At 38.9% G+C, this 57,671-nt stretch carries 58 protein-coding genes, 1 other RNA gene, 1 pseudogene and 2 other annotated features (2 of these 62 cut by a window edge); of the genes and pseudogenes, 55 read left to right on the top strand and 5 right to left on the bottom strand.

Going from position 1 to position 57,671, the window contains the following annotated elements; translation table 11 throughout:
- The 24 genes from G8O30_RS08825 to pheA form a co-directional block, all read left to right on the top strand.
- A protein-coding gene (locus tag G8O30_RS08825; RefSeq protein WP_239671726.1) for a type II secretion system F family protein crosses the window boundary here: on the top strand, positions 1–253 show its end. It extends 959 nt beyond the left edge of the window; 253 of the gene's 1,212 nt are visible here — the last part of the coding sequence; its start codon lies off the left edge, out of view; it ends in the stop codon at positions 251–253.
- A gap of 106 nt (positions 254–359) precedes the next feature.
- Complete coding sequence (locus G8O30_RS16105; RefSeq protein ID WP_275576476.1) at positions 360–815, top strand: prepilin-type N-terminal cleavage/methylation domain-containing protein; 456 nt, start codon at positions 360–362, stop codon at positions 813–815.
- Between the two features lie 5 nt (positions 816–820).
- Entirely contained in the window at positions 821–1,564 is a 744-nt protein-coding gene (locus G8O30_RS08815; RefSeq protein ID WP_239671725.1) for a prepilin peptidase, read from the top strand.
- A 15-nt stretch (positions 1,565–1,579) separates the two neighbouring features.
- Entirely contained in the window at positions 1,580–3,121 is a 1,542-nt protein-coding gene (gene pilM, locus G8O30_RS08810; RefSeq protein ID WP_239671724.1) for a pilus assembly protein PilM, read from the top strand.
- Positions 3,118–3,882: a hypothetical protein gene (locus tag G8O30_RS08805; RefSeq protein WP_239671723.1), complete on the top strand. Its 765-nt coding sequence runs from the start codon at positions 3,118–3,120 to the stop codon at positions 3,880–3,882. The genes pilM and G8O30_RS08805 overlap by 4 nt, the downstream gene beginning before the upstream one ends.
- Positions 3,866–4,312: a type II secretion system protein gene (locus G8O30_RS08800; protein WP_239671722.1), complete on the top strand. Its 447-nt coding sequence runs from the start codon at positions 3,866–3,868 to the stop codon at positions 4,310–4,312. The genes G8O30_RS08805 and G8O30_RS08800 overlap by 17 nt, the downstream gene beginning before the upstream one ends.
- Before the next feature lie 100 nt (positions 4,313–4,412).
- A complete protein-coding gene (locus G8O30_RS08795; RefSeq protein WP_239671721.1) occupies positions 4,413–5,366 on the top strand; it encodes a hypothetical protein in 954 nt (317 codons plus the stop codon).
- A 468-nt stretch (positions 5,367–5,834) separates the two neighbouring features.
- On the top strand, positions 5,835–6,395 hold the full coding sequence (locus G8O30_RS08790; protein WP_239671720.1) for a Maf family protein: 561 nt from the start codon (positions 5,835–5,837) through the stop codon (positions 6,393–6,395).
- Between the two features lie 38 nt (positions 6,396–6,433).
- A complete protein-coding gene (gene radC / locus G8O30_RS08785; protein ID WP_275576475.1) occupies positions 6,434–7,105 on the top strand; it encodes a RadC family protein in 672 nt (223 codons plus the stop codon).
- Between the two features lie 137 nt (positions 7,106–7,242).
- Positions 7,243–8,253 (top strand): rod shape-determining protein, encoded by a 1,011-nt coding sequence (locus tag G8O30_RS08780; protein WP_239671719.1) that lies wholly within the window; start codon positions 7,243–7,245, stop codon positions 8,251–8,253.
- Positions 8,254–8,466: 213 nt separating this feature from the next.
- On the top strand, positions 8,467–9,345 hold the full coding sequence (gene mreC, locus G8O30_RS08775; RefSeq protein WP_239671718.1) for a rod shape-determining protein MreC: 879 nt from the start codon (positions 8,467–8,469) through the stop codon (positions 9,343–9,345).
- A gap of 1 nt (position 9,346) precedes the next feature.
- Positions 9,347–9,880, top strand: a complete 534-nt coding sequence (mreD, locus tag G8O30_RS08770; RefSeq protein ID WP_239671717.1) for a rod shape-determining protein MreD — start codon at positions 9,347–9,349, stop codon at positions 9,878–9,880.
- 55 nt (positions 9,881–9,935) lie between these two features.
- A complete protein-coding gene (gene minC, locus G8O30_RS08765; protein ID WP_239671716.1) occupies positions 9,936–10,619 on the top strand; it encodes a septum site-determining protein MinC in 684 nt (227 codons plus the stop codon).
- Positions 10,620–10,621: 2 nt separating this feature from the next.
- Entirely contained in the window at positions 10,622–11,425 is an 804-nt protein-coding gene (gene minD / locus G8O30_RS08760) for a septum site-determining protein MinD (protein WP_239671715.1), read from the top strand.
- 124 nt (positions 11,426–11,549) lie between these two features.
- Complete coding sequence (locus G8O30_RS08755) at positions 11,550–12,317, top strand: M23 family metallopeptidase (protein ID WP_239671714.1); 768 nt, start codon at positions 11,550–11,552, stop codon at positions 12,315–12,317.
- Positions 12,310–13,179, top strand: a complete 870-nt coding sequence (locus G8O30_RS08750) for a M50 family metallopeptidase (protein WP_239671713.1) — start codon at positions 12,310–12,312, stop codon at positions 13,177–13,179. Before G8O30_RS08755 ends, G8O30_RS08750 begins: the two co-directional genes overlap by 8 nt.
- 199 nt (positions 13,180–13,378) lie before the next feature.
- Positions 13,379–14,809, top strand: a complete 1,431-nt coding sequence (locus tag G8O30_RS08745) for a ribonuclease E/G (RefSeq protein WP_239671712.1) — start codon at positions 13,379–13,381, stop codon at positions 14,807–14,809.
- Positions 14,810–14,877: 68 nt separating this feature from the next.
- Positions 14,878–14,954 (top strand) — a sequence feature (ribosomal protein L21 leader region).
- Positions 14,955–14,966: 12 nt separating this feature from the next.
- Positions 14,967–15,275 (top strand): 50S ribosomal protein L21, encoded by a 309-nt coding sequence (gene rplU / locus G8O30_RS08740; RefSeq protein ID WP_239671711.1) that lies wholly within the window; start codon positions 14,967–14,969, stop codon positions 15,273–15,275.
- 5 nt (positions 15,276–15,280) lie between these two features.
- Positions 15,281–15,616 (top strand): ribosomal-processing cysteine protease Prp, encoded by a 336-nt coding sequence (locus tag G8O30_RS08735; protein WP_239671710.1) that lies wholly within the window; start codon positions 15,281–15,283, stop codon positions 15,614–15,616.
- Between the two features lie 12 nt (positions 15,617–15,628).
- Entirely contained in the window at positions 15,629–15,919 is a 291-nt protein-coding gene (rpmA, locus tag G8O30_RS08730; protein ID WP_239671709.1) for a 50S ribosomal protein L27, read from the top strand.
- A 350-nt stretch (positions 15,920–16,269) separates the two neighbouring features.
- On the top strand, positions 16,270–16,803 hold the full coding sequence (locus G8O30_RS08725) for a Spo0B C-terminal domain-containing protein (RefSeq protein ID WP_239671708.1): 534 nt from the start codon (positions 16,270–16,272) through the stop codon (positions 16,801–16,803).
- A gap of 41 nt (positions 16,804–16,844) precedes the next feature.
- Positions 16,845–18,131 (top strand): GTPase ObgE, encoded by a 1,287-nt coding sequence (gene obgE, locus G8O30_RS08720; protein ID WP_239671707.1) that lies wholly within the window; start codon positions 16,845–16,847, stop codon positions 18,129–18,131.
- A gap of 23 nt (positions 18,132–18,154) precedes the next feature.
- Positions 18,155–18,613 carry an ACT domain-containing protein gene (locus tag G8O30_RS08715; RefSeq protein ID WP_275576474.1) on the top strand — a complete coding sequence of 153 codons (459 nt, stop codon included), beginning with the start codon at positions 18,155–18,157 and terminating at the stop codon, positions 18,611–18,613.
- Between the two features lie 221 nt (positions 18,614–18,834).
- Entirely contained in the window at positions 18,835–19,677 is an 843-nt protein-coding gene (gene pheA / locus G8O30_RS08710; protein WP_239671706.1) for a prephenate dehydratase, read from the top strand.
- A gap of 211 nt (positions 19,678–19,888) precedes the next feature.
- Here pheA and G8O30_RS08705 read toward each other — a convergent pair whose 3' ends face one another.
- Both G8O30_RS08705 and G8O30_RS08700 read right to left on the bottom strand, forming a co-directional pair.
- Positions 19,889–20,422, bottom strand: a complete 534-nt coding sequence (locus tag G8O30_RS08705; protein ID WP_239671705.1) for a transcription repressor NadR — start codon at positions 20,420–20,422, stop codon at positions 19,889–19,891.
- Positions 20,403–21,560 (bottom strand): IscS subfamily cysteine desulfurase, encoded by a 1,158-nt coding sequence (locus tag G8O30_RS08700; protein WP_239671704.1) that lies wholly within the window; start codon positions 21,558–21,560, stop codon positions 20,403–20,405. The genes G8O30_RS08705 and G8O30_RS08700 overlap by 20 nt, the downstream gene beginning before the upstream one ends.
- Before the next feature lie 146 nt (positions 21,561–21,706).
- On the opposite strand from G8O30_RS08700, the gene G8O30_RS08695 reads away from it, so the two are divergent.
- From G8O30_RS08695 to yajC, 12 genes and pseudogenes are all read left to right on the top strand, one after another.
- Entirely contained in the window at positions 21,707–23,272 is a 1,566-nt protein-coding gene (locus G8O30_RS08695) for an L-aspartate oxidase (RefSeq protein WP_239671703.1), read from the top strand.
- Positions 23,253–24,098, top strand: a complete 846-nt coding sequence (gene nadC, locus G8O30_RS08690) for a carboxylating nicotinate-nucleotide diphosphorylase (protein WP_239671702.1) — start codon at positions 23,253–23,255, stop codon at positions 24,096–24,098. The genes G8O30_RS08695 and nadC overlap by 20 nt, the downstream gene beginning before the upstream one ends.
- Before the next feature lies 1 nt (position 24,099).
- Positions 24,100–25,200 carry a quinolinate synthase NadA gene (gene nadA / locus G8O30_RS08685; protein WP_239671701.1) on the top strand — a complete coding sequence of 367 codons (1,101 nt, stop codon included), beginning with the start codon at positions 24,100–24,102 and terminating at the stop codon, positions 25,198–25,200.
- Positions 25,201–25,868: 668 nt separating this feature from the next.
- Positions 25,869–26,016: pseudogene (safA, locus tag G8O30_RS16265) on the top strand (SafA/ExsA family spore coat assembly protein); the annotation flags it as partial.
- Positions 26,017–27,166: 1,150 nt separating this feature from the next.
- Positions 27,167–28,159, top strand: coding sequence for a phosphotransferase (locus tag G8O30_RS08675; RefSeq protein ID WP_239671699.1), 993 nt, complete (start codon positions 27,167–27,169; stop codon positions 28,157–28,159).
- Positions 28,160–28,243: 84 nt separating this feature from the next.
- Positions 28,244–28,963, top strand: a complete 720-nt coding sequence (locus tag G8O30_RS08670; protein WP_239671698.1) for a YhcN/YlaJ family sporulation lipoprotein — start codon at positions 28,244–28,246, stop codon at positions 28,961–28,963.
- 101 nt (positions 28,964–29,064) lie between these two features.
- On the top strand, positions 29,065–29,595 hold the full coding sequence (locus G8O30_RS08665) for a BofC C-terminal domain-containing protein (RefSeq protein WP_239671697.1): 531 nt from the start codon (positions 29,065–29,067) through the stop codon (positions 29,593–29,595).
- Positions 29,596–30,093: 498 nt separating this feature from the next.
- Positions 30,094–30,696: a Holliday junction branch migration protein RuvA gene (ruvA, locus tag G8O30_RS08660; protein WP_239671696.1), complete on the top strand. Its 603-nt coding sequence runs from the start codon at positions 30,094–30,096 to the stop codon at positions 30,694–30,696.
- Between the two features lie 15 nt (positions 30,697–30,711).
- On the top strand, positions 30,712–31,731 hold the full coding sequence (gene ruvB, locus G8O30_RS08655) for a Holliday junction branch migration DNA helicase RuvB (RefSeq protein ID WP_239671695.1): 1,020 nt from the start codon (positions 30,712–30,714) through the stop codon (positions 31,729–31,731).
- 10 nt (positions 31,732–31,741) lie between these two features.
- Positions 31,742–32,770, top strand: a complete 1,029-nt coding sequence (gene queA / locus G8O30_RS08650; RefSeq protein ID WP_239671694.1) for a tRNA preQ1(34) S-adenosylmethionine ribosyltransferase-isomerase QueA — start codon at positions 31,742–31,744, stop codon at positions 32,768–32,770.
- A gap of 18 nt (positions 32,771–32,788) precedes the next feature.
- Positions 32,789–33,928, top strand: coding sequence for a tRNA guanosine(34) transglycosylase Tgt (tgt, locus tag G8O30_RS08645; protein ID WP_239671693.1), 1,140 nt, complete (start codon positions 32,789–32,791; stop codon positions 33,926–33,928).
- A 39-nt stretch (positions 33,929–33,967) separates the two neighbouring features.
- The gene (gene yajC / locus G8O30_RS08640) at positions 33,968–34,228 is read left to right on the top strand and encodes a preprotein translocase subunit YajC (RefSeq protein WP_239671692.1); all 261 of its coding nucleotides are present in this window, start codon (positions 33,968–33,970) and stop codon (positions 34,226–34,228) included.
- An 82-nt stretch (positions 34,229–34,310) separates the two neighbouring features.
- Here the strand turns inward: yajC and G8O30_RS08635 are convergent, their stop codons facing one another.
- Positions 34,311–34,697, bottom strand: coding sequence for a TIGR04086 family membrane protein (locus tag G8O30_RS08635; RefSeq protein WP_239671691.1), 387 nt, complete (start codon positions 34,695–34,697; stop codon positions 34,311–34,313).
- A gap of 146 nt (positions 34,698–34,843) precedes the next feature.
- Here G8O30_RS08635 and G8O30_RS08630 point away from each other — a divergent pair, with 146 nt between their 5' ends.
- Positions 34,844–35,488, top strand: a complete 645-nt coding sequence (locus G8O30_RS08630; RefSeq protein WP_420844618.1) for a DUF421 domain-containing protein — start codon at positions 34,844–34,846, stop codon at positions 35,486–35,488.
- Positions 35,489–35,773: 285 nt separating this feature from the next.
- Here the strand turns inward: G8O30_RS08630 and spoVB are convergent, their stop codons facing one another.
- On the bottom strand, positions 35,774–37,318 hold the full coding sequence (gene spoVB, locus G8O30_RS08625) for a stage V sporulation protein B (RefSeq protein WP_239671689.1): 1,545 nt from the start codon (positions 37,316–37,318) through the stop codon (positions 35,774–35,776).
- 104 nt (positions 37,319–37,422) lie between these two features.
- On the opposite strand from spoVB, the gene G8O30_RS08620 reads away from it, so the two are divergent.
- From G8O30_RS08620 to dtd, 8 genes are all read left to right on the top strand, one after another.
- Complete coding sequence (locus G8O30_RS08620) at positions 37,423–37,728, top strand: post-transcriptional regulator (RefSeq protein WP_239671688.1); 306 nt, start codon at positions 37,423–37,425, stop codon at positions 37,726–37,728.
- 111 nt (positions 37,729–37,839) lie between these two features.
- Positions 37,840–40,107, top strand: a complete 2,268-nt coding sequence (secDF, locus tag G8O30_RS08615) for a protein translocase subunit SecDF (RefSeq protein ID WP_239671687.1) — start codon at positions 37,840–37,842, stop codon at positions 40,105–40,107.
- A gap of 195 nt (positions 40,108–40,302) precedes the next feature.
- Positions 40,303–41,229, top strand: coding sequence for a cation diffusion facilitator family transporter (locus tag G8O30_RS08610; RefSeq protein ID WP_239671686.1), 927 nt, complete (start codon positions 40,303–40,305; stop codon positions 41,227–41,229).
- Positions 41,226–41,549: a LapA family protein gene (locus tag G8O30_RS08605; protein ID WP_239671685.1), complete on the top strand. Its 324-nt coding sequence runs from the start codon at positions 41,226–41,228 to the stop codon at positions 41,547–41,549. Before G8O30_RS08610 ends, G8O30_RS08605 begins: the two co-directional genes overlap by 4 nt.
- 415 nt (positions 41,550–41,964) lie before the next feature.
- Positions 41,965–44,289, top strand: a complete 2,325-nt coding sequence (gene recJ, locus G8O30_RS08600) for a single-stranded-DNA-specific exonuclease RecJ (protein ID WP_239671684.1) — start codon at positions 41,965–41,967, stop codon at positions 44,287–44,289.
- Positions 44,290–44,310: 21 nt separating this feature from the next.
- Positions 44,311–44,823 (top strand): adenine phosphoribosyltransferase, encoded by a 513-nt coding sequence (locus G8O30_RS08595; RefSeq protein WP_239671683.1) that lies wholly within the window; start codon positions 44,311–44,313, stop codon positions 44,821–44,823.
- A 210-nt stretch (positions 44,824–45,033) separates the two neighbouring features.
- Positions 45,034–47,229, top strand: coding sequence for a RelA/SpoT family protein (locus G8O30_RS08590; protein ID WP_239671682.1), 2,196 nt, complete (start codon positions 45,034–45,036; stop codon positions 47,227–47,229).
- Between the two features lie 15 nt (positions 47,230–47,244).
- Positions 47,245–47,682, top strand: a complete 438-nt coding sequence (gene dtd, locus G8O30_RS08585; protein ID WP_239671681.1) for a D-aminoacyl-tRNA deacylase — start codon at positions 47,245–47,247, stop codon at positions 47,680–47,682.
- A 385-nt stretch (positions 47,683–48,067) separates the two neighbouring features.
- On the opposite strand, the gene G8O30_RS08580 is transcribed toward dtd, so the two are convergent.
- A complete protein-coding gene (locus tag G8O30_RS08580; RefSeq protein ID WP_239671680.1) occupies positions 48,068–49,405 on the bottom strand; it encodes an N-acetylmuramoyl-L-alanine amidase family protein in 1,338 nt (445 codons plus the stop codon).
- A gap of 129 nt (positions 49,406–49,534) precedes the next feature.
- Here G8O30_RS08580 and G8O30_RS08575 point away from each other — a divergent pair, with 129 nt between their 5' ends.
- The 10 genes from G8O30_RS08575 to G8O30_RS08530 all read left to right on the top strand — a co-directional run.
- Complete coding sequence (locus G8O30_RS08575) at positions 49,535–49,696, top strand: hypothetical protein (RefSeq protein ID WP_239671679.1); 162 nt, start codon at positions 49,535–49,537, stop codon at positions 49,694–49,696.
- 63 nt (positions 49,697–49,759) lie between these two features.
- Positions 49,760–49,987, top strand: a binding site (T-box leader).
- Between the two features lie 112 nt (positions 49,988–50,099).
- Positions 50,100–51,359: a histidine--tRNA ligase gene (gene hisS / locus G8O30_RS08570; RefSeq protein WP_239671678.1), complete on the top strand. Its 1,260-nt coding sequence runs from the start codon at positions 50,100–50,102 to the stop codon at positions 51,357–51,359.
- Between the two features lie 15 nt (positions 51,360–51,374).
- Positions 51,375–53,159, top strand: a complete 1,785-nt coding sequence (gene aspS / locus G8O30_RS08565; RefSeq protein WP_239671677.1) for an aspartate--tRNA ligase — start codon at positions 51,375–51,377, stop codon at positions 53,157–53,159.
- Between the two features lie 71 nt (positions 53,160–53,230).
- Positions 53,231–53,421, top strand: a non-coding RNA gene (gene ssrS / locus G8O30_RS08560) — 6S RNA.
- Positions 53,422–53,572: 151 nt separating this feature from the next.
- A complete protein-coding gene (locus tag G8O30_RS08555; protein WP_239671676.1) occupies positions 53,573–54,349 on the top strand; it encodes a tRNA threonylcarbamoyladenosine dehydratase in 777 nt (258 codons plus the stop codon).
- 306 nt (positions 54,350–54,655) lie between these two features.
- The gene (locus tag G8O30_RS08550; protein ID WP_239671675.1) at positions 54,656–55,432 is read left to right on the top strand and encodes a hypothetical protein; all 777 of its coding nucleotides are present in this window, start codon (positions 54,656–54,658) and stop codon (positions 55,430–55,432) included.
- Positions 55,433–55,434: 2 nt separating this feature from the next.
- Positions 55,435–55,803: a GntR family transcriptional regulator gene (locus G8O30_RS08545; protein WP_239671674.1), complete on the top strand. Its 369-nt coding sequence runs from the start codon at positions 55,435–55,437 to the stop codon at positions 55,801–55,803.
- Positions 55,803–56,510, top strand: a complete 708-nt coding sequence (locus G8O30_RS08540; protein ID WP_239671673.1) for an ABC transporter ATP-binding protein — start codon at positions 55,803–55,805, stop codon at positions 56,508–56,510. The genes G8O30_RS08545 and G8O30_RS08540 overlap by 1 nt, the downstream gene beginning before the upstream one ends.
- Complete coding sequence (locus G8O30_RS08535; RefSeq protein ID WP_239671672.1) at positions 56,507–57,418, top strand: ABC transporter ATP-binding protein; 912 nt, start codon at positions 56,507–56,509, stop codon at positions 57,416–57,418. Before G8O30_RS08540 ends, G8O30_RS08535 begins: the two co-directional genes overlap by 4 nt.
- Position 57,419: 1 nt before the next feature.
- A protein-coding gene (locus G8O30_RS08530; RefSeq protein ID WP_239671671.1) for an ABC transporter permease crosses the window boundary here: on the top strand, positions 57,420–57,671 show its beginning. Its footprint extends 702 nt past the window's final position; only the first 252 of its 954 coding nucleotides appear in the window; its start codon is at positions 57,420–57,422; the stop codon falls past the right edge of the window.

The following is a 57,671-nucleotide window of genomic DNA, read 5'->3' as shown; positions in this document are numbered from 1 at the left end:
TATGAAAGAACACTGGGCATTTCCACCTTTGGTAACGCAAATGATTGCCATTGGGGAAGAAACAGGATCGTTGGATCAAATGCTTGGGAAAGTAGCTGATTTCTACGAGATAGAAGTAGACAATGCAACAGACCGTTTAAAGTCGTTGATTGAACCACTGATGATCGTCGTGTTAGCAGGATTAGTAGGAACGATTGTAACCTCAATTATGGTTCCAATGTTTGAAGTATTTAACAATGTGCAAAATTACTAATTTTTTGAAAGATTTTAGCAGTTTTTGCGAAATTGATAATGATTAAACAAACTCTGTCATATATAATGATAGTTAGATAGAATTACCTATAGTAGGAGGAGAAAAGATGTTGAAATTCATTTCACAAAAGTTAAAAGAGCAAAAAGGTTTAACGCTAATTGAGCTTTTAGCAGTAGTAGTTATTCTTGGTATTATTGCAGCGATTGCTATACCTAGTATTGGTGGTTTAATTGATAATTCTCGTAAGGACGCACACGTGGCGAATGCGACTACCATGATTAACTCCATGAAGGTTTATGTAACAGGTGATCCAGACTTTACTGGAACAAAAACTTTAAAACAAATGAAAGATGAAAATTTAATTGATAATTTTGATAGTCCTGATAGTGAACAATATAACGAAACAGTATCTGGAGTAACAGTTACTAAAACAGGTAATACATATAAGTATACTGTTAGACTTCAAACTTCAGTTAGAGGATTATGGGAAAATGAAGGAGAAATTAACCGAGCAAGCGTTATTACAACAGGATCCCTTGCAGATCCTAATGTTACCCCTTAATTATTATGATGTATTTAGTCTTAATCTACGGCCTACTCCTAGGCTCGTTCTACAATGTAGTGGGCATCCGTGTACCACAGAAAAAGTCGATCGTGGCTCCACGGTCGGCTTGTCCACATTGTGGGCATGAGTTGAAGGCGTGGGAATTGATTCCTGTTGTCTCGTATTTTTTGGTTCGTGGAAAGTGTTCTTCTTGCCGCACACCGATATCCCCCATTTATCCTATCATGGAAGCACTAACGGGGTTCCTGTTTGCGTTCGCCTATTGGAAAGTGGGCTTATCAGCAGAGCTGTTAGTAGCACTTCTCCTCATTTCTTTATTAGTCATCATTTCTATTTCAGATTTGCATTTTATGTTAATTCCAGATCGTATTTTACTATGGTTTGCATCATTTTTTCTAGTAACGCATATTTGGTTCTCGTGGATACCCTGGTTGGATTCCTTCATTGGGGCAGCTGTTGGTTTCATACTTCTATTACTTATCGCGATTATCAGTAAAGGTGGTATGGGTGGAGGAGACATTAAACTCTATGCTGTTATTGGTTTTGTTCTTGGATGGAAATTAACATTATTGTCGTTTATGTTAGCTAGTGCATTTGGAGCAGTTGTAGGGGTGATCTTGATGACTTTCCGAAAAGCATCTAGGAAACAAGCTGTACCGTTTGGACCGTTCATATCCCTTGGTGTGTTAGTGGCCTATTTTAACGGAGAAGATTTAATTTTTTGGTATGTAACTTATTTTATGTAGAGGGAGTCAACTTATATGGTATTTTCTTCTTTCGCTCGCACTCCTGATATGGTGAGTGTGGTGTTTTCTGATACGTGTATACGAGCAGGTTTGCGTAAAAGTGACCAAGATCTACATTTTCATAGTTTAATTGAGAGAAAGCTTCCGGAAGGTGTTATTGAAGGTGGCGAAGTGAAAGAAAGAGAAACGTTGTTGGCGATTCTTTCTAGTTTGGTAGAGGAGGAAAAGTGGAGAAGGAAAAGTGTGCAATTTTTAGTTCCGAATCCTTTTGTGGTCATTCGTAAAATTACCTTACCAGAAGACGTGTTACTAGATGAGATCAGAGGTTATCTTTTTATGGAGATTGGTAGTTCTATTCATTTACCTTTTGAAGAGCCTGTTTTTGACTTTGTTCCATTACAACAGTCGGAAATAAATGAAATCCTCTTTTTCGCAGCGCCACTTGAAATAGTGAAAAACTATCAAGACATTCTTCAAGAAGCTGGCTTGAAACCAAAGCAAGCAGAAGTGTCTGCCTTATCTTTATATCGTTATTTTTCTCATGAGCAATTCGTATCTTCAGAGGAACATGCCATGATTGTTTCTATCGATGAGAGTGAAGCGACCGTGTCTATCTTTCATGAAGATATTCCTGTGTTCATGAGACCGATTGAATTGACGTTTGAAGATGAATTTATTGAATCAGACATGGGGAATGTGGATTTATCTGTTAAGATGACAACTATTTTCAAAGAGTTCGAAAAGGTGATGAACTTTTATCGTTATACCGTTCATAAGGGAGACAATCAAATTACGAAACTCCTGTTTACAGGAGATCATCCAAGGCTTCATGAAATCGCCATGTATTTTAGTCAGCAGGTAGAATTGCCTTACGTGTTAATGAAAAGAGACTCCATAACCTCAGCAAATGACGTTATTGCAACAGATGCGTTTGTTTCCGTCATTGGACTAGCTTTAAAAGGGGGAGATAGAATGCAAATCGATATTAACCTCCTCCCTAAAAAAGAGAAAACGCATGATTATCCGAAGCTATGGAGCTTAGGTTTTGTCGTGACAGGAATTGTTGTTTCAGCAATTATTGGTGGCTTATCCTTCATGGAAGGGAAGAACTTAGATAGAGTGGAGAAAGAGTTGGCTCAAGTAACAGAGGTACGCTCTACGATGGAAGCAAATGCTTCAGCTTTTACTGCTTCTAGTTCTTATCAACAGCTATCCTCTACTATTCAATGGGCCAATGAGTACCCTGTTGTTTCTTCGGATGTATTAGAACATTTAGTATCTTTGCTTCCGGAAAGAGGATTCTTTCAACAGTATGGTTATTCGGAAACTGGAACGATTTCCTTAACTGTTCAATTTGATACATCTAGAGAGGTAGCGTTCTACTTAGATAGATTGTTAGGATCTGAGAATATCGAAAATGCAACGTTACTTTCTATTTCTACACAAGAAATAGAAGACAGTATACAAGATGTAATGCCTCGTTACATAGGTACATTTGATATAGTTCTAAAACCAGATGCTTTTAGAAAGAAGGGAAAGGAGGAACCTACATCGTGAATATTTCACTAACAAATAAAGAATTGTTCACGATTGTGTCCTCTTTTTTATTTATGTCTCTACTTTCCGGTGGCATTTATTTTGCACTCTATTATCCAAAAATGTCTGATGCGAAACTAATGGAACAACAAGTGGAAAACGAGGAGAGGCTAATTTCAGCATTGGAGTCTTCTTCGTCTGCTAAAACTGTTTCAGTCCAAGATGGAAGCACTGCTTTGCAGCGCAACATCCCAGTTAAGCCATTAACAGAACAAATCATTTTACAATTAGAACGAGCAGAAATTGTGTCAGGTGTGGTTATAAAAAATACTTCTTTTGCTGATGAAGCATATACACCTGTTTTAACGGGTAGTGAAACTACTACAGAAGAAGACATTGAAAATTTGAGTGGTGGAAGTACAGAAGAAAGCGCCACTACAGAAACAGCAATTGCGCTTCCAGCTTCCTTAAAAAGAATTACTACTACGTTAGAAATTGAGTCACCTAGTTATTATGAATTAGAGAACTTTATTAAAGAGATTGAGAAACTGGAGAGAATTCATGTCGTTTCTTCTTTGACATTTGCTGGTCAAGAAGAGATTCAAACGATTGATCAGTCCACTGCTCCTATGTCTGTCAGTGTTGTAGTGTCCGCTTTTTATTTACCTGAGTTAACAGATCTAGTAGATCAATTACCGAAATTAGATACGCCTTTACCAGCGGAAAAAGAGAATCCTTTACAAACCTTTAGTACTGGAGATCAAGATGAAGAAACGCCTTAATGAAAAAGGATACACTTTAGTCGAGTTATTAGCAGTAGTGGTAATTCTAGGAATCATCGCTCTGATTGCGACCATTGCTATTGGTGGTCTCTTAGAAAGAGCAAAAAAAGATGCTCTAGTTGCTAATGCCATAGCGTTAAAAGACGCAGGGACATTTTATGTCAAGAATCATGTGGGGATAGAGGCTCCTACTAAATTGACGTATAAACAATTAGTGGATCACGGTATGCTGGAGCCAATAAAAGATCCATTTACAAGAGAAACTATTGAATCAAATGAAAATAGTTATATTGTCATAGAGGAAGAACGAGTTACGAAAGTATGCTTTATCGGAAAAACAAAAAATCTGTGCACAGTGGATGGAGAAACTTCGCCTATTGCGGTTAGTAACTTGTCTATCTCTGCCATAACAGATAACACAGATGAATAATTTGACGAAAATCCTTTGGAATAAGACGACAAAAGTCTTGTTCTTTTTTTTTACCTACATGATAGGATGGGACAAACAAGTGGGTACAAGGTGGGATCGTATGGAAAAGAAAAAGCCAGACATAACCATTAAGTTAAACAAACAAGAAGAGATGAAAGTGCAAGATTGGAGAAGCGCTAATGGAGAAATTGCAGCTAGTGAAGAAGCTGTTCCGCTTAAGGATGATGGAGTGCGAGAGGAAGATGAGTTTACATGGGTTTTACCTGATGAGGAAGAAATCCCAGAGTACCGAAAAATTCATTATGTGAATGATGCTCCTATTACACCAGGGAAGAAGAAGGTATCTTCTAGTTGGTCTTGGATTCCATTTCTTTTCGCTTTTTCTTTGGCTATTGGGTTAGGTTTATTGTTCGGTTACGGACTTATTTGGTTAGCGTCTAGTGATGAACAGACAGCAGCACCAGCCATTCAACAGCAACCGAATACAACAGTAACAGAAGAACCATCAGCAGCGTCTGGTGGAGGGGCTGTTACGTTAGAACCATTGACAATGGCAATTATACAGGCAGGTGTGTTCACGGAAGAAGGAGCGGCTACTGTTTTCCAAGAGCAACTTACTGCTAAAGGGATTTCTAGTAAAGCTCTAACTCTGCAAAATAACACTGCTATTATTGTCGGAATGTCAGAGTCAGTGGAATCTGCAAAAGTGATGAGTGGATTCTTTGAAGGTATTGAAGTGTTTGCTAAGCCTATAGAACTACCTGCTAGTAATTGGGAAGGGCTAAGTGAGACGGAAACAAGTTTTGTGAAGGGATTGATGCCAGTAGTAAAGGAAGTCAGCGAATGGGCAGCGATTACGGTACCAGCAGAAAAAGCAGCTGAGATTTCTAAAGTTGTGTCGGAGCTTTCTTCCATGGAAGGAATAAAGAATGAGTCTTTGGTTTCTGTCCAAGGTGAGTTGAAGAAGTTATCAACCATTATTCAAAAAGATCCTCATTCCAGTAAATCACAAGCACCGATCATGGATATTGTAGCAATTCTTCATAAATTGTAGAAACATACTATTTCTTAGGAAATATTGCCGAAAGTCGGAGGGGATGAAAATCTTCTTCGGCTTTTTTCGCGTACAGTATCAATTTATGAAGGACCACGTGATGTGGTACTTTCTTAACTGAATATACTTAATGTTTGTAAATTACTATTTCATAACGTACTGAGTTTGTTAGAGTGTTTTAGGTTTTAATAGTTCCATTTCGGCTTAGATTCAACTACTCTAGTTCACATTTTTAGTTGCCCGGAGCGGAAGATGCGAAGACTCCTAAGGGTTATAGCGGGAAGGCTGAGACCCTGGACTGAGCGAAGCGAGGGAAGCGGCTCAGCTCCCGCCCCTAGGAAAGCGTAGCATCTGTAGCGCAGGGCAACGGGTTTTCACTCCTTCATGTAATTTCTTGTCGTTTTACTGTCCTAGTGGTACGATAGAAACGTATCTCCCAAAACTAGTAAGGAATGGTGATGTCACTACATGAAACGCCTCATTTTAGCTTCACAATCTCCACGTAGAAAACAACTTCTAGAAACTCTATCAATTCCATTTGAAACGATACCAAGCGAAGTATCAGAAGACCTTTCGGATGAAGTTTACCCAGAAGATGCAGTAAGAGAACTTGCCTATCGCAAAGCCATTCATGTTTTTGCTACAGCTCCAGATGCCATCGTAATTGGATCGGACACGGTTGTTGCAATTAATGGAAAGCGATTAGAGAAACCTTCTTCGAAAGAAGATGCTTTTGCTATGCTCTCTGAATTATCAGGCAAAGAACATACCGTTTATACAGGTGTGGCTATCATTTCGGAAGAAGAAGAAAAAGTATTTGTTGTCAAAACTACCGTCCAATTCTGGCCTCTTACAGAAAAGGCTATTAGAGAATATATTGAGACGGGAGAACCAATGGATAAAGCTGGATCTTATGGTATACAGGGTAAAGGTGCTCTTTTTGTCAAAGAAATAAAAGGAGACTACTACGCCGTTGTTGGACTACCTATATCTCAACTACATCAAGTGTTAACATCTACCTTTATGTAAGTGACCTTTGACGTATCAAAGGAGAGATTACACTGTTAATGATTAGAGATGTACCTAGTGAAGAAAGACCCAGGGAGAGGCTTCTTCAAGCTGGTGCAAAAGCGTTGTCCAACCATGAATTACTCGCTATTCTTCTTCGCACGGGTTCCAAGAAAGAGTCGGTTCTACAATTAGCAAATAGACTTTTACAGGAATCAGATGGCTTAACTCTACTAGGGCAAATGTCTGCGGATGAAATGATTGCTATAAAAGGTATAGGTGAAGCAAAGGCTGTTCAACTTGTTGCAGCGATAGAGTTAGGAAGAAGGATCCAAAATCTTTCTTTTGATGATCGGTATGTGATACGGTCACCGGAAGACGGTGCTAACTATGTCATGAACGATATGCGTTCTTTGCAACAAGAACACTTCGTATGTCTATACCTCAACACGAAGAACCAAGTGTTGCATAGACAAACAATCTTTATTGGCAGTTTAAATGCTTCTATTGTTCACCCAAGAGAAGTTTTTAAGGAAGCATTTAGGCGTTCCGCAGCTTCTATTGTCTGTTTTCATAATCATCCTTCAGGGGACCCAAGTCCTAGTAGGGAAGACATCGAAGTGACAAAACGATTGGTAGAATGCGGGAAAATTATTGGGATAGAAATCGTTGATCACATCATCATTGGGGACAATCGATTTATCAGCTTGAGAGAAAAAGGGTATGTCTGACACTAGGATTTTTGCTAGGGCTAGGGTATAATATGGTTTATGATTTTTTGTCAAAATCATGCTTTTAATTGGTTTTATAGTATAAGTAAATAGTTTTACTATGTAGATGATATTGTACTAGAGAGGGAGATACTTGAATGTTTGGAATGTCACGTGACCTAGGGATTGACTTAGGAACTGCAAATACATTAGTGTACGTTAAAGGAAAAGGAATCATTGTTCGTGAACCGTCTGTTGTCGCGATACAAACAGATTCAAAAAGCATTGTTGCAGTAGGTAATGAAGCGCGTAATATGATTGGTCGAACGCCAGGAAACGTTACAGCGCTACGTCCATTAAAAGATGGAGTAATTGCTGATTATGAAACAACTGCTACGATGATGAAATACTATATCAAACAAGCAATTAATACACGTGGCGGCTTATTTTCTCGTAAGCCTGATGTAATTGTTTGTGTCCCCTCTGGAATTACTCGTGTAGAAGAAAGAGCTGTAAAAGATGCTACAACACAAGCGGGAGCTCGAAATGCTTATACGATAGAAGAGCCGTTTGCAGCAGCAATCGGAGCAAATTTGCCTGTTTGGGAACCTACAGGTAGCATGGTAGTAGATATCGGTGGTGGAACAACAGAAGTAGCTATCATTTCTCTTGGTGGGATTGTTACAAGCCAATCCATACGTGTAGCTGGTGATGAAATGGATGATGCTATTATTAATTTTATTCGTAAGAAGTACAACCTAATGATTGGTGCTAGAACGGGTGAACAAGTGAAAGTAGAAATTGGTTCAGCAGGAAAAGCTGACGGCATTGCAAATATGGATATTCGTGGCCGTGATCTTTTAACTGGATTACCAAAAACAATTGAAATCTCTGCAGAAGAAGTTGCTGATGCTCTTCGTGACACAGTAGATGCCATTGTAGATGCAGTAAAATCAACATTAGAAAAAACACCTCCAGAACTAGCAGCAGACATTATGGACCGTGGTATAGTCTTAACTGGTGGAGGAGCGTTATTACGTAACTTAGATCAAGTCATCGCAGAAGAAACAAAAATGCCAGTGCTAATAGCAGAAAACCCCCTTGACTGTGTAGCCATCGGTACAGGAAAAGCGTTAGAGCATAAGCATTTACTAAGCGATAAAAAGTAACATAGTTTAACGTATTTTCGACTCATTTAGATAGATTTGAATCATGTCGAAGGAAATCCTGCTTTCCGAAAGACTTGATACAAATCTATCTACCTTTCAGTGAAGCTGAAAGGCGTGTAAAGCGTAGCTTGACACGAATGAGTCGAAAATCATAGCGCTACAGCTAAACTAAGCAACAAAATACTGAATAGACAACGCAATGAGGTGAAGAAAATGCCATCTTTCTTTTTAAATAAACGTTTGTTAATGTTGTTGATCGGCATTATTATTCTGGTCGCATTGCTTGGATTTTCCCTTAGAGATCGTGAAAACACCACAGTCCCAGAACAATTTCTGAAGGACATCGTTGGCTTCGGTCAATCCATCTTTTCCCGCCCCGCTAATGGAGTAGCGGGTTTCTTTGAGGACGTTCAAGACTTGCGAAATACATACGAAGAAAATGGGCGTTTAAAAGCACAACTAGAAGAATTAGCTCAATTAAAAGCTGATGTATATGATTTAAAGCAAGATAATGATAAGTTGCGTGAAATGCTTGATATTCAAGACAATTTACGTGATTATACACACATTCAAGCGACAGTCATTGCTCGTAATCCAGCAAGGTTACAAGACTTGGTAGTTATCAATAAAGGACAAGTACATGGTGTAGAAACAGACATGGCCGTTAGAAGTTCAAAAGGATTAATAGGGAAAGTGGTTAGCACCTCTCAGCTGACATCCACAGTGGAATTAGTGTCAACCCGAAATCCTGAAAATCGTATTTCCGCATTAATCCAATCAGAAGACCGAATCTTTGGGTTAATTGAAGGATATGATGACAAGTCTGATCGATTACTGTTAAAAAGAATTCCTTATGATGTAGAGGTAAAAGAAGGCGAATTAGTCGAGACTTCTGGATTAGGAGGGATTTTCCCTGCTGGTCTCCCAATTGGAGAAGTAGAAAAAGTTGAAGCGGACCCACTAGGATTGACACAAACGGCTTATATTATTCCTGCAGCAGATTTGTACGATTTGGAACACGTGATGGTAGTAGAGCGCTCTATGGTTAGCCCAGATATACCTGAAGCAACACCTGAGGAAGTGGAACAATAAGATGAAAGCTTATTTGAAGCCGTTTATTCTACTCAGTGCTTGTTTTTTTGCAGAAAACGTTTGGATTACATTATTTCCACATTTGGTTTTCTCAGATAGTTATTTGTATATTCCTCACTTTCTTGTCGTTTGTATCGTTTTGAGTGCATCTTATTACGATAAGTCTGTTACATACGCATTTGCTGCGTTATTTGGCTTATTATTTGATTTATTTTATACGCAAGTAATTGGCGTATATCTCTTTACATTTTTTATTGCAGCCTATTTTACAGTAAAACTAATGAAAGTATTACAACATCACTTAGTCGTAATTGGTTTTGTTACTTGTTTAATGGTTGGAATAGTAGATATCTTAGCTTATTTCTTAGATGGACTCTTATTTGGGTACTCCATGCAACTAGAAGAATATGCTCAACTTAGACTTTGGAGTACAATAGTCATCAATCTTTGTTTCTATATTGTTGTTTGTTACCCATTTAGAAGGTGGTTTGTCATAACAAAACGACAATTTATTGAAGAAACTGGTCGAAGATAGAAGGAATTCTATCCCTTTATGTCGAATACCCCATCCTTGAGGTGAAAATTGCACAATGAAAAAGACACAGTTAGTCATGATAAAAGGAACAAAGGAAGGTTTAAACCTTCATTTACACGATAAATGCTCTATCCATGAGCTAAAAGACGAATTAATATCAAAACTTACGCAACATGGTACAGCAGTTAAAGAGCAAGACCAACATGCAACACTGGTTCGAGTCCACGTGGGCAATCGTTACTTAGCAAAAGAAGAAGAAAAAGAACTAAATGAACTGATTGAGTCTACAGGACATGTAAAAGTGGACTCTATTCATTCAAATGTTATCTCTCTAGACGAAGCGAAAAAGCGTTCAGAAGAGTCTACTATTCATTCTATCTCCAGCTTCGTTCGATCTGGTCAAGTAGTAACTATTCGTGGTGACGTTCTACTAATTGGTGACGTAAACCCAGGTGGTACTCTTCGTGCAACAGGAAATATTTACATTATGGGTAGTTTAAAAGGTATAGCACACGCTGGTTGTGAAGGTGATTCAGAGGCAGTTATTGTAGCATCCTCTATGAGACCAATGCAGTTGCGAATTGCAGAGCAAATCCACCGTGCCCCAGATCATAAGGAAACGGAGATTGGTGGAATGGAATGTGCCTACCTAGATGAAGAAGAACACATGGTTGTAGATCGATTACAAGTTTTAAAGACTATAAGACCGAATCTTACGAGATTTAAAGGAGGATTTTAGTCGTGGGTGTAGCTATAGTTATTACATCAGGAAAAGGTGGAGTTGGAAAAACAACAACTACCGCAAATATTGGAACTTCATTAGCTTTACAAGGGAAAAAAGTGTGTTTAGTAGATACAGATATTGGTTTACGAAATTTAGACGTTGTGATGGGGTTAGAAAACCGCATTATCTATGATCTAGTAGACGTTATAGAGGGTCGTTGTAAGCTTCACCAAGCTCTTGTAAAGGATAAGCGTTTCGACGATCAATTGTACTTACTTCCTGCAGCTCAAACTAGTGACAAAACAGCAGTACAACCACATCAAATGAAAGAACTAGTCCAAGAGCTTAAATCAATCTATGATTATGTCATTATTGATTGCCCAGCTGGAATTGAGCAAGGGTATAAAAATGCGGTAGCAGGTGCTGATCAAGCAATTGTTGTAACAAATCCAGAGATTTCTTCTGTCCGTGACGCAGATCGTATTATTGGTTTATTAGAACAAGAGAAAGATATTGCACCACCTCGATTAGTCATAAATCGTATTCGTAATCACATGATGAAAAATGGCGATATGCTGGATGTCGATGAAATTACAGCACATTTATCCATCGATTTAATCGGTATTGTTTTAGATGATGATGATGTGATTACGTCTTCTAATAAAGGTGAGCCAATCGCTTTGTCACCCAATAATAAAGCATCCATTGCATACAGAAACATTGCTAGACGTATTTTAGGAGAATCTGTGCCTTTACAATCTTTAGATGAAAGTGGAAAAGGTGTATTTTCGAAAATCAAAAAATTATTAGGTGTTAAATAATTAGTGAAAACAGTTTTCTGAGTTGAAATCTTATAACTTTGGAAACTGTTTTTCTTTATGTTCTTTTTTCCCTTATCCCTCATATAATTTCATAACAGTACTTGTCCATAAGGGGGAAATTGAAGTGTCTAATCGAGCGGATCAAATTAGAAAACAGTTACAAAAAAGAAGACAAAATCACTCTACCAATTCAACTTCAAAATCAAAAGATAGTCTACCTTTATATCAATTATCTAATGAACGAGAGTACGCGGTATATGAAGCGGATCCATCGGAGCGATCTGAGCACCCATTATTTAATAAGGGTACTTTTTTATTAAAGGTTCTTGCCTCCTGCGTTCTGATCTTAGTTGTAGCAATCGTGTATAAATCAAGTACACCTCAAGCGTTACCAATTCAACAATTTGTTAAGCAAACCATGACAAGTGAATTCCAGTTCGCTGCCGTATCTGCTTGGTATGAAGAGCGATTTGGAGAACCACTAGCCATTTTACCTAAGCTACCATCAAATAGTCCTGGTGTTGCTGTTACAACAGATTACTCTATTCCTGCAAGTGGAAGAGTCGTAAAGGAATTCTCTGAGCAAACAAAAGGTGTGTTAATTGAGACGACTGTAGGTGCAAATGTAGAGGCGATGAAAGGTGGACAAGTCATCTTTGTTGGACAAAAAGAAGGGACAGGTAACACAGTCATTATCCAGCATGACGATAAAACATCTTCTTGGTATGGGGGTCTATCAGATGTGACAGTCTCTCCGTATGAAAGAATCGAGAGTGGCCGTTCTGTAGGTTTCGTGTCAGACAAAGAACAAGGGGACGGAGGAACGTTTTACTTTGCCATAGAGCAAAGTGGTTCTTTTATTGACCCAATTCAGGTGATACCATTTGAATAAGATATTATCGCTATTAATGAAGTGGCGTATACATCCTTTATTTTGGCTAGTAGCAGCTATTGCTATCGCAACTGGTCGCTTTTATGAGTTAGCGATCGTTTTTCTAATTATCATTGTCCATGAGATGGGGCATTTTCTTGTGGCTACTCACTTTAAGTGGAGAATAAAAAAGGTTCAGTTGCTGCCTTTTGGTGGTGTTTTAGTAGTAGAAGAAAGTGGAAATAGACCATGGCAGGAAGAATGGTGGGTTACTGTGGCAGGCCCACTCCAACAGATTTGGCTAGCCTTCGTGATGTGGGGACTTGCAATTGTAGGAATTTTACCTGATTCACTTTTTGCGTTTTTTGTTCAAGCTAATATCATGATTGCTTTTTTTAATCTACTCCCAATTTATCCTTTGGATGGCGGTAAATTAATTCTCCTTCTATGCAATGTGGCGCAACCTTTCTTAGAAGGATACAAACGGACACTACTTCTATCTTTTGTGACACTATCCTTGTTTGCGCTGTTTACGCTATTTGTGGCACCGACACATCTTAATGGATGGGTTGTCATTCTTTACCTATATTTTATTTTATCTTACCAATATAAGCATAGACACTATACTTTCCAACGTTTTTTAATGGACAGGTATTATGGCCAGCATGATATAGGGAGAAAGATTGTTCCGTTAAAAGTAGATATCGAAGAAACGGTTTTGCAAGTTTCTCAACGTTTTTCACGTGGTGTCAAACATGCTGTAATCGTTATAGAAGACGGAGTAGAAGTGGTGACATTAGACGAAAATGAAATTCTACATAGCATGTTCACGGAAAAACGACCAAAGGTAACGCTGCGTGAACTTGTCTATTTTTATGAATAAGCTTACGATATAATAGGGCTACTAACTTAATGGTTAGTGGCTTTTTGGCTTTTAAACTCATTAATGCGGAGAAAAATAGCTGCTTGGCGAGAATAAGAGGGGCTTAAACTCACGAAGAGTGATAGAATACATCGGTTATAAAAGAATAAAACAAATTTCATGCGCTCCAAAGGAAATAACGAAGAAAGGAAGCGGTAACGTGATTAGTTTATATATAGAGCTAAAAGGGTTAGAAAAGCGATTGGCGGTCTTGCAAGACGGAAAATTGGTCTACTACCGAACAGCTTCTAGTGATGATGCTGGTCAGCAAGGATCTTATTACATAGGTAGAATTGATTCTGTCCATAGCGGTATTAACGCTGCATTCGTGGAAATTGGAGAAGAAAAGAAAGGGTATTTGACGAAGCAAAAGACGGTGAAATTCGCAGAGTCAGATCATCCTAATAAGAAAGATATAGCACCGTCTAAATTTCTTCCTCAAGGACAGCGTATTTTAGTCCAAGTGGAAAAAGAGGCACATGGGCAAAAGGGAGCAGTCTTAACAAACTTGGTAGAAATAGCAGGAGTATCTCTTGTTTATATGCCTTTTGGACAGTATTGTGCAGTTTCAAAGAAGATACCAGACCTAATTAGAGAGGATTTACGTACAGCGGTGTCAAGCTGGTTAACTGGCCAAGAAGGCGTTGTGGTGCGAACAGACGCTGCAAACAGGTCGCTGCATGATTTACAACTGGAATTAGAAAATCTGCGTGAGCAATACCAAGAGTTACAAAAAAAAGCTCAACAAGAAAAACGAGAAGGTTTACTTCAACCTGTGCCGCTCTTTTGGAAAGACTTACAATATTGGATCTCGCAAAGTAGTAACGGTGAATGCTATTCTGACGACGCATCCTTCTTGAAACAACTTCCTCTTGGAGAGGGTTGGACCAAGACATGGCATCACGGGAAAGAAAGTTTATTTACAAAGTATGACTTACATTCTTCGGAAGAAAAAGTATTTCAAAAGCAAGTATGGCTTTCTAATGGGGGATCTATCTCTATTGAACATACGGAGGCAATGACGGTAGTTGATGTCAATACAGCGAGACAAGTGAAAAATCGAAATGCAGAACAAGCTTTTGAAGAAACCAATTTACTAGCAGCGAAAGAGGTTTCTAAGCAATTGTTATTACGAGATGTAAGTGGGATGGTCGTCATTGACTTTATTAATATGAAATCACAAAGTTCAAGGCAACGTGTACTGCAGACATTAAAGGATCAAGTAGAAAAAGATGAGAAACATGTAATGGTGTATCCATTTAACGAACTAGGTTGTGTCATGCTCACAAGAAAACGAACAAAGCCGATGTGGTATGAAACTCATTTAGAGAGGTATTCACATGAGACAGGGTTCGGATGGAGAAAATCTGCTCATGCATCAGCTTATTCCTTGGACAGAGCTATTCGCGACCACATTGCAAGCATAGAGACCGAAGACGTTCAAATAAAAGTGGATTCGGCTACATGGGAGAACTTTGTTGGCAAAGACAAAGGTTATCTTATGTCTATAGAGAAAGATTACCAAGTTACGTTACATCCAATTATAGAGGATCGAGAAGCTCCTTATTATGAAATCTTCGTTACAATGTAATTTGTCATAATTTAATTGACATAGGTGCGGCACTATGTTAAATTTTTAATGTTATTGTTTGTAGCGCACCCGTGCTACAACCGCTCAATACAGGTCACAAGTGTTAGTTACTAACCGCCTGCTATTGGCGAGTCTTAGACTATGAGGAGGTGCAAGTATGTACGCAATTATCGAAACAGGCGGTAAGCAAATTAAAGTGGAGCAAGGTCAAGCGATCTACATTGAAAAATTAGACGTGGAAGCTGGCGAAACTGTAACATTTGACAAAGTTTTATTCGTAGGTGGAGACAACGTTAAAGTTGGTAGCCCACTAGTTGAAGGCGCTTCTGTAACGGCTAAAGTTGAAAAACAAGGTCGCGCGAAGAAGATCGTAGTTTTCAAATACAAAGCGAAGAAAAACAACCGTAAAAAGCAAGGTCACCGTCAACCGTACACGAAAGTAACAATCGAAAGCATCAACGCGTAATCGATATGATTACTGTACGAATGACGAGATCACATAATGGTGACATCACATCTTTTACGATGGATGGACATGCTAATTATGCTGGTCACGGTCAAGATATCGTATGTGCTGGAGCATCTGCTGTAGCGTTTGGCGCAGTTAATGCGATTCTTACGCTTACGGAGACACAGCCAGGCATTGAACTTGGAGAAGATGGTGGATACTTAGAGGTTATCATCCCTGATGATTTATCGAAGGAAACACATGAAAAAACTCAATTGCTGTTAGAGGCAATGCTTGTTCAATTGCAAACCATTGAAGCAGATTATGGTGAATTTATAAAGATTACCTTCAACCGGTAGGAGGTGGAATACATGCTAAGATTAGATCTTCAGTTCTTCGCATCCAAAAAAGGAGTAGGTTCTACGAAGAACGGACGTGACTCTCAAGCGAAGCGCCTTGGTGCTAAGCGTGCAGATGGTCAATTCGTATCAGGCGGTTCAATTCTTTACCGTCAACGTGGAACAAAAATCTACCCAGGTACTAACGTAGGCCGTGGTGGAGACGATACTCTATTCGCGAAAACGGACGGTATCGTTCGCTTCGAGCGTATGGGTCGCGACAAGAAAAAAGTGAGCGTATACCCAGTAGCTCAAGAAGCTTAATAGGTGAAATGGGGCTGTCAACTTGGTTGACGGCCTCTTTTATCGAAAAGCTAGATAAGACAGAAGAGAGCTCTAGCCTTCTCGGGCTAGAGCTCTTGCTTCATTACAAACCCATTTTTTCTAATCGCCCGGAGAAATAAGGTAGGAATAGAATAATCATCATTTTTTCTTACCTTATTTCTCTGTCGCGTATACAAAATGTTGATCTTCCGTAAGAAGATTACAGAACTATTATTCCTATCGTGAAAATTTTTGTTATACTTACAACAACGAGATGTTCGGAATATGTTTTGTAGCTATAATACATTTCATCCTGGTAAAGCTGAAATGAAAATGGTGGGAGTGTAGGTATGAAAGGAAACTGGACGGTTGTAGAAGCAATGAGATATGCAAGGCATGACTGGATGAATCAACTTCAGCTATTAAAAGGAAATATAACGTTACAAAAATGGGAACGTGTACAAGCTATAATGGACGACTTAATTGTACAAGCTCAGCAAGATTCCCGTTTAACCAATCTAGGTAAGCCTCAATTTGCTGAAACTCTGCTAACGTTTAATTGGGAGAATCATTCCTTCCAAATTGAATGGGAGATTCTTGAAGAAGGGTATACTCTAGATATAGAAGATGAATATTTAGTAAAATCATTTAATGAATGGTTTTCCTTTATAAATGAGAATGCTAAGCCTTATGAAGATAATCGACTTTTTATTCGTTTACAAAAAGACGAAACAACCTATGTTTTTTCTTTAGAATATATGGGAGAATGGAAAGTTGATTTAACGAAATGGTTGAATGATTGGTGTTTACATTCACCAATTACCCATTCTGCGAAACTAATTCAACAAGACCAAGAGCAGTTCCTTGTTCATTGGTATGTATAAATTTCTAACAACATAGACACAGAAAAGAGGAGGTGCCTTTCATGTTTGTCGATAGCGTCAAAGTGTATGTGAAAGGTGGAGACGGTGGAAATGGTATGGTTGCCTTCCGTCGCGAAAAGTATGTTCCAAATGGTGGTCCAGCTGGTGGAGATGGAGGAAAAGGTGGAAATGTAGTGTTTAAAGTAGATGAAGGTCTACGAACGCTAATGGATTTCCGATTCAAACGCCATTTCAAAGCGGACCGTGGAGAACATGGAATGAGTAAGAATCAACATGGCCGTAATTCTTCTGATATGGTAGTAAAGGTTCCACCTGGAACTGTAGTTACTGTGGAAGAAACAGGAGAAGTTATTGCAGATTTAGTAGAACATGGACAAGAAGCGGTGATTGCACGTGGAGGTCGCGGAGGAAGAGGTAACTCTCGATTTGCTACACCTGCTAACCCAGCACCTGAATTATCCGAAAACGGTGAACCAGGACAAGAACGTAATATTGTAATGGAGCTAAAATTATTAGCTGATGTAGGTTTAGTAGGATTCCCAAGTGTAGGAAAATCTACTCTACTTTCCGTTGTTTCAAGTGCTCGTCCAAAGATTGGTGACTATCACTTTACGACAATCGTTCCTAATCTAGGAATGGTACAAACAGAAGATCAACGTAGTTTCGTTATGGCAGACCTTCCAGGACTTATTGAAGGAGCACATGAAGGAGTAGGATTAGGTCATCAGTTCCTTCGTCACATCGAACGTACCCGTGTTATTGTCCATGTTATTGACATGGCAGGTGTGGAAGGTAGAGATCCATACGAGGATTACGTTACGATCAACGCAGAATTAAAAGAATATAACTTACGTTTAATGGAAAGACCTCAAATTATTGTTGCGAATAAGATGGACTTGCCAGAAGCGGAAGAAAACTTAGCGATTTTCCGTGACAAAATAGAAGAAGACTTCCCAATCTTCCCAATTTCCGCGGTTACTAGACAAGGTCTACGTGAAGTATTATTTGCAATCGCTGACCTAGTGGAAACTACTCCAGAATTCCCACTTACACAAGAAGAGGAAACTGGTATCCACCGCGTTATGTATAAGCATGAGTCAGATGATGATCGTTTCACTATCACGAGAGATCCAGACGGGGTATTCGTTTTATCAGGTGATCAGATCGAGCGATTATTCAAGATGACTGACTTCTCTCGAGATGAGTCTGCGAGACGTTTTGCTCGCCAATTACGTTCTATGGGTGTGGATGAATCACTTCGTAAGCGTGGAGCAGAAAACGGCGATATCATTCGTTTATTCGATTTCGAGTTTGAGTTTATCGATTAAGATCTACTTTAGGAGGATGCGGTGTGCGAGATCAGACAACCAGCGACTTAAAATTTTATCTTGTGCGTGAAGATGTTTTACCTGAGGCAATGAAAAAAACATTGGATGCAAAAGAATTGTTGGAGAGAGGGAAAGTGGACTCCGTCTGGGATGCGGTGCACGAAGTAGATTTGAGTAGAAGTGCTTTTTATAAGTATCGTGATACAGTTTTCCCGTTTCATACAATGGTCAAAGAAAAGCTTGTAACGTTGTTTTTCCACTTAGAGGATCGCTCTGGAACGTTATCACAATTGTTACAAGTTGTTGCGGAAAATGGATGCAATATCTTAACAATTCACCAAACTATTCCTTTACAAGGAAAAGCAAATGTTACTTTATCGATTAATATGAATGAGATGAATGTAACGATTGATGAGTTTTTGAGTCGTTTACGAAAGTTAGAGTTCGTAGATAAGGTCGAAGTGCTTGGTTCTGGTGCGTGATGGAACAATTAGTGACTGCACAGGGATTTCCGCTGCAGGGGGACGCTACAATCCCAAATATAATAGTTTAATACCAATATTTCTGCAGTAATATGGTTTACTCGTATTTAAACTTGTGTTTAATTAAATAGTAATAAAAAAGGTGCATGTTAGCTAATATGCACCTTTTTCTACTTTATCAAATCTCTTCCTATCCATGGAAAGATGAGGAGGAAATATAGATGAATATAGCTTATTTAGGTCCAAATGGTACTTTTACACATGAGGCTGTTAGCCAGGCATTTCCTCACGCTATTTTGACCCCTGCTCCCACGATTCAAATGGCTTTGGAGTGGGCGGAGAGTGCTAAGGTAGATGCTGCGTTTGTGCCGTTAGAAAACACACTTGAAGGAACGGTTTCGATGACGATTGACTATCTGTTTCATCATTCTACGATGACCATTCAAGCGGAGTATACGTTACCTATTGCACAACATTTTTTGCTTTCTAAAAAAACTGTACAAAATAACACACCTATCGTGAAAGTAGTATCTCATTCTCACGCTTTGGCTCAATGTCACTCTTTTTTACATAAAGAACATGCAAGTGCGGAATGGATTCCTATGAGCTCTACAGCCGCGGCAGCCGCGTATGTAAAGGAAAACGAAGATCAACCATTTGCAGCCATTGCCAATAAAAAAGCTGCTGAAGAATACGATCTAGTTCTAGCAACAGAAAATATCCATGATGTAGAGAGAAATCACACTAGGTTTGTTTTAGTTTCTCATGAAACGATGACTCTTTTTGAAAATAAAAAGAAGAAAACCACTATTATGGTTACGTTACCAGAAGATCGACCAGGTGGACTTCACAGTGTATTGTCTGCCTTTGCATGGAGAAAGCTGAATTTATCTAAAATTGAATCTCGACCTTTAAAAACTAGACTAGGACAATACTTCTTTATGATAGATATTGAAGAAGATTGGAGTAGTTTATTATTGCGAGGTTCAGTAGAAGAACTAGAGGCTCTTGGATGTGAAGTGAAAGTAGTGGGATCGTACCATGCTACTTATCTAGAGGGTTGATAAAAAATACACTGGAATAATACGAAACGACCAAAAGGTATATTCAAATCGAATGTACCTTTTGATCGTTAATATTTGAAAACTATTGACTATTATAACAATGCAAATTTAGTGATTTATTATATTCATCTTCGGGGTTGAAGCGTCCCCCTGCAGCGGAAATCGCTATGCAGTCACTTATGGATTTTGTCATAGCTTCTATTTTACAAAATCATCCCTCAGAATAAAGGAACCCTTCTGCCTCCAACTCTTGAAGAGCACGATCAATCTGTTCATTAGAGTTAGCTTCCACCGTATGAAGATGAACACCGTTTGTTAAAGCAGACAAGAAAGTCGCATTAGTAGACTTCACTTGCTGCATGAAAGCATGTACGTCTGCACTGGTAGATACCATGATAGAAGCTGTTAAGTCCCCGTAAATCGCATGTTCTACAATGACATCTTTCACCGTAACACCATGCTTAACGAAAAGCTCTAATTCTTTTTCGGCTGCCTCTGGTTCATGCTTACATGCTATTGTTTTAATGACTTTTTCCGAATGCCCATTTGCTTTTATATAAATATACCCTTGGCTAGTTGCAATGATTGGCTCATTTTTGGCCTTTAGGAGAGTAATATCACCAACAATTACTTGTCTACTAACATTTGTCTCTTCCGCAAATACGCCACCTTTAATGGGCTCATTAGATTCCTTCAATCTCTTTAAAATGTACTCTCTACGTTCATCACCTAGTAACTTTTTCATTATGCCAAATCCTTTCTTTACTATGCCAATCTTCATAGATTTCTACTAAGACTAGAGCAGCTTGTTTTAGCTCTTGTAGTGTTGTAGAAGAGTCAAAGGATATACGGAAGTATCCCAATGCCTCTTCGGTTGACTTAGTATAATTTTTGATCATTGGACTAATCGTCTGCATGCCAGCTTGACAAGCACTACCGGTTGATAAAGCAACACCTTTTCGATTAGCTTCCAACATAACCCATTGTCCCTCTAACCCTGGAATAATACAACCAATAATGGTAGGTAGTTGTTCTGATTCATGTCCTTCTAAAATGATTAATGAAGGTATTCTGTTTTTTAAAATAGATAAAAACTCTTTTCTCATTTGCCAAAGTACAAGATCTGGTATTTGCTTCTCTTTAAAAGATAAAATACTTTGTGCAAAAGACACTATCCCTGGTACATTCTCTGTCCCTAATCGTAGACCTAATTCTTGTTCTTTTGGGGAAAGTTGCAATTTACTTAGGAGAGTAGGGTTAAGAATCAGTGCCCCAACTCCTTTAGGTCCACCGATTTTGTGAGCAGATATACTGATGGTGCTCACATATGGAAGAACATTTGCTAAGGAAAGTTTACCAAAAGATTGAACAGAATCACAATGCACTAGAATTTCATCTTCTGCCGACATACGTATGATTTCTTTTACATTATGAATTAATCCTATTTCTGAATTAACATGTTGTACTACTAACAGTCCACATTGTTTTGTTTCCTCACAAACCTTTTTGGTTGGTAAGGAGTCCTCGTTGAATAAAGAGATTACGTTAACTTGATCCATATATGAATTAGGGATGCTTTTGAAAATGGATGGATGTTCTGTTTCATTTATATAAATAGATTTGTCAGATGGAAGCAAAGAACAAAGGAATTCTAAGGCAAGTCTATTACTTTCTGTGCCTCCAGATGTAAAAATGACGCATCGTTCATCTACCTGTAAAAAATCTGCTACGGCCTGTCTAGATTGTTCGAGAACGTGATGTGCGTCTCCTCCAATGTTATGCAAACTGCTAGCATTACCAAAAAAATTCTGTGCAGTAAATACGTAGGCTTCTACTGCCTTTGAATCCATTTTTGTTGTAGCAGCTGTGTCTAAATAAATCATCTTTTCACCTCTTAAGTTTTGATTGCGCTTACACATCATAAAATTTCCTCTTGTCAATATCATAAGTTTATGTAAAACTAAGTGTCAAGACAGATGTAAAGGTAATGTTATACTTTTGTAAACTCAGAGACTTGTAGGTGAGTATAGTGAAAAGAGCTGACATCGTTATTGTAGGAAGCGGCGTTGCTGCTTTACAAATAGCTAGAAAATTACGCTCGGACTTAAATGTGATAATTATCACAAAGGGGAAATGGGAAGATAGTAACTCTTACCGTGCCCAAGGAGGTATAGCTGCTGTTGTTTCTCCAATAGATAACGTAGATCTTCATGTAAAAGATACCATCCAGGCTGGAGAGAATCATAATAATTTATCTTCAACAAAATGGATAGTTAAAAATAGCACTAGTCAACTAGACAGTTTAATACAAGAAGGGTTTGAAGTAGATAGAAAAATGGATGGGTCTATCGATTTAGGTTTAGAAGGCGCGCATTCCACCAACCGAATCATTCATAGTGGTGGAGATGCTACTGGTGTCAATCTTTGTGAATTTATGTACAAAGATACGAACGTAACTTGGATGGAACATTCTACTGTCAGAAAGATCCTATTAGATAATCAACGGAAAGTATCGGGGTTAGTGTATGTAGATGAAAATAATCAAATTGGCACGATCACTACTTCTCATCTCATTTTAGCTACAGGAGGTGGAGGTTCTATTTACAAGCATTCCTCTAATCAACAAGGTGCACTAGGTGACGGTTATTATTTAGCACATGAAGCGGGAGCAGTTCTTGTAGATATGGAATTTGTTCAATTTCATCCTACTTTGCTACAAGTAAAAAATCATGCAGTTGGTCTTTTAACAGAAGCTTTAAGAGGAGCAGGCGCAACCTTAGTGACCAAAAACGGATTGCGAATTATGCAAGATGTTCATTCAGGTGGAGAACTTGCTCCAAGACACATTGTAGCTCACACTATTTATCAACATATTCGAGCTGGTTCATCTATTTATCTAGATTGTCGAAGGATAAAAAACCTTAAGAAAAAGTTTCCATCACTGTGGAACCTTTCACAACTAAATAATTTAGATCCAACACAAGATTTATTACCTGTTATTCCAGGGTCTCACTTCTTTATGGGAGGGATTGAAGTCGACTACAAGGGAGAAACAGCTGTAGAAGGACTTTACGCTATTGGAGAAGTTAGCTGTACGGGATTACATGGTGCAAATCGTTTAGCAAGTAACTCATTGTTAGAAGGTATTGTTCAAGGGAATGCGCTAGCGGACTATTTGAACAACTCACGCATTCTTTCTCCTTCTGCTGATCTTTCTTTGGAAATATCCTCTCTAGATGATGGAGATAAAATAACAGTCTCCAAAGAAACAATTCAAGACTTGACCATGAGTCATATAGGAATCATTCGTAATAAAGAAGATTTAGAGTGGTTTTATAATTGGGTACAAGAGCAACTGTCCATGTATAGAGACGTAAACCCAATCACATGTACCGCATCGGATTTTGAAAAAATAATCATGCTACACACAGCATTGTTTGTCGCTAGGGGAGCTAATTTACGAAAAGAATCAAGAGGAGCGCATGTGTATGCGAATTATCCAAACGCAACTCCTGCATGGGAGAAACTTGATATTTTACAGTCAAACATAGATGTGAAAATTAGGGGGAGAAAACATGAACAAATTGTTCGTTAAAGAACTTCTTCAAAGAGCTTTTTTAGAGGATATTGGGAGTGGGGACCTTACTGCTAGTGCCATATTCCCAGAAGGTTTAAACGGAGAAATGTTCTTTAAGGTAAAAGAAGAAGGTGTATTTTGCGGAGGGTTCCTTATTGAGGATGGCTACGTCATGTTACATAAAGACCACCGTGTAGAAATTTTCGTACAAGAAGGAGAATATGTAGAAAAAGGAACCGTTGTTGCGAAGATTACTGGTCCAGTTCAAAGTTTACTTAGTGGAGAACGTGTCATATTAAATTTACTACAACGTTTATGTGGAATCGCTACACTAACTCGTAAAGTAGTGCAGCAAGTAGAGGGAACAAAATGCGCCATAGCTGACACAAGGAAAACAACGCCAGGACTGAGGATGTTAGAGAAATATGCAGTCAAAGTAGGTGGGGGGAAAAACCATCGATTTGGTCTATACGATGCAGTGATGATAAAAGACAATCATATTGCTTTTGCTGGGTCTATCTCGGAGGCCGTTGCAAAAGTAAAAAATGCCATTGGTCATACAGTCACTATTGAAGTGGAAGTGGAATCAAAAGAACAATTATTAGAAGCCATTGATGCAGAAGTAGACATTATCATGATTGATAATACAGAACCCTCCACTATGAAAGAATGGGTATCGCTCGTTCCTTCATCTATTACAACAGAGGCTTCAGGTGGAATAAATGTAACCAATGTACGCGAATATGCTTTAACTGGAGTAAATGTTATATCGCTAGGTGCTCTAACGCATTCTTATACCGCTTTAGATATTTCAGCTCGTGTAGTAATGGAAGGAGGAAACTAACATGCTATCATTTTTAACAAAGAATATGACAAGTTTACCAGATGAGCTCTTACAAATGTCAGAAGAAGAAATGAGAAACCGTATTTCGTATATTAAACAGGAAATGGGAACGAGATTGTTGATTCCTGGACATCATTATCAAAAAAATGAGGTTATAGAGTTTGCAGATATTACGGGAGATTCCCTTCAACTGGCTCAGGTGGCAGAACGAAATACAGAAGCGGAGTTCATTGTCTTTTGTGGGGTTCACTTTATGGCGGAAACAGCAGATATTTTAACAACAGAGCAACAAGTGGTGGTTTTACCTGATATGAGAGCTGGTTGCTCCATGGCGGATATGGCTGACATACATCAAACAACGTATGCTTGGGATGAGTTACAAGGCATGTTTGGTGATACCATTCTTCCGTTAACATACGTTAATTCCACAGCAGCTATTAAAGCTTTTGTTGGTAAACATAAAGGAGCAACGGTTACATCTTCTAACGCACATAAGATGGTGCAATGGGCTTTTGAACAAAAAGAACGAATTCTATTTTTACCTGATCAACACTTAGGGCGAAACACAGCATTTGATTTAGGAATCCCGTTAGAACAAATGGCAGTATGGGACCCAATCGCGAAAAAATTAGAAACAGATGCACCATTGGACGAGATTAAGGTGATATTATGGAAAGGTCATTGTTCTGTTCATGAGAAGTTCACTGTGCAAAACATTATTGATCTAAGAGAGAACGATCCAACCAGAAAAATTATTGTTCATCCAGAGTGTACGAGAGAAGTAGTGGCTCTTGCAGATGACAACGGATCTACAAAGAAGATAATTGATGTCATAGAAGCTGCTGAGCCAGGTACAAAGTGGGCGATTGGAACAGAAATGAACTTAGTGCAGCGTCTAATCCAACAAAACCCACATCTAGACATCGTTTCTCTAAACCCAAACATGTGCCCATGCCTAACCATGAATCGAATCGACTTACCGCACCTACTATGGTCTCTAGAGCAAGTATACAAGGGGGAACCAGTAAACCAAATAAAAGTGGACGAGGAAACAAGCCACTATGCAATAGAAGCGTTAGATCGAATGTTGAGGAATGTATAGAAAGAATTAATGAGGGGGTGAAATAAACCCTAATGTGACTGCACAGGGATTTCCGCTGCAGGGGGACGCTTTCCGCGGGGCGTGCATCTGAGCCTCCTCGTCGCGGTCGCTGAAGGACGCTCTTGGCTCCTGCGGGGTCTCAGCTACCCGCTTAATTCCCGCAGGAGTCGCCCCCTTCCGCTACAATCCCAAAGATAAATTCATTTTACTCATTACTTCTGCAGTGATATGAGATAAAGACATTTTTGGTAACTATAATCAAAAATGTCTTTTGTTTTATGTACTATTTCATTTGTATTTTCATATTTTTTTAAAAAAAAATCATCGCACAGCAGTTCTTTGCTAAATACTAAATAAGTTTTGGGATTGGAGCGGAGGGGTGGCGACTCCTACGGGAAAGGTGGGTTACTGAGACCCCACAGGAGCGCGTTCTTTAGCGACGAGGAGGCTCAGCAACCCGCCCCGTGGAAAGCGCCACCCTGGAGCGGAAATCCCTGTGCAGTCTCTAACGGTTCCATACTCTTCTATTGTAACGCCAAAAAATCCTCCACAATTACAACCAGAAAAAGCATAATTTAAATCTTTTCCTCATAAATTTTCACGTAATGTGAGCATTTTACCTATTTCGTCATAGGATATATAGACTTATGCCTGAGGAGGGAAAATGTGTGAAGATCCATATCGTGCAAAAAGGTGATACTCTTTGGAAAATCGCTAAAAAATATGGTGTAGATTTCGAAGAGCTTAAGACATTGAATGCCCAATTATCCAACCCTGATTTAATCATGCCAGGTATGAAAATTAAAGTACCAACATCTGGTGGAACGGTGAATAAAGAAATGGCGACAAAAATTAACTACGGATCACAGAAAGAAATGCCCAAAACAGACCATCCGTATGCAAACACGAAGCCGACTGCACCAGTTGTTAAAGAGGCGAAAAAAGAAATGCCAATGCCTGTGAAGGAAATGCCTAAAGTACAACCAAAAATGCCAAGTATTACAATGCCAGAAATTGATATTAACAACAACTACTACATGATGAACCTGGCAAATTTGCAAGTACAAAAAGAAACAAAAATGATGCAACCTGTGAAAGAAAAGAAAAAAGAGGAGCCAAAAGTGAAGGGGGCAGCAACTCCTCCACCAGCTCCAAAACCAGCACCTAAACCTGTGGCACCAGTGATGGAGTCACCAGACCAAGAAGGAGTGATGCAACCGATGATGAACTGTTATCCAGTTACACCAGTAATGCCAGGCTACGGTTTTGGTCCAATGCCAATGGGACAACAACCAGGATTTGCACCACAAGTTCAAGGAGTAATGCAACCAGGTTACCCGCAAATGCCACAAATGCAACAACCATACGGATTTGAGCAAGAGTCTTCATCCATGCAACAGTTTATGCCAATGCAACAACCACAAGTAATGGGAGTGCAAAGTCCAATGCCACAAGGAATGCCGATGCAAGGCTTTGGTCAACCATTTGGTCCAGATGGATGTACACCAGTTTCTCCAGTTTCACCTGGTCCTGGTTTTGGTGGATACCCGCAAGGTGGTATGGCTCCAATGGGTAACACCCCTATGGTGCAAGGTGTAATGGATCAACAAGATGACAACGACTGTGGTTGTGGAGGTCCTTCTTTTGGTCCACAAGGCTTCGGTCAGCCGATGCAACCAGGATTTGGCCCACAAGGTTTTGGTCAGCCAATGCAACCAGGGTTTGGCCCACAAGGTTTTGGTCAGCCAATGCAACCAGGGTTTGGCCCACAAGGTTTCGGTCAGCCAATGCAACCGGGGTTTGGCCCACAAGGCTTCGGTCAGCCAATGCAACCGGGTTTTGGTCCACAAGGCTTCGGTCAGCCAATGCAACCAGGATTTGGTCCGCAAACACCTCAAGGATTCGGTCAACAATTACCACAGGGATTTAATCCCCAAGGTTTCGGGTCTCAAAGGTAATTGTAAAGATGTATAATTGGAATTATATGAGAGACGGAGACGATAAATATGATCGTCTCCGTCTTTACCTTCAAGAAAAAACAGGAGAGTCCATAATAAGTATAAAAAGGCTCTCTGCTAAAATTCTGTTTGTAGAAGGTGTTACTAAAAATTGGTTGCTAAAACCCTTTAATTCAGCACAAAATCTGTCCAATCAAATTGTCTTAACAAATTGTTTGCGACAAAATAATTTCATGCAAACGTATCAATTTCATCCGATACACCAAAATGATGCAATTCTATGGGATCAACAATTATGGGGGCTTTTTGACTACTTAGAACCAAAAATAAATGATCCTTTTCATTATGGAACAATGGAAAATCGTATAGAGGCATTGGATTTAATGCGTAAATTTCATAATACATCAGAAGAAATTATAAAAGAATTGGTCTACTTGAGACCATATCAGCTTGAAAATAAGTGGAGACAACGCTTTTTAACTTTTACCTCACACGCGTCTAATATAAGGCTATGGATTGGGATTAAATCGTACCAAGCTCTCCTAGATTATGGATCAAAAAGTATGCAAGGCTTAGCTCTCCATTTAAAATCAGATGAAGAAGAAGTAGTCCTTCACGGGGATTTAGCTCATCACAATTTCTTTCGACATGCAAACGGGATCCTATACCTGGTTGATTTTGATTTGATGGGAAAAGGTCCAAGGTTAGCAGATGAACTTCAAATAGCCAATCGCATACTTCCTTCTATCAACTGGTCATTTATCAAGTTAATGGAGCAAAATCATTTTTCTCAATACTCCTCATCTCTTCCATTTTTATATGGTTTACTTTTCCCATCAGATTTATTTCGTGAATGGAATCGATTTCTTTATTCTTCTATGGCTCAACAACAACAGCTTTGGCCTTTCTTATATGACTTAACGGTAAATCAATGGACGTTGCGTATTCGTTTTTATGAACGAGTAGAAAAAGAAATAGCTTTATTAGAAGGTAACAATTAACGAACTTTACATGGTATGAATTCTCCTTATCCTCACAACCTAATCTAGAGCAAACGCTCAAATGTTTATTAGGGGGTAATGGGGATGGAGAAGCATTGGAAAATGATCGCGTGTGCTAGCCTTTCACTTGTTACACTAGCAGCGTGTGGAAACGAAGAAGCTGGAAGAGATCGTTATACTGATTCAACACAGCCATTAGGATACTATTCTGACGATAAAGATGGTAATTTCGGCCAAGACACTCGTCAAGGTCCTGTTGCAGAATTAGTTGATTATAACGATGGCGTGGCATCAGACAGGCAGCGTCATAATCGTGGTCAATATAACGATTATGGGTATCAAATGGGAAATCCAGCAGAACCAATAAATCAGTATGGTAGGAATTTCTTCTCTCATAATGGTGAGTATTCAGAAAATGATAGAAATTATCACCAACATATTTCTATGGGGGAAAAACCAACTCGTTCATCTTACTTCAGTGCATACTCTGGTGAATTAGCAGATCGTATTAATGAAGCTGCTGGTGGAGTAGAAAACGTAAAAGGCGTACACTCAGTTGTGTATCAAGATGACGTTATTATTGCGGTTGATGTGGAAGATGAATCAAAGCGAGCTGAGACAGAGAGAGAAGTTAAGCAAGCAGCTACTCCTTTCTTGAACAATAAAGATTGTCAAGTAGTGACTGAACCGGGGATGTATACACGAGTTCGTCAAATTGAATACGATCTTCGTGATGGTGGACCGATGGAAGGGTTAGAAAATGACCTACAAGATATGGTTCAATCCCTTCGTTTAGATCGTTAGTTCAAAAGGCCACTTTTAGGTGGCCTTTTATTTATGCTGAATAAAGATGATGGATATGGAAAAACTGTGAAAGAAGGTGAAGAAAAGGAAGGGTGACGAAAATGAATATCTATTTCCGAATAGGATTTATGATACTCCTATTAGTAGGTGCTATATATTTCACATTCTTTCACCAAGATACCGCACAAGGAGCGGGAATGGACCAGTATACGATTGAAAGCGATACTCCTATAGAGAAGAAACTGTTATTCATTCGACATTATGTGGATGGAGAGAGAAGTGAAGAAACAAAAACAGTGACTAGCCAAATAGAGGAGATCAGAAACGACTATAAAGAGTGGAACATAGTTGATGAGACAGAGAAGGAAGTAGTATTAGAGAGATTTGAGAATGATATTTCTCCATTACTTAAAAATAATGGCTACTTCGGGGTGACGGAAGCGGGAGTCTTAACAATTTACAACGGTGACCCTTCTAATCAAGAAATCATTCAATCCTTTTTTCAAATAAACATAGATGGAATGGAAAGTCGTTTGTTACAAAAACTGAAAAAAGGCATACCAATAAAATCAAAAGATTGTTATCAAGAAGTACTAAAGGTATATGAACCTTTTTCTAAAGAAGAGTGGTAAGGGAAATTAAAAGTAAAATAAGAGAGGTACATTCAAAACGAATGTACTTTTTGTCTTGGTGATAATCTTCAAAAAGGTATTATTCTTAAGTAAATGCAAGATTTATGTTTCTCTTGAATCAATATTTGGGATTGGAGCGGAAGGGGGCGACTCCTACGGAAAAGGTGGGTAGCTGAGACCCCACAGCAGTTTCAACGTGAAGATGCAGTTTCTAGCTGAAGGTGCGCAACCGCTCGGGAAACTCCAAAAGCCCTGTGGTGGCTGAGGGGCTGCCTCCTCGGTCTTCCGAAGTTTCCTGCCGCGGCTAAACGCGCGCCTTCAGCTTTTCTTTACCGCCCCGTGGAAAGCGTCCCCCTGTAACGTAAGTCCCGGTGCAGTCATTCTGAGTTTCTGTCCTACTCTCTTTTGTTGTTTAATCAGCAACAATCCAACCGAACAAACACCCGCATAATGGTGAAATTATGGTACAATGAGGAGTGCTAAAAAGGAGTGGTCTCATTGTACGCATATATTACAGGTACGGTTGATTATATAAGTCCAGAACACGTAGTTATTGATCATCAAGGAATTGGGTATGAAATCATGACCCCCAACCCTTTTGTATACACTACTGGTAAAGAAGTCAAAGTGTTTACCTATCATTATGTTAGAGAAGACACGCAAGCTCTTTATGGATTTCAAACATTTGACGAAAAATGGATGTTTACGAAATTACTGAATGTTTCAGGTATTGGTCCAAAAGGAGCTCTTGCTATCTTAGCGAGTGGACAACCAAACCAGGTAATCCAAGCAATTGAAAGTGAAAATGAAACATTCTTGGTGAAGTTTCCTGGTATCGGTAAGAAAACGGCTAGACAGATGATCCTTGATTTAAAAGGAAAATTAAATGGATTAGGGGAGACTGTTCAGCACTCTTTATTTACGGCAGAACAAGATGCTCAAATGGAAGAGCAAGTACAGTCGTTGGAAGAAGCAATATTAGCTCTTCAAGCTCTGGGGTATTCTGAAAGAGAAATAAAGAAACTTCGACCAAAAATGGAAAAAGAACAATTAACGACGGATGGATATATTAAATTAGCTTTAAAACATTTACTAACGTAAAGGAGTGGGGGAGATTTGGAAGAAAGATTAGTAACGCAAGAAGTAACGAATGACGATATGTTGCTAGAGCAAACTCTTCGTCCCCAAACGTTAGACCAGTATATCGGACAGGACAAAGTAAAAAGTCATTTAGCTATTTTCATTGAAGCAGCAAAGCAACGGGAAGAATGTTTAGACCATGTCCTATTATTCGGACCTCCAGGATTAGGAAAAACGACGCTTGCAGCGGTAATTGCGCAAGAAATGGGAGTTAACCTTCGAACGACTGCAGGACCTGCTATTGAAAGACCAGGGGACCTAGCAGCTATTCTGTCTTCACTAGAACCAGGAGATGTCCTATTTATTGATGAAATTCATCGACTACCTAGAGCGATTGAAGAAGTACTTTATCCTGCAATGGAAGATTACTGTATTGATATCGTTATTGGTACTGGTCCGAGTGCCAGAAGCGTACGTTTAGACTTACCACCGTTTACGCTAGTGGGAGCAACTACGAGAGCAGGATCTCTGTCTGCTCCTTTACGTGACCGATTTGGCGTACTGTGCCGATTAGAGTATTATACGGAAAAAGAATTAACGGAAATTGTGTGTAGAACAGCGCAAGTGTTGCAAGCAGATATGGATTTAGATAGTGCTGGACATATCGCTAGAAGGTCACGCGGTACGCCAAGGATAGCCAATCGTCTACTTAAACGAGTAAGAGACTACAGTCAAGTGAAGGCTGATGGAGAAATGTCTGAAGAAATAGCTTGCGAGGCACTGGAACTATTAGAAGTAGATCCAAAAGGATTAGACCAGATTGATCATTTGCTTTTAAAAACAATGATTACTCGATTCAAAGGTGGCCCGGTTGGTCTTGATACAATTGCCGCTAGTATCGGAGAAGAATCAGAGACTATTGAGGATGTCTATGAACCTTATCTGTTGCAGCTAGGTTTCATTCATCGTACTCCTCGAGGTCGAGTCGTATCGCAAGAAGCTTATGAGTATCTTATGTTAGATCACTTATACCCAGATAAAGATGTAAAAAGGTAGGAGAAGTAAAGTGAAAGTAGAAGATTTTGATTTTCATTTACCAGAAGAATTAATTGCCCAGACACCTCTATTAGATCGTACTAGTAGTCGACTTATGATGATTGATAAAGAGACTGGTACAAGAAAGCACGGGGCTTTTACAGATATTTATGATGAGTTAGTAGCTGGAGACGTATTGGTATTAAATGACACAAAAGTACTTCCAGCAAGGCTTTATGGTGTAAAAGAAGATACTGGTGCTAAAATAGAAGTATTGTTGTTGAAACAGTCGGAAGCGGACCACTGGGAGACACTTGTCAAACCAGCGAAACGAGTAAGAGTAGGTACCACTATTTCGTTTGGTGATGGAAGACTAACCGCAACCTGTACGGAAGAAGGGGAACAAGGTGGTCGAACACTGAAGTTCCATTATACAGGCGTTTTTTACGAAGTGCTAAATGAACTAGGTGAAATGCCACTTCCTCCATACATTAGTGAAACGTTAGAAGACCGTGATCGATATCAAACCGTGTTTGCGAAAGAAGCTGGTTCAGCTGCAGCACCGACTGCTGGTTTGCATTTTACAGAAGAGTTATTAGAACGTTTAAGACAAAAAGGTGTTACCATTACGTTTATCACGTTACACGTTGGACTAGGTACATTTAGACCTGTTTCCGTGGACTCTATAGAGGAACATGACATGCATGCTGAGTTTTATATGATGTCAAAAGAAACTGCAGAGACGTTAAATGCTGCGAAACGAGATGGACGACGTATTATTACGGTGGGAACGACATCGACGAGAACACTTGAAACAATTGCTCAAAAGTTGGATGGATCGTTTGCAGAAGATTCTGGTTGGACAAGTATCTTTATTTATCCTGGGTATACGTTCAAAGCAATTGATGGAATGATTACAAATTTCCATTTACCAAAGTCCACATTGATTATGTTAGTAAGTGCTTTATCTTCAAGAGAAATTATGTTAGATGCGTATAACGAAGCAGTAGAAGAGAAATATCGTTTCTTTAGCTTTGGAGACGCAATGTTTATTCGGTAAAAGAGAGGAGTAACTAGATTGACAGCAATCCGTTACGAACATATTAAAACCTGTAAGCAAACAGGAGCTAGATTAGGAATTTTACACACACCACATGGTTCATTTGAAACCCCTATGTTTATGCCAGTAGGTACTTTAGCTACGGTAAAAACCATGTCACCAGAAGATTTAAAAGCAATGGGAGCAGGAGTAATTCTAAGTAATACCTACCACCTATGGTTACGTCCAGGGCATGAAATTATTAGAGAAGCTGGCGGTTTGCATAAATTTATGAACTGGGATCAGCCAATCTTAACAGATTCAGGTGGCTTCCAAGTATTCAGTTTGTCTGATTTACGTCGTATTGAAGAAGAAGGCGTGTATTTCCGTAACCATATGAATGGAGACAAATTATTCTTATCTCCTGAAGGTGCAATGGAGATTCAAAACGCACTAGGATCAGATATCATGATGGCATTCGATGAATGTCCTCCGTACCCTGCGGAAAGAGAATATATGCAACGCTCTGTAGACCGTACAACTCGTTGGGCAGAACGCTGTCTTAAAGCACATGCACGTCCAGATGTTCAAGGATTATTTGGAATCGTTCAAGGTGGAGAGTATGAAGACCTTCGCCGTCAAAGTGCGAATGATCTGGTTTCTATGGACTTCCCTGGTTATGCAGTTGGAGGATTATCTGTAGGAGAGCCGAAAGATGTGATGAATCGAGTGTTGGAATTTACAACACCGCATCTTCCTACAGATAAACCACGTTATCTTATGGGAGTTGGATCTCCAGATTCCTTAATTGATGGTGCAATTCGAGGAATTGATATGTTTGATTGTGTTTTACCAACTCGTATTGCGAGAAACGGTACATTAATGACTTCAAATGGTCGATTAGTAGTGAAAAATGCGAAGTATGCTCGTGACTTTGGACCGATTGATGAAAATTGTACATGCTATACATGTCAGAATTATTCTCGTGCATATATTCGCCACTTAATTAAATGTGATGAAACGTTCGGAATTAGGCTTACGACTTATCATAATCTGCATTTTCTGTTAAACTTAATGGAGCAAGTAAGACAAGCGATTCGTGAAGATCGACTAGGAGATTTCCGTGAAGAATTCTTCGAGCGTTATGGATTTAATAAGCCAAATGCTAAGAATTTCTAAATTGGGAGAATAGAATGCTTGCTTGAAAGGGGGAATCTAATGGAAATTCTAAGTACTATTGGACCACTTATTTTAATGTTCGTACTTTTCTACTTCTTGTTAATTAGACCACAACAGAAGCGTCAAAAAGCTGTACAAGAAATGCAAAGTAACTTGCAACGTGGTGATCGTGTTGTAACAATTGGTGGACTTCATGGAACGGTAGATGGTATCGACGATGGTAAAGTAATCATCCTATGTGGAGATGGAAGCCGTCTAACTTACGACCGTGCGGCGATTCGTGAGGTACAAACAGTATAAGAAAGGCGTAAGGCGCGCGTTTAGATGCGATGTTACACCTTACAAAAAGGTACATTCAATAGCGAATGTACCTTTTTGCGTTTTATCTAGCACTTGAGTTTCCAGCCACGTTTACTCCTAATACACCAGCTACTACAGCCGTTAATACATAGAATCCATGATACATCCATTGTCCACCTGAGAACAGCTGGTCATGGCCAAGGAATTGAAATAAAAGGACGATCAATGTATAAGCTAATCCAGTCAAGCCACCAGTTAACCAACCCTTTTCTTTCCCTTTTCCTCCTGCGATAAATCCACCGATAAACACACTAACAAATGAAAGTATCGTAATGGTTAATGCGAAAGATGTTTCATTAGTATCTGTAAATCGTAAAATAGTAGAAAATAATAAAGAAACAACAGTAGCTAGTACAAAAATAGTACCTACACCAAACAAGATAGAACGACCCATACCACTATATGCCACAGTAACCCCTCCTAAGAAAATTGTCCTTCTCCTAAAAAATATGCTGCTCGTCCAAAATTAGACTTCATTACAGAAAAATACTCATGAAATCTTTTGAGGTGACCATACTAATATAGACGTTTGGAGGTGGGTGCGTGGATATTTTGATGATTATCTTTAGAACACTTCTTTTGTATGTAGTTGTATTGTTTATTTTCCGAGTAATGGGAAAAAGAGAGATTGGGGAATTGAGCATACTTGATTTAGTGGTATTTATCATGATAGCGGAAATGGCTGTTGTTGCGATAGAATCACCTGATGCATCTCTGATAGATAGTTTGACACCGATGTTTATTTTAATGGGATTACAGATTCTTTTCTCCCTTTTATCCATGAAGTCAAAAAGATTTAGGGATTTCGTAGATGGGAAACCAACGATCATCATAAATAAAGGTAAAGTTGATGAACAAGCAATGCGTTCTCAACGATATAACTTTGATGACCTTCTTTTACAATTGAGAGAAAAGGATATTAGAAATATTGCGGATGTAGAGTTCGCAGTACTTGAGCCATCAGGAAAATTATCTGTGTTTCCATACGACGATGATAAGCAGGAAGGTTCGTTTACTTTGCCAATTGTGTTGGATGGAAAGGTGATGAGGGAGAATCTCCAATCACTGGAACTAACGGAACAGTGGTTAGTAGCAAATCTCCAAAAACGAGGATACATAACACCGGATAAAATCTCATTCTGCTCGTATCAGAATGGAAAGTTTTATATTGATGAGATGGATGAGAAGAGGAAGTCTTAGTGATTAAACACTTTATAAAAAAACTGACACAATCTAATCATTAATTGTGTCAGTTTTTAAATTTTACTAATGAAGGTTATAGTCCTTTGATTTGAATAAGTGCAGATAAGAATTTTTAAAATTATTTAAGCTTTGGGATTGGAGCGGAAGGGGGCGACTCCTACGGGAAAGGTGGGTAGCTGAGACCCCGCAGGAGCGCGAACTTTCGCGACGAGGAGGCTTAGCTGCCCGCCCCGTGGAAAGCGTCCCCCTGGAGCGGAAATCCCGTTGCAGTCACTATGCATGTCAAAAAAACTTCTTAACAAACGGCACACGCTTTAAGTCTTCTTTTTTCACTAATCTTGCTGCATAAAGAAGCGTTAGATATAAAATTGTTAAGAAAACCATTCCAATAAATAGACGAGGTAAGACTGGTATAGGGTTTAAGAAATTTTCGTATAATTCTATCGTTGTGAAGCCTACAATAAAGCAGATTAGTGTAAACCATACGTATTGGCGAACATAGATCGTCATTGGGATTTTCTTTAGTACCGTAGCGAAGTGTAGAAGGGTAACTAAGATAATTCCTACAACAATACCCAATCCTGCACCGTAAATGCCAAACTCAGGGCGAGAGGCTAACGCAAAGATGACAATCAACTTTACTCCAGCACCAATTGTACTATTAATTAATGCAGCTTTAGCTAAATCTAACGCTTGAAGTACAGCTTGCAGTGGACCTTGATAGTAAAAGAACAAGAAGAAAGGTGCTAACAGCTTAATAAAATCTGCCCCTTTCGTTGACCCATACATTAATTCCATTAAAGGATCTGCAAAAACATAAAGTAACACTACCGAAAGGCCACCTGTTACTAAACAAAAACGTAAAGCTTCTTGTAAACGGTGTTCCATCGTCTTAAAATGCTTTTTCGCATATGCCTCACTGATTGCAGGAACAAGAGAAGTAGATAATGACACAGTTATAAATGAAGGTAAGAACAGTAAAGGAAGAGCATATCCAGTTAGAACACCATATTGACTGGTTGCTACCCCAGCAGTAACCCCTGCAATCAATAGTGATTTGGTCACAACAATTGGCTCAAAAAACCACGCTAATCTTCCAATCATTTGACTGCCAGTCGTCGGAAGAGAAACAGAAAATAATTCTTTCATTTCTCCTTTGCCCTTAACAAGCTGTCCAAGAAATTGATGACGAATTCGAATTTTCTTTTTTCGTTTAAAAGCATAAAACATGTAAATTAACGAACATAATTCACCTATTACAGAAGCTACCATTGCTCCAGCTGCTGCGTATTCAATACCATATGGAACCATTGTCCCAACGAACGTAGCAATCAAGCCAATACGTACCACTTGCTCTAGTAACTGAGAAATTGCAGCAGGTCGCATTTGTTGTTTACCTTGAAAATATCCTCTAATGACAGAAGAGATAGCAATAATTGGTATGATGGGTGTCATTGCTAATAAAGGGTATATCGTTCTAGGATCTGTAAATAAATACTCGGATAACATTGGTGCAAACACAATTAATAACGGGGTAAAAATAAGAGATAATGTTAACGTTATAGACAAACTTACAACTAAAATACGTTTAACTTTAGAGTGATCACCAACTGCGGTAGCCTCTGCTACCAACTTAGAAATCGCTACTGGTAATCCCATTTGCGTGATGGTAATTATTAGCATTAACGTAGGGAATGTCATCATAAATAACCCGACGCCTTCTTCTCCAATCATACGTGCAATAACAATCCTGTTAACAAATCCTAGAATTCTTGTGATAAATCCTGCTGCCATTAAGATTAAGGCACCTTTTAAAAATGTGGACATGGCTTCTACCCTACCTTCTCAAAACATCATTCATCCGTTACAATGATGTATATGTAAACAGTGGGACAAAGCATGACAAGTTTACAAAGAAGGGGAGTAAAAGTGTGGAAAATAACCATAATCGGTATTACAAACAAGTTCTTCCTGTATTAGAAAGTAAAGTGGCGGAGTGTCACTTACTCGGTTATAAAACTGTCACGGTGTATTCGCTTTGGAATTATTTGGTGAAAAAGAAGTGGAAAAAACCACAAGAAAAAACGTTGTCACAAATTACCTATGATATATTTCGTGTTAGTGTTGGTGATTTAATGAATTTTGAATCGGTAGAAGCTTTTAAGAAACCTAACTTGTTTACGGAACTTGAGCCTGAAGAACTTCAGTCTTTGCTAGGCAGAAAAGTACCCAAATAGTAGTCTAATTCTATTTGACAGAGTATTCCTACTCTATCATAATGATGATATTGGAAATAGAATGGTCATCTTTATGACCGAATTGAACGCATATTGGAGGCATCATACATAATGGTAAAACGAAGTCGGATTCTTGCGTTTGTTCTCATCGTAGCCTTAATTGGTTCATTAATGGGATTAACAACACAAGGAACCTTGAACAACATTAAGCTAGGTTTAGATTTACAAGGTGGATTTGAAGTCCTTTATCAAGTGGAAACAAAAGATGGATCTGATGTGGATGAAAATGTATTATCTAGTACAGTTCAAGCGTTAGATCGTCGTATCAACGTGTTAGGGGTAAGTGAACCTAGTATTCAAATCGAAGGGGAAGATCGAATTCGTGTCCAACTCCCTGGTGTAGAAGACCAAAATGAAGCAAGAGAATTGCTTTCTACTCAAGCTGAATTAACGTTCCGAGATGTAAATGATGAAGTGAAATTGGACGGTTCGGATTTGGTGGAAAACGGAGCTAGACCTGGATTCAACCCAGATAATAACCAACCAATTGTATCAGTAAAACTAAAAGATGCTGATAAATTTGGACAAGTTACACAAGAAATTTTAAATATGGGTCAAGGAAACAATGTTTTAGCTATTTGGTTAGACTTTGAAGAAGGCGAAAGTAGTTTCAAAAAAGCAATAGAAACAAACGATCCCGCTTTAATTTCTTATCCATCTGTTGATACTGTTCTTAACACAACAGATGTACAAATCTCTGGATCATTCACTGTAGAGGAAACAAAAAATCTGGCTGATCTACTTAATGCTGGTTCTCTTCCAGTAGAACTTACAGAGTTGTACTCTACTTCAGTAGGAGCTCAATTCGGAGAACAGGCGTTAGATCTAACCGTTAAAGCTGGAATTATTGGTATCATAGCAGTCTTCTTATTTATGATTGCATTCTACCGTTTCCCTGGACTAATAGCGGTAGTTACACTTTCCACGTACATTTATGTGATATTAGTAGTATTTGACTGGATGAATGGGGTACTAACACTCCCAGGTATCGCAGCCCTAATTCTAGGGGTAGGTATGGCAGTAGATGCGAACATAATTACGTATGAACGAATTAAAGACGAACTTAGAGTTGGACGTTCCTTACGTTCAGCATTCCAAGCAGGAAACAAATCCTCTTTCTTAACCATTGTAGATGCCAACATTACGACGCTTCTTGCCGGTGGAGTTTTATTCTACTTCGGTAACAGCTCCGTTAAGGGATTTGCAACAATGTTAATAGTAAGTATCTTAACTAGTTTCTTAACAGCTGTTTGGGGAACTAGATTACTTCTTGGACTTTGGGTAAAATCAAATATCTTTAAGAAGAAGCCAACTTGGTTTGGGGTCAAACAAAATCAAATTAAAGATTTAGCGGATAACTATACAACAAATGAATTAGAAACACCGTTTGATAAATTTGATTTCGTTAAACTACGTAACAAGTTCTTTATCTTATCAGGATTATTGATTACGACAGGTTTGGCTGTATTGTTTATCTTTAAGTTAAACTTAGGGATTGATTTTGTGGCTGGAACGCGAGTAGAAGTAATGTCTGATAATACAATCACGGCAGAAGAGGTTTCTCAGAAATTAGAAGAAATCAACTTAGAATCTTCTAACATTGTTCTTGGTGGAGACAATTTTGACCGAGCTACTATTAGATATGCAGAAGACTTATCCCAACAAGACATAGCTCTAATTAAAGATACGTTTAAAGAGGAATATGGGATTGATCCAAATGTCAGCACCGTTTCCCCTATGGTTGGAGAAGAATTAGCGAAAAATGCAATGATATCTGTTGCGATTGCTGCAATCGGTATTGTACTGTACGTAACAATCCGTTTTGAATGGGCGATGGCTGTCGGTTCAATCGTAGCTTTACTGCATGATGCTTTCTTTATCATTGCAATCTTCAGTCTAACTCGTTTAGAAGTGGACTTAACGTTCATTGCAGCTGTCTTGACCATTGTGGGTTACTCGATAAATGATACGATTGTAACGTTTGACAGAATGAGAGAGATTGCTATTTCTAAGAAGAAGTTGAAAACTGAAGAAGACATTGCAGCTGTTGTGAACGTGGGACTTCGTCAAACGTTAGTACGTTCATTAAATACTGTATTAACGGTGGTTATTACGGTTGTTGCACTACTAATCTTCGGAGCGGAATCCATCCGTAACTTCTCTATCGCTTTATTAATTGGTTTAGTGGCCGGTACGTATTCTTCTATCTTTATTGCAGCTCAACTGTGGTATGTATTTAAAGTGAAAGAATTAAAGCGTAAAGGTACCATCATTACCGAAAAAGTAAAAAAATATGTGGGAGACGAACCACAAGTGTAAGCAAATAACCGAGCTCAAGTTGATGAGCTCGGTTATTTTTGTTACGTGAACAAGGACAACTTATCTTTGACCACGTAATGTAATCCCCATCTTAGATGAGTATCTTTTTCCTTCATCGGTGATACTAACTTTACTTGAAATCATATAAGTACATAGGTATCATTAGATTGGAAAGTTTGGTAAAGGAGGAAAAAAATGAACTCCGAAGAACGCTTTAAACTTGCTAACAGAGCCGCATACATAGGTATTATTGGGAATATATTTTTAGCTATTTTAAAAGGTATTATTGGGGTTCAAGCAAACAGTCGAGCACTTGTGGCCGATGCAGTGAATTCAGCAACAGATGTTGCAGGGTCATTAGCTGTTTTAGTTGGGCTAAAAGCAGCACAACAACCTCCAGATGAGGATCATCCTTATGGACATGGTAAAGCAGAGTCTATTGCTGCGATTATCGTGGCGGTTTTAATTTTTCTAGTTGGCTTAGAGATTGGAAAGTCTTCCATTGAAGCCTTCTTTCAACCAATATCGGCTCCGAGTTCATTTGCTATTTATGCAATTGTTCTATCGATAGCCATTAAAGAAGGATTGTTTCAATACACCGTTAGATTGGGTAAAAGAATAAAGTCAGATGCATTAATTGTCACTGCCCATGATCATCGCTCGGATGTTTTTGCTTCAAGTGCTGTTTTACTTGGAGTAGGTGCTTCTATCATAGGTGATCAATTTTCTATTCCTTGGTTAACATATGCAGATCCGCTAGCTGGAATCATTGTAGCTATTTTAATTTTAACGATGGCATGGAAGCTTGGTGGAGAGTCTATCCATAACACATTAGATCATGTATTGCATGAGGAAGATACCGTTGAATTAAAAAAAATGGTGCGCAATGTAGATGGTGTGTTATTGATTAATGAATTCCATGCACGTGAACATGGTCATTATGTCATTATTGATTTAAAGGTTGCCGTCGATCCGTATATAACTGTGGAAGAAGGTCATATGATAGGAAAGCAAGTGAAAAAGGTACTCCTTGAAGAAGGCCATGTACAAAATGTATTCGTTCATATTAACCCATTTAATGAAGAAGATGGCATGGACGTAGACGGGGAGGTTAAAAGATGAAAGGTCAATGGACGCTAATTATTAGTTTAGCTTTAGCTTTAATTGTAGCTATTTTTGCAGTGGTGAATGTGGATGCTGTTTCCGTGAATTATTTGTTTGGCGAAGCAGAGATTCCGTTAATTTTAGTCATTCTTGGTTCTGTTTTAGTTGGAGGAGTTATTGTTGCGGGAGTAAGTGTGTTCCGATTCTTTTCTTTAAATAGACAGGTGAAGTTGTTAAATAATGAACTACAAGCTGTTCGTAAGGAGAAAGAGGGTAAGAAAGAAGAACAAAAGAAACAAGTGACTGCTAGCACTGTAGGGCAGGATGCTGGGGAGTAACAAAATGACTGCAAAGGGATTTGCGCTTCAGGGGGACGCTTTCCACGGGGCGGGCATCTGAGCCTCCTCGTCGCGGAAGTACGTGCTCCTTTGGGGTCTCAGCTACCCACCTTTCCCGTAGGAGTCGCCCCCTTCCGCTCCAATCCCAGAATGTTGAGTAGTGATAAGTATTATATCTGAAGTAATATAGTTTTTTAATCTGAAATGTATCTCTTTAACAGGTGCTTCTATAAATGGAGGCACCTGTTTTTGTTACGTGACTTGTAACAACTCGGTGTTGACCACGTGATGTGGTCGGTTCTTAACCGAGTATCCTTACAAGGAAGCAGTGTCTAGCTGCAGGTGCGCCTTTCGCTTTTCTTATTGAAAGCTCCCCCCTCAAAAGTTATAATGACTTAGTTAAGGAGTTGAGCGTATGATTCGACCGAAAACGAGATGGAAATTAGATTCCGTAGATGAAAGTACAGTAGCTCATTTAGTAGAAGAACTGAAGTGTTCCCCGCTTTTAGCTACTTTATATGTACAGCGTGGATTGACTACGAAAGAGCAAGTACAAACATTTTTACAAACAACAGGTGAAGGACATGATCCTTACTTGTTAAAGAATATGGATATAGCAATAGAAAGAATTCATCAAGCAATTGATGACGGAGAACGTATATTAGTTTACGGAGATTACGATGCCGATGGAGTAACAAGTACTACTGTAATGGTAACTGCACTTAGAGACAAAGGTGCCATCGTAGACTTCTATATTCCTAATCGGTTTACAGAAGGATATGGACCAAATACTGCTGCCTTTCAACAGGCAAAAGAAGCTGGTGTCACGTTAATTATCACAGTGGATAACGGTATTTCAGGTCTAGAGCCAATTCAATATGCCCAAGATCAAGGAATAGATGTTATCGTCACTGATCACCATGAAATCGGACCAGAATTACCCCCTGCTTATGCAATCATTCATCCCAGGTTAGTTGATCAAGAATACCCATTCGGTGAACTAGCTGGCGTAGGAATCGCATTTAAAGTAGCGCATGCACTCTATGGTCATTTCCCAAAACATTTAGTAGAACTTGCGGCAATTGGAACGATTGCTGATTTAGTACCATTACAAGATGAAAATCGTCTGTTCGCTGCGCAAGGGATTCAAGCGTTGAAAAGATCTAATCGCTTAGGAATCAAAGCTTTGTTGAAAAAAGCTAGTGCAAAACAAGAAGAACTCGATGAGGAGACCATAGGCTTTGTCATTGGCCCTAGACTAAATGCCATTGGAAGACTTGGTGATGCGAAGCCTGCTGTTGATTTACTGTTAGCAGAAGAGGTAGAAGAAGCGATGGAGCTAGCAGAAGAAATCGATCAAGCGAACAAAGAGAGAAAAGACATTGTAAAGTCCATCACAGAAGAGGCGATGGAGCAAGTAGAGGACAGGCTTGCACAAGGGTATGACGATAAAGTCCATGTAATTGGAAAAGAAGGATGGAATGCAGGTGTTGTTGGGATTGTTGCATCTAGACTAGTGGACAAGTATTATCGTCCTACTATCGTGCTAGGCTTTGATGAAGCAGAAAACAAAGCAAAAGGCTCTGCTCGATCCATAGAAGGCTTTGATTTGTTTGAATCACTATCTGAGTGTCGAGATATCCTTCCGCACTTTGGAGGGCATGCGATGGCTGCAGGAATGACACTACAGCTATCCGATGTGGAAAGTTTACGACAGCGCCTGAATGAGATTGCATCTCAATCGTTAACACAGGAGCAATTCATCCCTCTAACGAAAATTCAGGTTGCATTATCGCCTAGTGAAGTAGATATAAATAGTTTAGAAGAGATTCAACAATTAGCTCCTTTTGGAATGGGGAATCCAAAGCCAAAAGTGATGATTAAAGAATCGAATCTTTCTTCGGTACGAAAAATAGGAAACGATCAAAGTCACTTGAAATTAGTGTTAGAGAGTGAAGAAGTAGAATTAGATGTAGTGGGATTTGGTTTCGGTAGCATGGCAGACCAGCTTTCACCACTAGCTAAAATTTCTGCAATCGGGGAACTTTCCATCAACGAATGGAACAATCGAAAGAAAGCTCAGTTAATGCTTCAAGATATCCAAGTGAATCATTTACAAGTATATGATTACCGCGGAGTGAAGCAGTGGAAAAGATGGATTGATACGGTTCCGAATGACGATAGTATGTATGTCTTATTCAGAGAACAATCAAAAGGATTGCTTCCACTAAATGAGCTTCCGAAAGAGCCAATCTCTTATCAAGAAGTTTTAAAAGAAAAGGCATCTTCTGTTGTCTTTTTAGACTTACCACCTTCTTTAGAAGAGTTATCAAATGCTATTAATTGTCTAGAACCAGAAAGAGTGTACGCTGTCTTCCACCATCAAGAAGATAATTTTTTCAGCACATTTCCGACCCGAGATCATTTTAAATGGTTTTATGGATTCTTGCTAAAAAGAGGTAGTTTTGACCTAAAGAAACATGGTGAAGCATTAGCTAATCACCGTGGATGGTCAAAAGAAACAGTAAAATTTATGTCACAGGTGTTTTTTGAATTAGAATTTGTTACAATAGACGATGGAATTCTTTCGCCAAACACGAATGTTCAAAAGAAGGACCTCCATCATTCTCCGTCTTATGCGAAAAGACAAGCAGCATATGAAGTGGAGAATATGTTATTATATTCGTCTTTACTCGAGCTAACAAAGTTGTTACAACCGAAAGAACCAAGCTTGGTCTAATTAGAGGAGGAAAAGTACGTCATGGATTTAAAACAATTCGTAACAATTGTTGAAGACTGGCCAAAACCAGGAATTAAATTTAAAGATATTACAACATTAATGGATAACGGAGATGCTTACCGTTATGCAACAGATCAAATTGTTGCATACGCAAAAGACCGTGAAATTGATATCATTGTAGGGCCAGAAGCTCGTGGATTTATCATCGGCTGTCCGGTTGCTTATTCTTTAGGAGTAGGTTTCGCACCTGTGCGTAAAGAAGGTAAACTTCCTCGTGAAGTAGTAAAAGTGAACTATGGACTAGAGTACGGTTCTGATGTCCTAACAATTCATAAAGATGCAATCAAACCAGGTCAACGTGTACTAATCACGGACGATTTATTAGCAACTGGTGGAACAATCGATGCGACGATTAAACTAGTTGAAGAACTAGGTGGCGTAGTAGCAGGTATTGCGTTCCTAATCGAACTAACATACTTAGATGGCCGCGATAAATTAGACGGTTACGATATCTTAACGTTAATGCAATATTAATATTTGAGAGCTCATCAAATTGTTGGTGGGCTTTTTTTATTTGAAAAATACGTATAAATTCCCCAATTCAAGGCAAAATAACTACATTTTAAGAATTTTCCACCTTATTTTCACCCCCTATCCCTTTACAACGATGAAATTTTTTTCGATAATAATAGAAATACCCGTTTTTCTTTAAACGGAAAACTCGTAAATTAGGTGATTAACAAAATGGCGAAGGAACAAGTGCTCACTGCTGAACAAGTCTTAGATCGTACAGCTCAATATTTACAAGGTGAAGATCTAGAATTAGTTCGAAAAGCATATGAAGTAGCGCGTGAAGCGCATAAAGAGCAATACCGCAAATCAGGCGAACCGTATATCATTCACCCTATTCAAGTTGCCGGCATTTTAGCCGATTTAGATATGGATCCATCAACAGTTGCTGCAGGCTTTCTTCACGACGTTGTGGAAGATACTGACTTTACAAAAGAAGATTTAAAAGAAACGTTTAGTGAAGAGATTGCTATGCTAGTTGATGGCGTTACAAAGCTAGGAAAGATTAAATATAAGTCACAAGAAGAACAACAAGCAGAGAATCACAGAAAAATGTTTGTTGCCATGGCGCAAGATATCCGTGTTATTTTAATTAAATTAGCGGACCGTTTGCACAACATGCGTACCCTTAAACATTTGCCACAGGAAAAGCAGCATCGTATCGCAAATGAAACGTTAGAAATTTTTGCACCACTAGCGCATCGTCTGGGGATTTCGACCATTAAATGGGAGCTAGAAGATACGTCTTTACGTTATTTAAACCCTCAGCAGTATTATCGCATTGTTAACTTGATGAAGAGAAAGCGTGCGGAACGTGAGGAATATTTAGATGGTGTCTTACATGATGTCCATGAACGATTAGAAGAAGTAGGCATTGAAGCAGACATTAACGGTAGACCGAAACATATTTATTCTATCTACCGAAAAATGGCGGAGCACAATAAACAGTTCAATGAGATTTATGACTTATTAGCTGTTCGTATCATCGTTGATTCCATTAAAGATTGTTACGCAGCTCTTGGGATTATTCATACCGCATGGAAACCAATGCCTGGCCGTTTCAAAGATTACATCGCTATGCCAAAACCAAATATGTATCAATCGCTGCATACAACGGTAATTGGACCAAAAGGAGATCCGTTAGAGGTCCAAATTAGAACAATGGATATGCACCGAATTGCAGAATTTGGGGTTGCTGCTCACTGGGCATACAAAGAAGGTAAGCGAGTAGATCAGAATATCTCCTTTGAAGATAAGTTGAACTGGTTTAGAGAGTTAGTGGAGTTCCAAAATGATGCTGCAGATGCGGAAGAGTTCATGGAGTCCCTTAAAATTGATCTTTTCTCCGATATGGTGTTTGTTTTCACGCCAAAAGGAGATGTCTTTGAGTTACCTTCTGGTTCCGTCCCAATAGATTTTGCTTATAGAGTTCATTCAGAAATAGGGAATAAGACAATAGGTGCAAAAATTAACGGGAAGATGGTAACGCTAGATTATAAATTGAAAACTGGCGATATTATTGAAATTCTTACGTCTAAGCATTCCTATGGACCAAGCCAAGACTGGTTAAAACTTGCTCAAACCTCTCAAGCTAAAAATAAAATTCGTAATTTCTTTAAGAAGCAAAGAAAAGAAGAGAATTTAGATAAAGGCCGAGAAATGGTGGAGAAAGAGATTAAGTCCATGGATTTCGAACTGAAAGAAATTTTGACCCAAGATAACATTCGTCGTGTGGCGGAAAAGTTTAATTTCTCATCTGAGGAAGATATGTTTGCAGCTGTTGGATACAACGGAGTTACTGCATTGCAGGTAGCGAATCGCTTAACAGAAAAGTTGCGAAAGAAGCGTGATGCAGAAAACCACACACTTTCAGAAGCGATCTCAGAGTTAAAATCAACACCAGCACCGACAAAGCGCAGGGAAGCGGGCGTACAAGTTAAAGGAATTGATAATTTATTAATTCGTTTATCTAAATGCTGTAACCCAGTTCCTGGTGATGATATCGCTGGCTTCATCACAAAAGGCCGAGGAGTTTCCGTCCATCGTACAGACTGTCCAAACATCGTGACGGATGAAGTCCAGGAACGTTTAATTGATGTGGAGTGGGAAGGCGAAGCAACGCATCGTAAAGAGTACAATGTTGATATTATTATTACTGGTTTTGATCGTAGAGGCTTACTGAATGAAGTACTTCATGCCGTCAACGATACAAAAACGAACATTACGGCAGTAGCTGGAAAGTCCGACAGAAATAAACAGGCGACCATTACGATGTCTATTTCTATTTTAAATGTGAGTCATTTACAACGAGTAGTGGACCGAATTAAACAGATTCCTCACATTTATTCTGTACAACGTCAAATGAATTAAGGAGGCTTACTTAGCATGAAAGTTGTTTTACAAAGAAGTAAAGAAGCCTCTGTAAAAGTAAACGGAGAAATAGTAGGAAGTATTCCAGCAGGAGTTGTGCTTCTCGTAGGAGTAACGCACGAAGATACAAAAGAAGTGGCTTCTTTTCTAGCGGAAAAAGTGGCGAACTTACGTATCTTTGAAGATAAAGACGGAAAAATGAATCATTCCTTGCTGGATCAAGGTGGACAAGTATTATCTATTTCACAATTTACTTTGTATGGTGACACGAGAAAAGGCAGACGTCCAAACTTTATGGAAGCTGCGAAGCCAGATGTCGCAGAGCCACTGTATGTTTTCTTTAACGATGAATTAAGAAGGCATGGATTGACCGTTGCGACTGGAATGTTTGGTGAGATGATGGATGTATCACTTGTTAATGATGGTCCAGTGACACTGATTTTGGAAAAATAAATAAGAGGTTGGTAAATATCCAAAAGTGACTGCACAGGGATTTCCGCTACAGGGGGACGCTTTCCACTACGAAAAGCGAAAGGCGCGCGTTCAGCCGCGGCAGAAAAGTTTGGAAGACCGAGGAGGCAGTTCTTCAGCCACCGGAGGGCTTTTGGACTTTTCCGAGCGGTTGCGCACCTGCAGCTGGACACGGCATCACTTTGCGTACGCTCCTGTGGGGTCTCAGTAACCCACCTATCCCGTAGGAGTCGCCCCCTTACGCTCCAATCCCAAAGATAGATTCTGTACAAGCACTAATTCTGCATTATACTAATCTTAAATACAACGCAAAAAGGTACATTCGTTTTTTGAAATGTACCTTTTTTAGTTTTAACCCAACTTCTTTTTATTGATTTTGCGCAACTAAAACACCTTGATAAGGAATTGCTCTTTTCACTCCGTCTGCTATCGCTGTACTTACTAGCTCTTGGAAGTTACGGTGTGTGATAACTCGTTCGTCCTCTTCGTTACTCAAGTATCCCAGTTCTAGCAGAATAGCCGGTCGTAAATTTTCTCTTAACACATAGTAGTCTCCGAAGCGAACTTCTCGGTCACGCAATTCGACGGACTTTGCAATAGAGTCATGAACAATTTGGGATAAATTACGGTCTCTTTCATGATAGTAATAAGTTGTGTGTCCGTGGGCAGTTTCGTCTTCTACACTATCATAGTGAAAGCTTAAGAAAAGATCTGTTAAGGATGCGTTGGATAACGTCACTCTATCTTCTAAACTTACATAATAATCATCTGTTCTTGTAAGTTCTACTTCATAGCCATCTGCCTCTAATTTTTGTTTTACTCGTAACGTAGTTTGAAGCGTCATTAGTTTTTCTAATGTTCCAAAATATCCTATTGCTCCACTATCTCTCCCACCATGACCTGCATCAAGCATAATCAGTGGTGCATCCTTTGAGGGAGCGATGTTGACCGTTTGAACTACCCAATCTGCTACATATACTTCTTTGTCGCCAAAAAGAATAAGGTACCATTCTCCCTCTTTTTTTAGCACTGGATACATGTCCCCAGCTTTTGTTTGGGCAACAATTGCTGAAGAAGTAGAAGGTTCAGAGCGCAAATTCGTGCCGTCATAGATCATCGTTACTTGCTCTTGTTTATTATTGAGATTAGTAACTGCTGCTATTTGTTTGTTTGGTCTTTCCGGTGTGCTTTCATTTTTAGTAGGGACCTTATTAATAGTGTAGTAACCCGCAACCCAACCAGTTTGATTTGGATTCCACTGTACTTTCTTCCAGCCGTATTTCTGTTCTAATAATGTGTAGGATTTTCCTTTTGTTAATACTCCGAGCACCTTACCCTCTATCGATGGTTCTGTGCGAATAGATAAATTTTCAACGGTTGACACTACAATTTCCTCTTTTTTCTCACTTGAGTTATTGCCTATATATTCGGAAGCCACCCAACCAGTTTCACTGTTAATAGAGATGTTTGTCCAATCTCCCTGCTGCGCTAAAACAGTGACTTCTGTATTTTGGGATAAGGTTTTTAACACTTCGCTGTCTAAAGAAGGTGACGTTCGTAACCTTAAAGATTCTACTAGCACAAGACCTTTTGAGTTACTTGTACTCATTTCTTCTGTCAGGGGAATCGCAGCACTAGCACCTACAGGAAAAGAGATAATAGATAGAACTAATAAAATAGAGATAAATATATGTATTTTTTTCATATGAAACTCCTCTCTAACAATTTCGCTTAGAAAGGTATTCCATCTTTTTTTCTTACTTTCCTTCTCTTCTACTAAAACCTCTAAAAATTGGACAAAACTAGTGTTAGGTAGACAAAAGGAGGAAGGAAAATGCGACACGGTTTTCAACATGGTTTAGCAATGAGTAGTAAATGGCAAGATGGAAAAGGATCAAAAGTAATGACGGAGGAAGCAACTTCTGCATTATGGAGTCCTTTTGGTGTACAAATGGAAGATCGTAAAAATGTACAAAAAAATATGTTAAAGCGATAATTACATAGAGACTCTTGACATTGTGAAAAGGAGTCTATATCATTATCAATAATTAAATGGTACGAAGAACTGATGATGAAGCAGAGTAACTAAGAAAAGTGTGGAAAGAGATGGAATGTCGTGGCTGAAAACATTCCTCCATTACCCTTAGTGAAAGAACACTTCGAAGGTTTCTCTCTGAAAAATGTTGATATCTAGTAGGAGAAGGACGTATGCCGGCGTTAACGGATAAAGTGGAAGTTTTTTAACTTCAATTAGGGTGGCACCACGGGAAAAACTCTCGTCCCTTGTCTATTGATAGACAAGGGGCGGGAGTTTTTTCGTGTTTTCGCTATTGTTTATCATAGACACCTATATCAGTACCAAATCATCACATTCTTCTAATAAGAGAGGAGTATTACATATGATCCAGATTCCACGCGGAACGCAAGATATTTTACCGGGTGAAGTAGAAAAATGGCAAAAACTTGAGGAAATTGCACGCAATATTTGCACCAATTATCAATACCAAGAGATTCGCACACCAATTTTTGAATCAACAGAATTATTTTTGCGTGGTGTAGGTGATACAACAGACATCGTTCAAAAGGAAATGTACTCTTTTGAAGACCGTGGAGGAAGAGGATTAACGCTTCGTCCAGAAGGAACGGCTTCTGTTGTGCGCTCATTTGTAGGAAACAAAATGCATGGGAATGCCAATCAACCAGTTAAATTATTTTACACTGGCCCGATGTTCCGCTACGAACGACCACAAAAAGGCCGTTTCCGTCAATTTGTTCAGTTCGGAGTAGAAGCTTTAGGAAGTCAAAATCCTGCGATGGACGCTGAAGTTGTTTCTTTAGCGATGACGATCTACAAGCAACTAGGATTGAAAGATGTAAAATTAGTGATTAACTCTCTAGGAGATACAGAAAGTCGATTAGCGCATAAAGAAGCGTTAACGAATCACTTTGCTCCTAGAATTGGTGAGTTTTGTGGAGACTGTCAATCTCGCTTAGAGAAAAATCCACTTCGTATTTTGGATTGTAAAAAAGATCGAGATCACGAATTAATGAAAACTGCTCCATCTATCTTGGACTACTTGAATACTGAATCAAAAGAATACTTTGAGAAAGTGTTAGCATTCCTTGATGTCATGGAGATTCCATATGAAGTCGATCCAACGTTAGTACGTGGTCTGGACTACTACAACCACACTGCTTTTGAAATTATGAGTACAGCAGAAGGTTTCGGTGCTATCACTACACTTTGTGGTGGTGGACGCTACAATGGATTAGTTCAAGATTTAGGAGGACCAGAAACTCCTGGAATCGGTTTTGCGTTTAGTATTGAGCGTGCTTTAGCAGCATTAGAAGCTGAGGGTGTTACCTTGGTGGATGAGCCAAAAATTGATGCATACTTCATAGCTATGGGGCAAGAAGCGGTAAATACAGCAGTCGGTATTGTTCACGCTGGTCGCGCAGAAGGTTTGTCTCTTGAAATGGACTATTTAGATAGAAAAATGAAAGCACAATTTAAAGCGGCAGATCGTCTACATGCAAAGCACATTGTCATCATTGGAGAAGATGAATTGGCAAAAGGCGTTGCAGTAATGAAAGACCAAACTTCTGGTGAACAAGAAGAAGTTGCTCTAGAAAACTTAATCAAAACGTTGAAAGCATAAAGAGGAGGAGTAACAATGTTTGGACGCACACATTATTGCGGGGAAGTAACAGAACAGCAAATCGGTCAAGAAGTAACGTTAAAAGGGTGGGTACAAAAGCGCCGTGACTTAGGTGGATTAATTTTCATTGACCTTCGTGACAGAAGTGGGATTGTGCAGGTCGTCTTTAATCCAGAATCAAACCCAGAAGCTTTAGCAATCGCAGAAGGCGTTCGTACGGAATTCGTTTTAGATATTAAAGGAAACGTTGTTGCTAGAACACCTGAAACGGTAAACAAAAATATTGCTACAGGTTCCATTGAAGTACATGTAACGGAAATTACGGTATTAAATAAATCTAAAACACCTCCTTTCGCTATTGCGGATCAAGCGGACACTGCAGAAGACATCCGCTTAAAACATCGCTATTTAGACCTTCGTCGTCCGGTTATGTATGATACATTTTTACTTCGTTCTAAAGTGAGTACTGCTGTACGTAACTTCTTAGATCAACGTGGTTTCTTAGATGTAGAAACTCCAATTTTGACGAAAAGTACACCTGAAGGAGCACGTGACTATCTAGTACCAAGTCGTGTGCATGATGGAGAATTTTATGCTCTACCACAATCTCCACAAATCTTTAAACAATTATTAATGGTTTCTGGTTTTGACCGTTATTATCAAATCGCTCGTTGTTTCCGTGATGAAGATCTTCGTGCAGACCGTCAACCTGAATTTACACAAATTGATATTGAAGCTAGCTTTATGAGCCAAGAAGATATCATGCAAATGACAGAAGACATGATGATTCACATTATGAAAAATGTGAAGAGTGTAGACCAAGCATTCCCATTCCCGCGTATGACGTATGATGAGGCAATGGACCGATATGGTAGCGATAAACCAGATACGCGCTTTGGTATGGAACTAATAAATGTTTCTGAGCTAGTGAAAGACAGCGGATTTAAAGTTTTTTCTGGTGCAGTGGAGTCTGGTGGTCAAGTAAAACTTCTAAACGCAAAAGGCGCTGCAGATAAGTACTCTCGTAAAGATATTGATGCATTAACAGAATTTGCAAAAGTATATGGAGCAAAAGGTTTAGCATGGTTAAAAGTAGAAGCAGATGGTCTAAAAGGTCCTATCGCTAAGTTCTTCGGTGAAGAAGAAGCTACTGCTTTAATCAATGCGGCTGGTGCGGAAGCTGGTGACTTACTACTGTTTGGTGCAGATTCTGCATCAGTTGTTGCCGATTCATTAGGAGCGCTTCGCTTGAAACTTGGAAAAGAACTTGGTTTGATTGATGAATCAAAGTATAACTTCCTATGGGTAACAGACTGGCCGTTATTGGAGTACGACGAAGAGACGAAACGCTATTATGCTGCTCACCATCCATTTACGATGCCGGCTCGTGACGATCTTCCAATGCTTGAATCAGATCCTGCAATGGTAAAAGCACAAGCATACGATTTAGTATTAAACGGCTATGAATTAGGTGGAGGATCTATCCGTATTTTCGAACGTGATATTCAAGAGAAAATGTTCGAAGTGCTTGGATTCTCAAAAGAAGAAGCACAAGAACAGTTCGGATTCTTATTAGAAGCATTCGAATACGGTACACCGCCTCACGGTGGAATTGCATTAGGTTTAGACCGTATTATTATGTTACTAGCTGGTCGTACAAACCTACGTGATACGATTGCATTCCCGAAAACAGCAAGTGCTAGCTGTCTATTAACGAACGCACCAAGTGAAGTTAGTGATGCACAATTAGATGAGCTTTCTTTACGAGTTCAACGTAAAACGACGACATCTGCAGAATAAAATAGGTGTTCTTTCCTACAGCACATCGATTGTAATTTTGTTAACCATGTGATATTATAAAAACAATCAAACGAGTCCTGATGTGTACGTTTGTACCATCTATCTGTTTTGACCGAACAATTATAACGTTGGGATTCCGAAGTTTCATTACGGCGTACATGCCTTTTCCCGAGGACGTACAAACTAGTGATCAGGAAACCCACCTGCCGAGTGCGGGTTCAAAACGTTAGATCTTTATGACGACGGCATGATTGGGACTCGTTGTCAAAGAAAAAAGCCGATTACAACCTCGTAATCGGCTTTTTTCTTTGTTGAAGTTAAATTCCCTATTATTAATCCTACTAAGCTACTTGCGTTTAGAGCTGGAGTCCGCTATTCTAGAAAATAGATTTTATAAAGTGGAGTGTGAACTCATGTTACATCAATTTTCTCGTAATGAATTGGCTATTGGTACAGAAGGTATGGACCGTTTAAAAGGAACAACAGTTGCTGTTTTAGGTATTGGAGGAGTTGGGTCCTTCTCTGCAGAAGCTTTAGCACGAACTGGTGTGGGTCGCTTAATTTTAGTAGATAAAGACGACGTAGATATTACCAACGTTAACCGTCAAATCCATGCGCTTTTATCAACTGTGGGGAAACCGAAAGCAGATTTGATGAAAGCTCGTATTCAAGATATTAATCCAGAGTGTGAAGTAATTTCTTTGAAAATGTTCTATACAGAAGAAACGTATGAAGACTTCTTTAGTTATGGTATCGACTATGTCATTGATGCATCGGATACAATTTCTTATAAGATTCACTTAATGAAAGAGTGTTTGAAACGAAATATCCCAATTATCTCAAGTATGGGAGCTGCGAATAAAACAGACCCTACTCGTTTCCGTATTGCAGATATTTCCGAAACACATACTGATCCTATAGCGAAGGTGATTCGTACAAGACTTCGTAAAGAAGGCATCCGTAAAGGGATTAAAGTGGTATTCTCGGATGAAAGTCCAATCGTAATTAGAGAAGATGTTCGTAAAGTGGTTGGAAAAGACGATGCTCCAATCCGAAAAGCGAAAATGCCACCTTCCTCTAATGCATTTGTTCCGTCAGTAGCTGGATTGATCGCTGCAAGTTATGTCATTAATACGATTGTTGCTGACATTCCTGTTGTGCGCGTGAAAGATGAAAAAGCGAATAAGTAATTTCTATAAAGGTTGAGGTGAACTATTTTAGTTCACCTCAACCTTTATTTGTTATGTGATCTGTAACAACTCATCGTTAGCCACGTGATGTAGCTTGTTCTTAGATGAGTCTCCTTTTTCATAAGGGATCTGTAGATGATTCTGTGAACCAAGGGATGCAAATGCGGAGAAAGAAAATTAGGGTCCCTTGGCAGCTCCACGCCGGAAGTAAAAACAAAGCAAAAAAGTAAAAAATAGGCTTTACACGTATCTATGTCTTAGTGTACTATCTAACTAGAACACTGATACAAACAAGGAGTGATCATTTTGAACGCTTTTAAGAGATTATTGTGGAAAGATTGGAGAATGACGCAAGCGTGGTTTTATGGAGTGATTGTACTCATCATTATTGGGATGGTTGTCGGCTACTCTCTTATTAACTATACTAACGAACCAGCTGGCTTCTATCCAATTACGTTTCTCTTGTATGTTATTGCCGGTGCTTATATACCAATTATGATGATTACGGAGTTAAACAAAGAAGGAAAAACACAGATGTGGTTGTATACAGAGCAACCTACTTGGAAACTTATTTCTTCTAAATTTACTGTTTTAGTACTACAGAGTGTATTTCTATTTTCAATCGCAGGGACCTATGCGTACTTTACTATCTTTCACTGGGGAATAAACAGTGCAGATCCTGTTGTACAAAATATATTTACTAGTAGTAATTGGTTAATAACCCTCATGGGGCTTGGTTGGGCAATATCCATTGGTAGTAACTTCTTATTACTTTGGGCAATTTACCACTCCTTAACTAGAGGGTTTACTTCGAAGATTGTAAGAGGGATAATAGTTGGAATAATTGTCGTAGCATACACAAGCTTAGAAAATTACATTTTATCCTTAAGCTTCATCCAAAATATATTAGATAGCTATTTAGTTAGAGTGACTAATGAATTTACTATGCAATATGAAAATGGGTGGTCTGTTCTTTTTAGTGATTCACCAGTGCCTCTTTTCATCATTTTATATTATGCCATCTTAACAGTCCTATCGATCTTTTTTGCAAGTAGGTTAATGGAACGTCACGTGGAGGTGTAGAAATGACAGAACAATTTACATCTGAGAAACCGATTTACCTTCAAATCGTAGATAAAATCGTAACGGAAATTGTTCGTGGAGAAAGAAAATTAGGTGATAAGCTTCCTTCCGTTCGAGAATTAGCTGTTTCCATGGGAGTGAATCCAAATACCATTCAACGAACATATGCGGAGTTAGAAAGGATGAGTGTAGTGGAATCGAAGCGTGGTCAAGGGACTTTTGTTGTGGAAGATGCTTCTAATATTGAAGAGTTAAGAGGTTCTATTGTTCGACAAGAGATTACGAATTTCATTGAAAGAATGAACCAGCTTGGTATATCACCACAAGACTTAATCCAACAAGTGAACCAACACGTAAAGGGGGAAGAGTGATGGACGTTTCGGTAAAACTCGAGCAAGTAACGAAAAAGTATGGAAAGAAATGCGCTATTCACTCCTTATCGGTAGACTTTGAAAAAGGGAAAGTATATGGCGTTTTAGGTACGAACGGAAGTGGAAAATCTACCCTCTTAAAATTAATTACAGGATTAGTATTTCCAACTACTGGAGAAGTTAGGATACTAGGAGAAAACACAGGAAGAAAAAGTATCTCTAACGTTTCTTACTTAACGGAACTAGATATGTTTTACGACAACAGTAGTGTAGAAGAAGTTGTCAAATTTATGGGAAGTCAGTTTTCTGATTTTGATTTATCTAAAGCAAATTTATTAGTAGATGAGTTATCGCTAGATCGAAAAGCCATCATGAAACAACTATCAAAAGGAAATCGTGGACGTTTAAAATTAGTAGTAACATTAGCTAGAAAGTCACCTATTATTTTACTAGATGAACCTTTATCAGGCTTAGACCCTCTTGTAAGAGAATCTGTTATTACAAGCTTAGTAAAATATGTTGATTTTGATCACCAAACAATGATTATCGCGACGCACGAATTAGATGAAATTGAGACATTAGTAGATGAAGTTTTACTAATGAATGAAGGTAATCTTATTGAAAAAGCAACCGTTGAATCCGTTCAAGAGTTAGGACTAAGTTTAAACCAATGGGTAAAACAGACAATAAGGGGGAAACTCGCATGAAATCAGTATTAGAATTGAAAAATGTAAAAAAGAAGATTGGTAGAAAAGAAATCATCAAAGGCATTTCATTAGATGTGCAACCTGGAGAAGTTTTTGGTTTCTTAGGGCCAAATGGAGCAGGGAAAACAACAACGATCCGAATGATTGTTGGCCTGATTGGAATTACCGACGGAGATATTATTGTAGATGGTAATAGCGTGAGAAATAATCACGGGGAAGCATTAAAAAAGATTGGTGCCATTGTCGAAAATCCAGAATTCTATAAATTTATGTCTGGTTACGATAACTTAAAACAATATGCACGTATGTACCAAGGAATTACGAAAGAGAAGATTGAGGAAGTAGTTGAATTTGTAGGTTTAACAAAATCGATTCACCAAAAAGTAAAAACGTATTCTTTAGGAATGCGTCAACGTTTAGGTTTAGCACAGTGTCTCCTTCATGACCCAAAACTATTAATTTTGGATGAACCAACAAATGGACTAGATCCTGCTGGTATTAGAGAGATTCGAGATCACTTAAAGAAACTAACGAAGGAAAAGGGCATGGCAGTTCTTGTTTCCAGTCATTTGTTATCTGAAATGGAGATGATGTGTGATCGCTTTGCTATTTTACAGCACGGAGAAATCATTGAAGTCCAATCTGTCCATGAAACACAAACAGAAGAAAACGCTTCTACGTATCTGTTGGAAGTAGGAAACGTTGCTTCTATTCAAAACTGGATAGAACGTACAGAAGGAATCTCACTAGAAGGAAAATTAGTAAAAGTAGAAAAGCCTAAACAGGAACTACCAGATATCATAAAAGTTTTAGTAGAGATGGATGTTGATATATACACAGTTATTCCACAATCTAAAACGCTGGAAGAACGTTTCTTAGAAAAAACTGCGGCACAAGGGGGATATTAAGATGAAGGGTTTATTACTTAATGAATGGATAAAGATTATGAAACAAAAATCCACAATTGTCATGGTCGTTTTATTAATAATAGGGGTCTTTGGACTTGCTGGTATTACAGTAGCAATGAATAAAGATCAAGGAAACATTGGCATTAGTCCAACTTGGGAACAAGACTTACAACAAACCATTGCAGCTGATAAAGAAACAGTAAAAGGATTGAGTGATAGTTACTACAAAAAGAATCTAGAACAGTCTATTGCT

This window comes from Mangrovibacillus cuniculi (genome assembly GCF_015482585.1).
Classification (GTDB): domain Bacteria; phylum Bacillota; class Bacilli; order Bacillales; family R1DC41; genus Mangrovibacillus; species Mangrovibacillus cuniculi.
The sequence above is the reverse complement of the archived record's forward strand: the minus strand, read 5'-3'. Positions and strand labels throughout refer to the sequence as shown.

Bases quoted from the DNA above. Each gene is read 5' to 3' on its own strand.
- G8O30_RS08605 (WP_239671685.1), top strand. From the start codon at position 41,226: ATGAAAGGTCAATGGACGCTAATTATTAGTTTAGCTTTAGCTTTAATT.
- G8O30_RS08630 (WP_420844618.1), top strand. From the start codon at position 34,844: ATGATTATCTTTAGAACACTTCTTTTGTATGTAGTTGTATTGTTTATT.
- spoVB (WP_239671689.1), bottom strand. From the start codon at position 37,318: ATGTCCACATTTTTAAAAGGTGCCTTAATCTTAATGGCAGCAGGATTT.
- G8O30_RS08790 (WP_239671720.1), top strand. From the start codon at position 5,835: ATGAAACGCCTCATTTTAGCTTCACAATCTCCACGTAGAAAACAACTT.
- nadA (WP_239671701.1), top strand. From the start codon at position 24,100: ATGCTATCATTTTTAACAAAGAATATGACAAGTTTACCAGATGAGCTC.
- G8O30_RS08610 (WP_239671686.1), top strand. From the start codon at position 40,303: ATGAACTCCGAAGAACGCTTTAAACTTGCTAACAGAGCCGCATACATA.
- G8O30_RS08705 (WP_239671705.1), bottom strand. From the start codon at position 20,422: ATGAAAAAGTTACTAGGTGATGAACGTAGAGAGTACATTTTAAAGAGA.
- G8O30_RS08590 (WP_239671682.1), top strand. From the start codon at position 45,034: ATGGCGAAGGAACAAGTGCTCACTGCTGAACAAGTCTTAGATCGTACA.
- G8O30_RS08555 (WP_239671676.1), top strand. From the start codon at position 53,573: ATGTTACATCAATTTTCTCGTAATGAATTGGCTATTGGTACAGAAGGT.
- G8O30_RS08800 (WP_239671722.1), top strand. From the start codon at position 3,866: ATGAAGAAACGCCTTAATGAAAAAGGATACACTTTAGTCGAGTTATTA.
- mreD (WP_239671717.1), top strand. From the start codon at position 9,347: ATGAAAGCTTATTTGAAGCCGTTTATTCTACTCAGTGCTTGTTTTTTT.
- G8O30_RS08535 (WP_239671672.1), top strand. From the start codon at position 56,507: ATGAAATCAGTATTAGAATTGAAAAATGTAAAAAAGAAGATTGGTAGA.
- aspS (WP_239671677.1), top strand. From the start codon at position 51,375: ATGTTTGGACGCACACATTATTGCGGGGAAGTAACAGAACAGCAAATC.
- nadC (WP_239671702.1), top strand. From the start codon at position 23,253: ATGAACAAATTGTTCGTTAAAGAACTTCTTCAAAGAGCTTTTTTAGAG.
- G8O30_RS08700 (WP_239671704.1), bottom strand. From the start codon at position 21,560: ATGATTTATTTAGACACAGCTGCTACAACAAAAATGGATTCAAAGGCA.
- G8O30_RS08815 (WP_239671725.1), top strand. From the start codon at position 821: ATGATGTATTTAGTCTTAATCTACGGCCTACTCCTAGGCTCGTTCTAC.
- G8O30_RS08580 (WP_239671680.1), bottom strand. From the start codon at position 49,405: ATGAAAAAAATACATATATTTATCTCTATTTTATTAGTTCTATCTATT.
- G8O30_RS08795 (WP_239671721.1), top strand. From the start codon at position 4,413: ATGGAAAAGAAAAAGCCAGACATAACCATTAAGTTAAACAAACAAGAA.
- G8O30_RS08675 (WP_239671699.1), top strand. From the start codon at position 27,167: ATGTATAATTGGAATTATATGAGAGACGGAGACGATAAATATGATCGT.
- G8O30_RS08665 (WP_239671697.1), top strand. From the start codon at position 29,065: ATGAATATCTATTTCCGAATAGGATTTATGATACTCCTATTAGTAGGT.
- hisS (WP_239671678.1), top strand. From the start codon at position 50,100: ATGATCCAGATTCCACGCGGAACGCAAGATATTTTACCGGGTGAAGTA.
- G8O30_RS08780 (WP_239671719.1), top strand. From the start codon at position 7,243: ATGTTTGGAATGTCACGTGACCTAGGGATTGACTTAGGAACTGCAAAT.
- obgE (WP_239671707.1), top strand. From the start codon at position 16,845: ATGTTTGTCGATAGCGTCAAAGTGTATGTGAAAGGTGGAGACGGTGGA.
- G8O30_RS08670 (WP_239671698.1), top strand. From the start codon at position 28,244: ATGGAGAAGCATTGGAAAATGATCGCGTGTGCTAGCCTTTCACTTGTT.
- G8O30_RS08545 (WP_239671674.1), top strand. From the start codon at position 55,435: ATGACAGAACAATTTACATCTGAGAAACCGATTTACCTTCAAATCGTA.
- rpmA (WP_239671709.1), top strand. From the start codon at position 15,629: ATGCTAAGATTAGATCTTCAGTTCTTCGCATCCAAAAAAGGAGTAGGT.
- minC (WP_239671716.1), top strand. From the start codon at position 9,936: ATGAAAAAGACACAGTTAGTCATGATAAAAGGAACAAAGGAAGGTTTA.
- pheA (WP_239671706.1), top strand. From the start codon at position 18,835: ATGAATATAGCTTATTTAGGTCCAAATGGTACTTTTACACATGAGGCT.
- G8O30_RS08725 (WP_239671708.1), top strand. From the start codon at position 16,270: ATGAAAGGAAACTGGACGGTTGTAGAAGCAATGAGATATGCAAGGCAT.
- radC (WP_275576475.1), top strand. From the start codon at position 6,434: ATGATTAGAGATGTACCTAGTGAAGAAAGACCCAGGGAGAGGCTTCTT.
- rplU (WP_239671711.1), top strand. From the start codon at position 14,967: ATGTACGCAATTATCGAAACAGGCGGTAAGCAAATTAAAGTGGAGCAA.
- dtd (WP_239671681.1), top strand. From the start codon at position 47,245: ATGAAAGTTGTTTTACAAAGAAGTAAAGAAGCCTCTGTAAAAGTAAAC.
- yajC (WP_239671692.1), top strand. From the start codon at position 33,968: ATGGAAATTCTAAGTACTATTGGACCACTTATTTTAATGTTCGTACTT.
- G8O30_RS16105 (WP_275576476.1), top strand. From the start codon at position 360: ATGTTGAAATTCATTTCACAAAAGTTAAAAGAGCAAAAAGGTTTAACG.
- G8O30_RS08540 (WP_239671673.1), top strand. From the start codon at position 55,803: ATGGACGTTTCGGTAAAACTCGAGCAAGTAACGAAAAAGTATGGAAAG.
- pilM (WP_239671724.1), top strand. From the start codon at position 1,580: ATGGTATTTTCTTCTTTCGCTCGCACTCCTGATATGGTGAGTGTGGTG.
- G8O30_RS08595 (WP_239671683.1), top strand. From the start codon at position 44,311: ATGGATTTAAAACAATTCGTAACAATTGTTGAAGACTGGCCAAAACCA.
- secDF (WP_239671687.1), top strand. From the start codon at position 37,840: ATGGTAAAACGAAGTCGGATTCTTGCGTTTGTTCTCATCGTAGCCTTA.
- G8O30_RS08575 (WP_239671679.1), top strand. From the start codon at position 49,535: ATGCGACACGGTTTTCAACATGGTTTAGCAATGAGTAGTAAATGGCAA.
- G8O30_RS08735 (WP_239671710.1), top strand. From the start codon at position 15,281: ATGATTACTGTACGAATGACGAGATCACATAATGGTGACATCACATCT.
- mreC (WP_239671718.1), top strand. From the start codon at position 8,467: ATGCCATCTTTCTTTTTAAATAAACGTTTGTTAATGTTGTTGATCGGC.
- recJ (WP_239671684.1), top strand. From the start codon at position 41,965: ATGATTCGACCGAAAACGAGATGGAAATTAGATTCCGTAGATGAAAGT.